Annotated in this window: 50 protein-coding genes and 1 tRNA gene (2 of these 51 running past the window's edge); 19 read left to right on the top strand and 32 right to left on the bottom strand. The window is 72.8% G+C overall.

Annotation, left to right across the window (positions count from 1 at the left end; genetic code table 11):
• The 6 genes from BM339_RS12060 to BM339_RS12035 all read right to left on the bottom strand — a co-directional run.
• Window positions 1–461 carry the 5' portion of an isoprenyl transferase gene (locus tag BM339_RS12060; protein WP_081842795.1) on the bottom strand. Its footprint begins 427 nt before the window's first position, so the window shows 461 of its 888 coding nt (coding positions 1–461); the start codon lies at window positions 459–461; the stop codon falls past the left edge of the window.
• A gap of 152 nt (window positions 462–613) precedes the next feature.
• On the bottom strand, window positions 614–1,135 hold the full coding sequence (locus tag BM339_RS12055; RefSeq protein ID WP_021596922.1) for a hypothetical protein: 522 nt from the start codon (window positions 1,133–1,135) through the stop codon (window positions 614–616).
• Window positions 1,136–1,272: 137 nt separating this feature from the next.
• Window positions 1,273–2,442, bottom strand: a complete 1,170-nt coding sequence (locus BM339_RS12050) for a C40 family peptidase (protein ID WP_021596923.1) — start codon at window positions 2,440–2,442, stop codon at window positions 1,273–1,275.
• A 213-nt stretch (window positions 2,443–2,655) separates the two neighbouring features.
• Window positions 2,656–4,641 (bottom strand): thioredoxin domain-containing protein, encoded by a 1,986-nt coding sequence (locus tag BM339_RS12045; protein ID WP_021596924.1) that lies wholly within the window; start codon window positions 4,639–4,641, stop codon window positions 2,656–2,658.
• A gap of 31 nt (window positions 4,642–4,672) precedes the next feature.
• Window positions 4,673–6,049, bottom strand: a complete 1,377-nt coding sequence (locus tag BM339_RS12040; protein WP_075020869.1) for a dihydrolipoyl dehydrogenase family protein — start codon at window positions 6,047–6,049, stop codon at window positions 4,673–4,675.
• Between the two features lie 24 nt (window positions 6,050–6,073).
• Complete coding sequence (locus BM339_RS12035) at window positions 6,074–7,009, bottom strand: ribonuclease Z (RefSeq protein WP_075020868.1); 936 nt, start codon at window positions 7,007–7,009, stop codon at window positions 6,074–6,076.
• A gap of 79 nt (window positions 7,010–7,088) precedes the next feature.
• Between BM339_RS12035 and BM339_RS12030 the strand changes: the two genes are divergently transcribed.
• Window positions 7,089–7,565, top strand: coding sequence for a pyridoxamine 5'-phosphate oxidase family protein (locus BM339_RS12030; RefSeq protein WP_143118374.1), 477 nt, complete (start codon window positions 7,089–7,091; stop codon window positions 7,563–7,565).
• 11 nt (window positions 7,566–7,576) lie between these two features.
• Here BM339_RS12030 and BM339_RS12025 read toward each other — a convergent pair whose 3' ends face one another.
• From BM339_RS12025 to mca, 3 genes are read right to left on the bottom strand one after another with little or no spacing between them, the layout of a single operon-like run.
• On the bottom strand, window positions 7,577–8,182 hold the full coding sequence (locus BM339_RS12025) for a tetratricopeptide repeat protein (protein WP_075020867.1): 606 nt from the start codon (window positions 8,180–8,182) through the stop codon (window positions 7,577–7,579).
• A gap of 48 nt (window positions 8,183–8,230) precedes the next feature.
• Window positions 8,231–8,473, bottom strand: a complete 243-nt coding sequence (locus BM339_RS12020) for a hypothetical protein (protein ID WP_021596929.1) — start codon at window positions 8,471–8,473, stop codon at window positions 8,231–8,233.
• Window positions 8,473–9,327 carry a mycothiol conjugate amidase Mca gene (gene mca, locus BM339_RS12015; RefSeq protein ID WP_033332981.1) on the bottom strand — a complete coding sequence of 285 codons (855 nt, stop codon included), beginning with the start codon at window positions 9,325–9,327 and terminating at the stop codon, window positions 8,473–8,475. Before mca ends, BM339_RS12020 begins: the two co-directional genes overlap by 1 nt.
• 180 nt (window positions 9,328–9,507) lie before the next feature.
• Between mca and BM339_RS12010 the strand changes: the two genes are divergently transcribed.
• Window positions 9,508–9,891 (top strand): DUF4307 domain-containing protein, encoded by a 384-nt coding sequence (locus tag BM339_RS12010; RefSeq protein ID WP_021596931.1) that lies wholly within the window; start codon window positions 9,508–9,510, stop codon window positions 9,889–9,891.
• A gap of 203 nt (window positions 9,892–10,094) precedes the next feature.
• Entirely contained in the window at window positions 10,095–10,595 is a 501-nt protein-coding gene (gene greA, locus BM339_RS12005; protein WP_021596932.1) for a transcription elongation factor GreA, read from the top strand.
• Window positions 10,596–10,676: 81 nt separating this feature from the next.
• On the opposite strand, the gene BM339_RS12000 is transcribed toward greA, so the two are convergent.
• Window positions 10,677–11,186 (bottom strand): Lrp/AsnC family transcriptional regulator, encoded by a 510-nt coding sequence (locus BM339_RS12000; protein ID WP_021596933.1) that lies wholly within the window; start codon window positions 11,184–11,186, stop codon window positions 10,677–10,679.
• A gap of 128 nt (window positions 11,187–11,314) precedes the next feature.
• Between BM339_RS12000 and hppD the strand changes: the two genes are divergently transcribed.
• From hppD to BM339_RS11975, 5 genes are all read left to right on the top strand, one after another.
• Window positions 11,315–12,406 carry a 4-hydroxyphenylpyruvate dioxygenase gene (gene hppD / locus BM339_RS11995; RefSeq protein ID WP_177287677.1) on the top strand — a complete coding sequence of 364 codons (1,092 nt, stop codon included), beginning with the start codon at window positions 11,315–11,317 and terminating at the stop codon, window positions 12,404–12,406.
• A 105-nt stretch (window positions 12,407–12,511) separates the two neighbouring features.
• Window positions 12,512–13,351, top strand: a complete 840-nt coding sequence (locus tag BM339_RS11990) for an RDD family protein (protein WP_075020865.1) — start codon at window positions 12,512–12,514, stop codon at window positions 13,349–13,351.
• A gap of 77 nt (window positions 13,352–13,428) precedes the next feature.
• Window positions 13,429–14,274: an RDD family protein gene (locus BM339_RS47535; protein WP_083597559.1), complete on the top strand. Its 846-nt coding sequence runs from the start codon at window positions 13,429–13,431 to the stop codon at window positions 14,272–14,274.
• Window positions 14,275–14,394: 120 nt separating this feature from the next.
• Window positions 14,395–15,942, top strand: a complete 1,548-nt coding sequence (locus BM339_RS11980; RefSeq protein ID WP_021599802.1) for a M1 family metallopeptidase — start codon at window positions 14,395–14,397, stop codon at window positions 15,940–15,942.
• A 158-nt stretch (window positions 15,943–16,100) separates the two neighbouring features.
• Complete coding sequence (locus BM339_RS11975) at window positions 16,101–17,522, top strand: M1 family metallopeptidase (protein WP_075020864.1); 1,422 nt, start codon at window positions 16,101–16,103, stop codon at window positions 17,520–17,522.
• 4 nt (window positions 17,523–17,526) lie between these two features.
• Here the strand turns inward: BM339_RS11975 and ilvA are convergent, their stop codons facing one another.
• Genes ilvA through BM339_RS11960 form a run of 3 tightly spaced genes read right to left on the bottom strand, consistent with a single transcriptional unit; the run spans window position 17,527 to window position 20,955 of the window.
• Complete coding sequence (gene ilvA / locus BM339_RS11970; protein ID WP_021600232.1) at window positions 17,527–18,750, bottom strand: threonine ammonia-lyase; 1,224 nt, start codon at window positions 18,748–18,750, stop codon at window positions 17,527–17,529.
• Between the two features lie 25 nt (window positions 18,751–18,775).
• Window positions 18,776–19,717, bottom strand: a complete 942-nt coding sequence (locus BM339_RS11965) for an ROK family protein (RefSeq protein WP_075020863.1) — start codon at window positions 19,715–19,717, stop codon at window positions 18,776–18,778.
• A 59-nt stretch (window positions 19,718–19,776) separates the two neighbouring features.
• A complete protein-coding gene (locus tag BM339_RS11960; RefSeq protein WP_024935975.1) occupies window positions 19,777–20,955 on the bottom strand; it encodes an FIST signal transduction protein in 1,179 nt (392 codons plus the stop codon).
• Window positions 20,956–21,110: 155 nt separating this feature from the next.
• Here BM339_RS11960 and BM339_RS11955 point away from each other — a divergent pair, with 155 nt between their 5' ends.
• The 3 genes from BM339_RS11955 to BM339_RS11945 are packed head-to-tail and all read left to right on the top strand — an operon-like array spanning window position 21,111 to window position 25,253.
• Complete coding sequence (locus tag BM339_RS11955; RefSeq protein WP_024935976.1) at window positions 21,111–22,532, top strand: sigma 54-interacting transcriptional regulator; 1,422 nt, start codon at window positions 21,111–21,113, stop codon at window positions 22,530–22,532.
• 37 nt (window positions 22,533–22,569) lie between these two features.
• Complete coding sequence (locus BM339_RS11950) at window positions 22,570–24,627, top strand: vWA domain-containing protein (protein ID WP_075020861.1); 2,058 nt, start codon at window positions 22,570–22,572, stop codon at window positions 24,625–24,627.
• A gap of 59 nt (window positions 24,628–24,686) precedes the next feature.
• Window positions 24,687–25,253, top strand: coding sequence for a hypothetical protein (locus BM339_RS11945; RefSeq protein WP_075020860.1), 567 nt, complete (start codon window positions 24,687–24,689; stop codon window positions 25,251–25,253).
• Between the two features lie 27 nt (window positions 25,254–25,280).
• On the opposite strand, the gene BM339_RS11940 is transcribed toward BM339_RS11945, so the two are convergent.
• Both BM339_RS11940 and BM339_RS11935 read right to left on the bottom strand, forming a co-directional pair.
• On the bottom strand, window positions 25,281–26,300 hold the full coding sequence (locus BM339_RS11940) for an alpha/beta hydrolase (RefSeq protein ID WP_021594988.1): 1,020 nt from the start codon (window positions 26,298–26,300) through the stop codon (window positions 25,281–25,283).
• 147 nt (window positions 26,301–26,447) lie between these two features.
• Window positions 26,448–27,596, bottom strand: a complete 1,149-nt coding sequence (locus BM339_RS11935) for a cystathionine gamma-synthase (protein WP_075020859.1) — start codon at window positions 27,594–27,596, stop codon at window positions 26,448–26,450.
• A gap of 155 nt (window positions 27,597–27,751) precedes the next feature.
• Here BM339_RS11935 and BM339_RS11930 point away from each other — a divergent pair, with 155 nt between their 5' ends.
• Window positions 27,752–29,911: an MMPL family transporter gene (locus BM339_RS11930; protein WP_075020858.1), complete on the top strand. Its 2,160-nt coding sequence runs from the start codon at window positions 27,752–27,754 to the stop codon at window positions 29,909–29,911.
• 135 nt (window positions 29,912–30,046) lie between these two features.
• Here BM339_RS11930 and BM339_RS11925 read toward each other — a convergent pair whose 3' ends face one another.
• Window positions 30,047–31,438 carry a cystathionine beta-synthase gene (locus BM339_RS11925; protein WP_075020857.1) on the bottom strand — a complete coding sequence of 464 codons (1,392 nt, stop codon included), beginning with the start codon at window positions 31,436–31,438 and terminating at the stop codon, window positions 30,047–30,049.
• A gap of 186 nt (window positions 31,439–31,624) precedes the next feature.
• Here BM339_RS11925 and BM339_RS11920 point away from each other — a divergent pair, with 186 nt between their 5' ends.
• The 3 genes from BM339_RS11920 to BM339_RS11910 all read left to right on the top strand — a co-directional run bounded on the left by BM339_RS11920 (window position 31,625) and on the right by BM339_RS11910 (window position 34,564).
• A complete protein-coding gene (locus BM339_RS11920; RefSeq protein ID WP_021594992.1) occupies window positions 31,625–32,623 on the top strand; it encodes an SGNH/GDSL hydrolase family protein in 999 nt (332 codons plus the stop codon).
• Window positions 32,624–32,937: 314 nt separating this feature from the next.
• Window positions 32,938–34,158 (top strand): acetyl-CoA C-acetyltransferase, encoded by a 1,221-nt coding sequence (locus BM339_RS11915; protein WP_075020856.1) that lies wholly within the window; start codon window positions 32,938–32,940, stop codon window positions 34,156–34,158.
• Window positions 34,159–34,336: 178 nt separating this feature from the next.
• The gene (locus BM339_RS11910; RefSeq protein ID WP_021594994.1) at window positions 34,337–34,564 is read left to right on the top strand and encodes a DUF4287 domain-containing protein; all 228 of its coding nucleotides are present in this window, start codon (window positions 34,337–34,339) and stop codon (window positions 34,562–34,564) included.
• A gap of 175 nt (window positions 34,565–34,739) precedes the next feature.
• Here BM339_RS11910 and BM339_RS11905 read toward each other — a convergent pair whose 3' ends face one another.
• From BM339_RS11905 to BM339_RS11885, 5 genes are all read right to left on the bottom strand, one after another.
• On the bottom strand, window positions 34,740–35,546 hold the full coding sequence (locus BM339_RS11905; protein WP_021594995.1) for a Bax inhibitor-1/YccA family protein: 807 nt from the start codon (window positions 35,544–35,546) through the stop codon (window positions 34,740–34,742).
• A gap of 495 nt (window positions 35,547–36,041) precedes the next feature.
• Entirely contained in the window at window positions 36,042–37,415 is a 1,374-nt protein-coding gene (locus BM339_RS11900) for an amidase (protein ID WP_075020855.1), read from the bottom strand.
• Between the two features lie 255 nt (window positions 37,416–37,670).
• Window positions 37,671–37,746 (bottom strand) — tRNA-Leu (locus BM339_RS11895).
• Between the two features lie 113 nt (window positions 37,747–37,859).
• Window positions 37,860–39,209 carry an NAD(P)/FAD-dependent oxidoreductase gene (locus BM339_RS11890; RefSeq protein WP_021594997.1) on the bottom strand — a complete coding sequence of 450 codons (1,350 nt, stop codon included), beginning with the start codon at window positions 39,207–39,209 and terminating at the stop codon, window positions 37,860–37,862.
• Between the two features lie 239 nt (window positions 39,210–39,448).
• Window positions 39,449–40,270, bottom strand: a complete 822-nt coding sequence (locus BM339_RS11885) for a uracil-DNA glycosylase (RefSeq protein WP_021594998.1) — start codon at window positions 40,268–40,270, stop codon at window positions 39,449–39,451.
• 140 nt (window positions 40,271–40,410) lie between these two features.
• Between BM339_RS11885 and BM339_RS48590 the strand changes: the two genes are divergently transcribed.
• The gene (locus tag BM339_RS48590) at window positions 40,411–41,178 is read left to right on the top strand and encodes a DUF2510 domain-containing protein (protein ID WP_075020854.1); all 768 of its coding nucleotides are present in this window, start codon (window positions 40,411–40,413) and stop codon (window positions 41,176–41,178) included.
• Here the strand turns inward: BM339_RS48590 and BM339_RS11875 are convergent, their stop codons facing one another.
• From BM339_RS11875 to eno, 4 genes are all read right to left on the bottom strand, one after another.
• Window positions 41,179–42,135 carry a Ppx/GppA phosphatase family protein gene (locus BM339_RS11875; protein ID WP_021595000.1) on the bottom strand — a complete coding sequence of 319 codons (957 nt, stop codon included), beginning with the start codon at window positions 42,133–42,135 and terminating at the stop codon, window positions 41,179–41,181.
• Window positions 42,132–42,713 carry a DUF501 domain-containing protein gene (locus BM339_RS11870; protein ID WP_075020853.1) on the bottom strand — a complete coding sequence of 194 codons (582 nt, stop codon included), beginning with the start codon at window positions 42,711–42,713 and terminating at the stop codon, window positions 42,132–42,134. The genes BM339_RS11875 and BM339_RS11870 overlap by 4 nt, the downstream gene beginning before the upstream one ends.
• A 115-nt stretch (window positions 42,714–42,828) precedes the next feature.
• On the bottom strand, window positions 42,829–43,317 hold the full coding sequence (locus tag BM339_RS11865; protein ID WP_083597558.1) for an FtsB family cell division protein: 489 nt from the start codon (window positions 43,315–43,317) through the stop codon (window positions 42,829–42,831).
• A gap of 95 nt (window positions 43,318–43,412) precedes the next feature.
• Complete coding sequence (eno, locus tag BM339_RS11860; protein ID WP_021595003.1) at window positions 43,413–44,696, bottom strand: phosphopyruvate hydratase; 1,284 nt, start codon at window positions 44,694–44,696, stop codon at window positions 43,413–43,415.
• A gap of 275 nt (window positions 44,697–44,971) precedes the next feature.
• On the opposite strand from eno, the gene BM339_RS11855 reads away from it, so the two are divergent.
• Window positions 44,972–46,321, top strand: a complete 1,350-nt coding sequence (locus BM339_RS11855) for a sensor histidine kinase (RefSeq protein WP_083597557.1) — start codon at window positions 44,972–44,974, stop codon at window positions 46,319–46,321.
• 95 nt (window positions 46,322–46,416) lie between these two features.
• Here the strand turns inward: BM339_RS11855 and BM339_RS11850 are convergent, their stop codons facing one another.
• The 7 genes from BM339_RS11850 to mfd form a co-directional block, all read right to left on the bottom strand.
• Window positions 46,417–46,773: a tetratricopeptide repeat protein gene (locus tag BM339_RS11850; protein WP_083597556.1), complete on the bottom strand. Its 357-nt coding sequence runs from the start codon at window positions 46,771–46,773 to the stop codon at window positions 46,417–46,419.
• Between the two features lie 84 nt (window positions 46,774–46,857).
• The gene (locus BM339_RS11845) at window positions 46,858–47,076 is read right to left on the bottom strand and encodes a hypothetical protein (protein WP_143118373.1); all 219 of its coding nucleotides are present in this window, start codon (window positions 47,074–47,076) and stop codon (window positions 46,858–46,860) included.
• A 45-nt stretch (window positions 47,077–47,121) separates the two neighbouring features.
• Window positions 47,122–48,075 (bottom strand): NADP-dependent oxidoreductase, encoded by a 954-nt coding sequence (locus tag BM339_RS11840; protein WP_021595007.1) that lies wholly within the window; start codon window positions 48,073–48,075, stop codon window positions 47,122–47,124.
• 107 nt (window positions 48,076–48,182) lie between these two features.
• Window positions 48,183–50,669: a penicillin-binding protein gene (locus BM339_RS11835; RefSeq protein WP_177287675.1), complete on the bottom strand. Its 2,487-nt coding sequence runs from the start codon at window positions 50,667–50,669 to the stop codon at window positions 48,183–48,185.
• Window positions 50,670–50,739: 70 nt separating this feature from the next.
• Window positions 50,740–51,726 carry a nucleoside triphosphate pyrophosphohydrolase gene (locus BM339_RS11830; RefSeq protein WP_075020851.1) on the bottom strand — a complete coding sequence of 329 codons (987 nt, stop codon included), beginning with the start codon at window positions 51,724–51,726 and terminating at the stop codon, window positions 50,740–50,742.
• A 5-nt stretch (window positions 51,727–51,731) separates the two neighbouring features.
• Window positions 51,732–52,388 carry a hypothetical protein gene (locus BM339_RS11825; protein ID WP_143118372.1) on the bottom strand — a complete coding sequence of 219 codons (657 nt, stop codon included), beginning with the start codon at window positions 52,386–52,388 and terminating at the stop codon, window positions 51,732–51,734.
• 134 nt (window positions 52,389–52,522) lie between these two features.
• Entirely contained in the window at window positions 52,523–56,074 is a 3,552-nt protein-coding gene (gene mfd / locus BM339_RS11820) for a transcription-repair coupling factor (RefSeq protein WP_075020966.1), read from the bottom strand.
• 172 nt (window positions 56,075–56,246) lie between these two features.
• Here mfd and BM339_RS51260 point away from each other — a divergent pair, with 172 nt between their 5' ends.
• Window positions 56,247–57,110: a class I SAM-dependent methyltransferase gene (locus BM339_RS51260; protein ID WP_024935982.1), complete on the top strand. Its 864-nt coding sequence runs from the start codon at window positions 56,247–56,249 to the stop codon at window positions 57,108–57,110.
• A gap of 108 nt (window positions 57,111–57,218) precedes the next feature.
• Window positions 57,219–57,671: the beginning of an adenylyl-sulfate kinase gene (gene cysC, locus BM339_RS11810; protein ID WP_075020849.1), read on the top strand. 1,068 nt of this gene lie beyond the right edge of the window; only the first 453 of its 1,521 coding nucleotides appear in the window; it begins with the start codon at window positions 57,219–57,221; its stop codon lies off the right edge, out of view.

Here is a 57,671-nt window from a genome sequence, read left to right as displayed (position 1 = left end):
TTGACGTGCCAGCCGTCGGCGGCGAGCTTGCGGACGGTGTTCTCGATGATCGTCAGCAGCGGGTCCAGCTCCGCGGCGGGGCGGTTCAGGTTGTCGGTGGACAGCAGCCAGAGCGTTACGTGCTCGACGCCGGCCTCCGCGCTCCACTGGAGCAGCTCGGAGATCTTCTGGGCGCCGCGCTGGTGGCCGGTGTTGACGTCGGCGAGGCCCATCGACCGCGCCCAGCGCCGGTTGCCGTCCAGGATCACGCCGACGTGCCGGGGGGTGACGTCGGTCGGCAGGTCGGCCTCGACGCGGCGCTCGTACAGCCGGTAGACGGCGTCGCGGACGGCCGCGTACGGGCCGCTGCGGCGGACGGCGTCGAGCAGCCGGGCGCCCTCGGCGGGGCGCCGGCGCACGCCGTCCCTCCGCGCGCCGCGCGCCGTCCTGGTGCGCGGCTCTCCCGTACGCCGAACCCCCATGTGGGCTTCCCTTCGAGCGACCGTCCGCTTTTGGAAAAGACGCTCAATTATGGCCCGGCGGCGACACTTCTCCCACCGTTTCCGTATTCGAGATTAACGCGCGACCGCGGCGCGGGCCCGGTGGATGGCCCGCTCCGGTCGCTCCGGCCCGGTCAGGCCTGCGGGCCGGCGGCGCGGGCGCGCTCGACGTGCCGCAGGGCGCTGCGCAGCTCCGCCAGCCACTCGTCGGTGTTCTTGCCGACGAGCCGGACGCACCAGGCGAGCGCGTCGCTGCGGCTGCGCGCGACCCCGGCCTCCACGAGCGTGTCCAGGACCCGGCGCTCCGGCTGCCGCAGCCGCGTCATCACCGGCACCGACAGGGTGGTGAACATCTCCCGCTCGCCGCCGCACTCGACGCCCCAGGAGACCTTGTGGCCGAAGCGCTGCTCGGCCTCGCGGGCGATGCCGATGCGCCGGTCGCGGGTCTCGTCCCGGAAGCGCTGGACGTGCCCGGCGATCACGCCGGCGCGCTCGGCGTCCGACACCCCCTCGGCCGCCGCCGGGACGGGCAGCCGGCCGATGACGCTGACCTCCTCGCGGTCGAGGACGATCTCGGGCGCGTCCTCGAACCAGTCCTCCGGGAGCCGCCCGGCGAACCAGCCGCGGAGCCGCTCCGCCGCTTCGCTCGTAGTCATGTAATCAAAATTACAACGCATCGCGCCGCGGCGCCAGCATCGCGGGACCGGGAAAAGGAATGATCAAGGCCGGTGCGCAGGCCGCCGGGCCTCGCCGAGCGCGATTCGGGTCCCCGGCGCCGGCCGGGCGCGGCGGGTCAGCGCGTGAGGGCGGCGGCCATCTTCGGGCTCACCCGGACGGCGCCGCGCATGTTGCGGGTGTAGACGTTCTGGACCTGCACCACGGTCCCCGTCCTCGGCGCCGCCAGCATCTTGCCCTTGCCCAGGTAGAGGGCGATGTGGGAGATGTAGCCGGGCGCGGTCGGGTCGTTGGCCCAGATGAGCATGTCGCCCGGCTCGGCCTTGGAGTACGGGATGACCCAGCCGGCGCGGGCCTGGTCGGCGGCGACGCGCGGGAGCCGGATGCCCGCCTTCGCGAACGCGTACTGCATGAGGCCGGAGCAGTCGTACCCGCCCTCCGCCTCGGACTCGCCGCCCCACACGTACGGCCAGCCGAGCCGCGTGTGGGCGGCCTGGATGACCGTCCGCACCTGGCTCGCCGTCATGACCTGCCCGTTGGAGGCCGGCACCTCCCCCGACTTCGGGAAGTCGATCTCCGGGTTGACCGCGACCGCCTTGGCCTGCTTCGGCATCACCTTGCGGAGCTTCTTGATGAACGCCTTCGGCTCGGCCTTCGGGACGCTGATCAGCATCGCGTTGCCGGTCGGCATCCCGAGGGCCTGCGCGGTGGTGTGCGAGATGACCGCGTCGACGTCGCTGATGCCCATCGTGGCGTACGCGCCGACGCGCAGCTGCGACTGGTTCTGCCGGCCGCCGACGGGCACCTGGCTGCCGAGCTTGACGCCGCCGTCGTTGCCCATCGTGAAGGAGATCGCGACGTCGCCGGACGCCACGTTGCGCCAGAGGGCGTCCGACTTGGCGGTCGGCTTCGGCGTGTAGTTGCGGAACGTGGACGGGTCGACGCCCATCAGCCCGACCCGCTTGCCGGCGACCATGCCCTGCACGGCGTCCACGACCTCGGCGCCCTGCACGCCCTTGGCGCCCCGGACCTTCTGGACGAAGCTCGCGGGCAGCGTGGACGGCGCGGCCACGAGGACGTGCGGGGTCAGCCGCTTGCCCAGCGGCGCGACGGCGGAGGGCGACAGGGCGCTGTTGCCGGACGCGGCCACGAAGCGGGCGCGCTGCTCGCCGCGCCGGGCCTCGGCGGGATCGTCCCGCGCGACGAGGACGGCGACGTTCGCGGCGAGGGTCGTCAGCACGGTGACACCGATGATCGTCGGAAGGACCCGGCGGTTCGGCTTCCCCACTGCCACACTCCCTCGATCGTCGCCCCGCGCCCGCCCGTCGGCCGGGCTCCCGGGACACGACTATGACTCAGATGTCCGGCCACCGTCCAGATACCCGACGCGCCGTCCCGCATCCTCGTCCGCCACGCCGCATCGGGTCAGCTCTGTTCCAGCTACTCAGTAGTAACAGCAAGCGGGCATGAGATCAAGGTCACGCTGCCACAAAGTGGACCGTCAGTCCAATTGCCCACGTAGTTCGCGGGTCAGATCGGCCGGGGTCGTCACCGGCAGCCGGCAGGTGAAATCGCGGCAGACGTAGGCGGCGGGCCGGTCGTCCACCAGCCCGCGCCCCTCCAGCAGCGGGACGCCGCCGGCGTCCGGCGGGCCCGTGCTCACCACCGCCCCGGGCACGGACGCCATGAGCGCCGTCCGGTGCAGCGCCCGGGTGCGCTCGTCGTCCGGATCCCCGATCACGGCGATCTCCACCGGACCGGTCGCGGACGCCTCGGCCACCGCCAGGCCCCAGCCCGCGAACCGCGCGTGCCGGTCCGCGAGCGCCCCGGCCGGCCAGAGCGCCGCCCGCGCGGCCTCCCGGTGCCGGTCGGACCCGGTCAGCGCGGCGAACGACAGCAGCGCGCCGGCCGCCGCGAACTGGCCCGAGGGCGTCGCGTTGTCGGTCGGGTCCTGCGGGCGCCGGAACAGCCGCTCCGCGTCGTCGGCGGTGTCGTAGAACCCGCCTTCGCCGTCCCCGAACCGTTCGAGGACGGTGTCCAGCAGCTCTCCGGCCAGCCGCACATGCCGCGGATCGCCGGTGACCGCGTGCAGGGCCAGGAGCCCCTCGGCCACGTCCGCGTAGTCCTCAAGGACGCCGGCGTTCGCGCCGGCCGTCCCGTCCTTGGACGTCCGGACCAGCCGGCCGTCGCGCACATGGACGTCCACGAGCAGCCGCGCGACCTCCTCGGCCGCCCGGACCAGATCCGGCCGGTCGAGCAAGGCGCCGCACTCGGCGAGGGCCGCGATGGCGAGCCCGTTCCAGGCCGCCACCACCTTGTCATCGCGCGCCGGAGGAATCCTGTGCGCGCGCGCCGACAGCAATGCCGTCCGCACTCGCTCGTACCGTTCGGCGTCTTCCGGGTCGTTCAGGAGCTGCAGGACGGACGACCCGTGCTCGAACGTCCCCGTCACCTCGAACAGGCTCTCCGCGAACGCGCCGTCCTCATCGCCGAGCACCTCGCGCAACTGCGCGGGGGTCCACACGTAGTACTTACCTTCGACGCCCTCGCTGTCGGCGTCCAGCGCCGAGGCGAGGCCGCCCTGGTCGGTCCGCAGGTCGCGCAGCATCCAGTCGCACGTCTCCAGCGCGACCCGCCGCGCGAACGGCGTCCCGGTGAGCCGCCACCAGTGCGCGTACACCCGCGCCAGCAGCGCGTTGTCGTAGAGCATCTTCTCGAAGTGCGGGACGACCCACTTCGCGTCGACCGAATAGCGCGCGAACCCTCCGCCGAGCTGGTCGTACATGCCGCCCCGGGCCATCGCCTCCAGGGTGTGCGACGCCATGGCGAGCGCCTCGTCGTCACCCGTCCGCGCATGGTGCCGCAGCAGGAATTCGAGCGCCATCGACGGCGGGAACTTGGGCGCGCCCCCGAACCCGCCCCGAACCGCGTCGTACGAGGCGCCGAGCGCCTTCACCGCGTGCGCGAGCACCCCCTCACCGGGCGCCTCGGCACCGACCGGCCCGCCACCGCGCGACGCCAGGGCCGTGACGACCTGCTGACCTTGCCCGACGACCTCGTCGCGCTGCTCCGCCCACGCCTTGTGGACGGCCTGCAGCAGCGCCCGGAACTGCACGCGCGGGAAGTACGTGCCGCAGTAGAACGGATGCCCCTCCGGAGTCATGAACACCGTCATCGGCCACCCGCCCTGGCCCGTCATGGCCTGGGTCGCCTCCATGTAGACGGCGTCGATGTCCGGGCGTTCCTCCCGGTCCACCTTGATGTTCACGAACAACTCGTTCATGACCCGCGCCGTCTCGCCGTCCTCGAACGACTCGTGCGCCATCACGTGGCACCAGTGGCAGGCGGCGTATCCGACGGACAGGAGGACCGGGACGTCTCGCCGTCGCGCCTCGGCGAACGCCTCGTCGCTCCACTCCCACCAGTCCACCGGGTTGCCGGCGTGCTGGAGCAGGTACGGGCTGGTCGCGTCCTTGAGCCGGTTCATGCCCCCGATCCTGCCCGATCCGGCGGCCGCCTCACTCTCCCGCGCGGCCCGTCCCGGCGAGACCGGCGAGGGCCGTCTCGATGGTGCGGTGGAAGGTGGGGTAGGCGTAGATCATCTCGCGGAGGGTGGCGGTGGGGATCTCGGCGTGCACGGCCACGGCGAGGAAGCCGAGGATCTCCCCGCCGGCCGGGCCGGCGGCGGTCGCGCCGGCCAGGGTGCCCCATTCGGCGTTCTCCACCAGCTTCACGAAGCCGTCGTTGCCGGCCTGGTGGATCCAGCCGCGGGCGGATTCGGCGATCGGCGCGACGGCCGTGCGGACGGGCAGGTTCTGGTCGCGCGCCTGCGCCTCGGTCAGGCCGACGGAGCCGATCTCCGGATCGGTGAAGGCGACGTGGGGGACGGCGCGGTAGGCGGCCGGGGAGCCCTCCTCGCCGAGGATGTCGCGGACGGCGATGGCCGCCTGGTACATCGAGACATGGGTGAAGGCGCCCATGCCGGTGATGTCGCCGATCGCCCACAGGCCGTCGGCGGCGCGCAGGTGGCCGTCCACGGAGATCTGCCGGGCGTTCTCGTCCAGGCCGGCGTGCTCCAGCCCGAGGTCCTTCAGGTTGGGACGACGGCCGGTCGCGACGAGGAGCCGCTCGGCGGTGAGCGTCTCGTCGCCGAGGTGCAGGGTGAACTCGTCGCCGTCGTGGGCGACGCGGGTGACGTCCACGCCGGTGCGGACGCCGATGCCCTCGCGCTCGAAGACGTCGCGCAGCAGCGCGCCCGCCTCGGGTTCCTCGTTGAGCAGGAGCCGGTCGGCGGCCTCGACCACCGTGACGCGGCTGTCGAACCGGGAGAAGACCTGGGCCATCTCCACGCCGACGACGCCTCCGCCGAGGACGAGGAGCGACGCCGGGGCCTCGGTGGCCTGGACGGCCTCGCGGTTCGTCCAGAACGGGGTGCCGGCCAGCCCGTCGATGGGCGGCGCCGAGGGGGACGTGCCGGTGTTGAGGACGATTCCCTTGCGGGCGCGGAAGACCTGGCCGTTCACCGCGACCTCGTCCGAGGCGGTGAGGCGGCCCCGGCCGTGCACGACCCGCACGCCCTTGCCGGTGAGGCGGTCGACGGCGACCTTGTCGTCCCAGGAGTCGGTCGCCTCGTCGCGGATCCGGGCGGCGACCGGTGCCCACTCCGGCCGCAGCGTCGCCTCGCCCGCCATCCCGGGGACGCGGTGGCCCTCGGCGAGCAGCCCGGCGGCGCGCACCATCATCTTGGTGGGGACGCACGCGTAGTAGGGGCATTCGCCGCCCACCAGGCGGGACTCCACCCCGACGACCGAGAGGCCCGCCTCGGCGAGCCTCCCCGCGGCGTCCTCTCCCCCAGGCCCCAGACCGATCACCACGACATCGACTTCGTCAGCCATGGAAGGAGTACTGCCCCGTACGCGTCAGGTCAGACGGCGCGGCGGCATCGGGATCCGGTCGAGATCGTGGACCAGGGTGACCTCGCCGGTGAAGGCGGCGGACGCCTCCTCCAGGAACCGGTGCTCGTCCTCGCCGCGGTAGCGCTCCGAGAAATGCGTCAGGACCAGGTGCCGGACGCCCGCCTCCGCCGCCACCGCCCCTGCCTGCGCGGCGGTGAGGTGCCCGTACTCGGTGGCCAGGGCGACGTCCTCGTGCAGGAAGGTGGACTCGATGACGAGCATGTCCACCCCGTCGGCGAGTTCGCGGACGCCGTCGCAGAGCCGGGTGTCCATGACGAACGCGACCTTCTGCCCGGGGCGGGCCACGCTGCACTCGTCCAGCGTGACCGTGCGGCCGTCGGGAGCGGTGACCCGCCCGTCCTTCTGGAGGCGGCGGACGAGCGGGCCCCGCACCCCGCGCGCGGCGAGCTCGGCGGGCAGCATCGTGACGCCGTCCGGTTCCTCCAGCCGGTACCCGTACGCCTCGACCGGGTGGGAGAGCCGCCGCGCGACCAGCGTGAAGGGGGCGTCGCCGGTGTCGAGCGGCATCCGCTCGCCGGACACGGGACGGTCGCGGATCACGTCGGTCTCCCGGAAGGCGGCGGCGTGCCGCAGCCGGTCCCAGTAGTCCCGTCCGCTCGCCGGGAAGGCCGCGTCCACCGGATGCTCGACGCCGTCGCGGGCGATGCGCTGGACGATCCCGGGGACGCCGAGGCAGTGGTCGCCGTGGAAGTGCGTCACGCAGATCCACGTCACGTCGCTCGCCGCCACGCCGGCGTACGTCATCTGCCGCTGCGTCCCCTCGCCGGGGTCGAACAGGACGCCGTGGCCGTCCCAGCGCAGCAGGTAGCCGTTGTGGTTGCGGGACTTCGTGGGGACCGCGCTGGCGGAGCCGAGGACGATCAGATCGCGAGCCGACATCCGTCCATGGTGCCGGTCGCGCGGTCGGGCAAGTGCTTGGTTATCGTGTGCACGGTACAGGCGACTCTGGGAGGCTCCGTTGGCCGGGAACAAGCGCGACAAGATCAAGATGACGCCGGACGAGGTGGCGTCCTACCTCGCCGAGAACTACAAGGTGCAGGTCGCCACCGTCGGCAAGGACGGCGCGCCGCACCTGGTGACGATGTTCTACACGCTCTACGAAGGCAAGATCGCCTTCACCACCTACAAGGCCTCCCAGAAGGTGCTGAACCTGCGCCGGAACCCGACCATGACGTGCCTGGTCGAGGACGGCGTCGAGTACAACGAGCTGCGCGGCGTCGCCCTGTACGGCCGCGGCCTCGTCGTCGAGGACCCGGAGCCGCGCAGCAAGGTCGGCATGGTCGTCGGGTCCCGCATGGCGGGCCTGCCCGTCCCGGCACTGGGCGAGCCGATCGACCCGGTGATCGCCGAGGGCATCGAGCAGGCCATCGCCAAGCGCGTCCTCATCCTCATGGACCCCGACCGGGTCGTCAGCTGGGACCACCGCAAGGCCTGACCCCGGCCGGGTCACTCCGCCGGGAGCGCCTCCTGGAGTTCTGCGGCGCGGGCGCGGGCCGCCCTCTCCGCCGCGTCGTCGCCGCGGAGGCGGGCGGCCTCGGCGATGTGGGCGAACATGGCGGCCTGCCGGTCGACGGCGCCGAGCCGGCGGTAGATCTCCAGGGCCTGGCCGAAGAAGTTGGTCGCCGCGACGGGACGGCGGGCGCGCAGGTAGGCCGTGCCGAGGCTCGACAGCGCGCGGGCGCGGGAGCCCTCGTCGGGCTCGGGCAGGGCGGCGAACTCGTCCGGCAGCGGGCCGAGCAGGCCGATCGCGCGGTCGAGGTCGCCGGTCCCGGTCAGCGCGCGGGCGAGGTCGAGACGGGCGCGCAGGACGGCGTGCCGGTCGCGCCCTCGTTCGGCACCGCCTTCGGCACCGCCTTCGGCACCGCGTTCGGCACCGCGTTCGGCGCGGCCGAGGGCCTCCTCCAGGACCTCGGCCGCCTCGGCCCAGCGCTCGCGGTCGAGCAGGGCCAGGCCCTCGGCCTCCGGCTCGCCCTCCCCGGCCGCGGTCGCGGCGAGACGCTCGTCGAGGGCGCGGCGGGGTCCGGCGTCCTCGGGTTCGGTGTTCTCGGGCACGTCGAGGGTCCTCCCCGGGCGCGGCCGGGTCCAACCGGGCGGCCGGGCTCAGGCGTCGTCGTCGGACGTCTTCGCGGCGGTGCCGGCCCCGGCCGCCTTCTCCGCCTCGGCGCGCTCCCACTCCTGCTGCTTCAGGTCCTCCTCGCGGGGCGCCTGGATCTTCTTCATCTGCTTGGTCATCGAGCGGATCAGGAAGACCGTGGCGGCCAGCAGGGCGAGGAAGACCACGAAGCCGAGGACGCCGGGGCTGACCGTGTCGTCGTTCAGCGGTATGGCGGCGAGGGGAGGCATCACAGACACACCTTCTCCCGGATGCCGGCGAACAGGTCGTCCTCCGGCAGCTCGGTGTCGACCAGGGACCTGGCCAAATGGTAGTCCTCGGTCGGCCATGCCTCGCGCTGGAGGTCCAGCGGGACGACGAACCAGAAGCCGTTCGGGTCGATCTGGGTGGCGTGGGCGAGCAGGGCGCGGTCCCTGGTCTCGAAGTGGTCGGCGCAGGGGACGCGGGTGGTGACCTCCCACTTCGGGGCCTCGTCCTCGAAGCGCTTCATCCACTCGCCGTAGGGCGACTCCAGGCCGGCCTTCTCCATGGCGTTGTGCAGGGCGAGGATGCGGTCCTTGCTGAAGGTCATGTGGTAGTAGAGCTTCAGCGGCTGCCAGGGGTCGCCCGTACCCGGGTAGCGCTCCGGGTCGCCGGCGGCCTCGAACGCCTCCACCGACACCTCGTGGCACTTGACGTGGTCGGGGTGCGGGTAGCCGCCCTTCTCGTCATAGGTGAGCATCACGTGCGGGCGGAAGTCGCGGACGGCGCGCACCAGCGGCTCGGAGGCCTTCTCCAGCGGCTCCAGCGCGAAGCAGCCCTCGGGCAGCGGCGGCGGGGGGTCGCCCTCGGGGAAGCCGGAGTCGACGAAGCCGAGCCAGCGCTGCCCGACGCCGAGGATCTCGCGGGCCTTCGCCATCTCGGCCTCGCGGACCTTGCCGATGTCGGCCTTCACCTCGGGACGGTCCATCGCCGGGTTCAGGATGTCGCCGCGCTCGCCGCCGGTGCAGGTGACGACGAGGACCTCGACGCCGTCGGCGACGTACCGCGCCATCGTGGCCGCGCCCTTGCTCGACTCGTCGTCGGGGTGGGCGTGCACCGCCATGAGGCGCAGCGGCTCGTCACCGCCGCACGGCCGTTCGAGCGTCGTACCGTCGATGACCTCGGACACTGGGGGTTCTCCCTCTCCGGACTCTGAGCGGCCCCCGGTTCGAGGCACGCGGCATGACAGACGAGAATGAATTGTCCCTGACAACGTCCCCACCCCGCACGGAGATTCCCCGCCATGACGACGAGCGTGTCGAAAGCAGCGGCGCCCGCCGGATCCCTCCGGAGCCGGGCCGGGCTGGTGGTCATCGGCCTCCTGGCCGCGCTGGGGGCGGCCGGCTTCGGCATCCTCGCGGCGCACGCGGGGCAGACGCCCGGCATCGTCGCGCAGACGGTGACGTACTCCATCACCGACACCTCGGTCGTCGTCAACTTCTCGGTCGCCAAGGGGAAGGACGACGATGTACGGTGCACGGTCGACGCGTTCGACACCGACTTCGCCGTCCTCGCGCAGAAGGAGGTCTCCGTGCCCGCGGGGAGGTCCAGCATGAAGGGGTCGGAGACGCTGCGGACGCCGCGCCGGGCCACCGGCGCCCGGATCCGCGACTGCCGCAAGGCCTGATCGCCGGGCTCCCGCGCCGCCCGGCGGGCCGATACGCCGGGTGAATGACGAATCACGATTGGCGGATTGCGGACGCCGAGTTCAGGGAACCTTTACCCGCACACACCGGATAGGCTTGAGGTTTCACCCGGCCGCACTTCATGTCGATGTGACGCCCGCCCGCGGGGGCGGGCCAGATCGCACCATGTGGATGAGGAGTACCCGTGACCGAGACCCGCGCTGACAACGTCACCTGGCTGACCCAGGAGGCGTACGACCGGCTCAAGGCTGAGCTGGACCACCTGTCGGGCCCGGGCCGCATCGAGATCGCTCAGAAGATCGAGGCGGCGCGGGAGGAGGGCGACCTGCGCGAGAACGGCGGCTACCACGCGGCCAAGGAGGAGCAGGGCAAGATCGAGGGCCGCATCCTCCAGCTCCAGGGCATCCTGGAGAACGCCCGCGTGGGCGAGGCGCCGCGCACCGAGGGCGTCGTCGGCCCGGGGATGACCGTCACGGTCTCGTTCGAGGGCGACGACGAGGAGGTCACGTTCCTGCTCGCCTCCCGCGAGGAGGTCGGCGCCCCCATCGACGTCTACTCCCCGAAGTCGCCGCTCGGCGCCGCGATCGACGGCAAGAAGGTCGGCGACAAGGCCACCTACACCCTCCCCAACGGCCGCTCGATGACCGTGGAGATCCTCGACGCCACCCCCTACGGCGGCGCGTAGCGCCGTCCGGCAGCGCCGCGAGGGCCGCCGCCCGCCGGGCGGCGGCCACCCGGCCGGGAGAACGTCCGGTCCGCCGTCCCCTCACCGGGGCGGCGGGCCGCTCGCTTTTCCGGCTCCGCCTCCCCGGCCGGACGCGGCGAGCACGAGCGGCAGCGTGCGGTGCGCGATCTGGGTGGCCAGCGAGATCACCGAGGACGCCCGTTCCACGCCCTCCACGTCGACGATCACGTCGATGACCCGCTGCAGGTCGGTGTTGCTGCGGGCGACGATGCGGCACAGCATGTCGCCGGGCCCGGTGATCGTGTGCGCCTCGATCACCTCCGGCACCTGGGCGAGCCGGGCCGCGACCGGGTCGTGGCCGCCCGCCTGCCGGAGCTGGAGCGTGACGAAGGCCGTCACCCCGTAGCCGAGCGCCGCGGGGTCGATCTCGGGACCGTGGCCCGCGATGACGCCGTCGCGCGCCAGCCGGTCGAGCCGCGCCTGGACGGTGCCGCGCGCGACACCGAGCCGCCGGGACGCCTCCAGGACGCCGACGCGGGGTTCGCGGGTGAACAGCTCGATCAGCCGCCCGTCCAGTTCGTCGATCGGCACGCGGCCCTCCCGTGGTCGTGGTCACAATGTACAGAGCGACCGGCGGACAGCCGGTCTCACTGAGCACAGTGTCCAGCGTTACAGCTCACTCTTGCGCAGCTTGTAGGTCCATGTCGAGATTGGGTGGCATGGATGAGTTTCCGGTCAAGGGTATGGACGCCGTCGTCTTCGCCGTCGGCAACGCCAAGCAGGCCGCCCACTACTACTCGACCGCGTTCGGGATGCGCAGGATCGCGTACCGGGGCCCGGAGAACGGAAGCCCGGACGAGGCGGTGCACGTGCTGGAGTCGGGCGGGGCCCGGTTCGTGTTCCGCGGCCCGGTGAAGGCGGGCACCGGGATCGGCCGGCACATCGCCGAGCACGGCGACGGGGTCGTGGACCTCGCGATCGAGGTCCCGGACGTCGAGCACGCCTACCGGCACGCGGTCGCGAAGGGTGCGACGGGCCTGGAGGAGCCGCACGTCCTGGAGGACGACCACGGCAAGGCCACCGTCGCCGCCATCGCCACCTACGGCGAGACCCGGCACTCGCTGGTCGACCGCTCCAATTACGCGGGCCCCTACCTGCCGGGGTTCGAGGCCGCCGGCCCGATCGTCGAGCCGCCGGAGAAGAGGTTCTTCCAGGCGATCGACCACTGCGTCGGCAACGTCGAGCGCATGGACGAGTGGGCCGACTTCTACCACCGGGTCATGGGCTTCACCGACATGGCCGAGTTCGTCGGCGACGACATCGCGACCGAGTACTCGGCGCTGATGTCGAAGGTCGTCGCGGACGGCACCCGCAAGGTGAAGTTCCCGCTCAACGAGCCGGCGGAGAGCCGGCGCAAGTCGCAGATCGACGAGTACCTGGAGTTCTACGGCGGGCCCGGCGTGCAGCACATCGCGCTCGCCACGAACGACATCCTGGCGTCGGTCGACCGGATGCGGGCCGCGGGCGTGGAGTTCCTGGAGAGCCCCGCCTCCTACTACGAGGACCCGGCGCTGCGCGAGCGCATCGGCCAGGTCCGGGTGCCGATCGAGGAGCTGCAGAAGCGCCGGATCCTCGTCGACCGCGACGAGGACGGCTACCTGCTGCAGATCTTTACCAAGCCCGTCCAGGACCGCCCGACGGTGTTCTTCGAACTGATCGAGCGGCACGGCTCGCTCGGCTTCGGCAAAGGCAACTTCAAGGCCCTGTTCGAGGCGATCGAGCGGGAGCAGGAGCGCCGCGGCAACCTGTGACGTCCCGCCCGGGACCCGGGTCCGAGCCCCGGACGCGCGCCGTGTCCGGGGCTCGGACGCATCCGGGGTGTCCGTGCGTCGCCCGCACGGGCACACTGTGTGGCCATGAGCGAACCGCCGAAGAATCCCCCGCCGGAAGGCGACCGGCCGCCCCCCGACCCCGCGTCCGGCGACACGAACGACTCCGGGGACGCCGCGACGCCCGAGCGCCCGCCCCCGTACCAGGGCACGTACGGCGGGCAGCCCGCCCAGCCCCCTCCGGCGGCCGGATCCGGGCGGCCGGGCGGCCCGCTGCCGCAGGCCCCGCCGGTCCCGGGCTACGGCCCTCCGGGCGTCCCGCAGCCCGGCGCCCCGTACCCCGGCGGCCAGTACCCGGGCGGGCCGCAGGACATGCTGGCCGGACGGGGCGCCCGGCTCGGCGCCGGGATCCTGGACAGCATCCTGATCAGCGTCGTGGCGATGCCGGCCGTCCTGTTCTCGATCCGCTGGGACAAGATGCAGGAGTCCGTCGAGTCCAACCAGCCGATCACGGACCCGATGGACGTCTACAACATCCCGCGGCTGCTGACCGGGTACGCGATAGTGTTCGTGCTGAGCTTCGCGTACTTCACCGTCCTGCACGCCAAGACGGGCCAGACGCTCGGCAAGAAGGCCTGCGGCATCCGGCTGGTCAAGGCCTCGGACCAGTCGGCGGTCACCTGGGGGCAGGCGATCGGCAGGCAGGTGTTCGTCTATGCCCTGACCATGGCGGGCGCGCTGGCTCTCCTGACACCCCTCGGCTGGCTCCTCGGGCTCGCCGGTCCTCTCGACGTCGCCTGGATCCTGTGGGACGACCGGCGCCAGGCCCTGCACGACAAGGTCGCCAAGACGATCGTGGTGAAGGCGACCCCGTGGACGCCGAACCCGTACGCCCGCGACGCGGCACCGGGCCCCGGCAACGGTTGATCAAGCGGGGGTAAACATTCCGGCCGCCCCCGGACGCGGCGATGTTTGGGCGACGGTGACGTGGCGACGCTGTCGGCATGACGCAACCGCCGAACGACCCCGCGTCCGGGGGAGAGCCGGAGGACCGGCCGGACGGGCGGCAGGACCAGCCCGGACGGCCAGGCCCCTACGGCGGACCTCCGTACGGCGGTCAGCCGCCGCAGGGAGAGCAGCCCTACGGCCAGCAGCAACCGCCCTACGGTCAGCAACCGCCCTACGGTCAGCAGCAACCCTATGGCCAGCAGCAGCCCTATGGCGAGCAGCAGCAGCCGTACGGGGGTCAGCAGCCCTACGGCCAGCAACAGCCGTACGAAGGTCAGCAGGGGTACGGGCAGCAGTACCCCTCCTACGGAGGCCGGCAGGGATACGGCGCGCCGGGCTACGGCACGGGCCGGCAGGTGTCCCCGGCGGGCGAGCTCGCGAGCCGCTGGGCGCGGCTGGGCGCCGGGCTGGTCGACCTCGTCATCGTCGGCATCGTCACGGTTCTGATCTCGATCCCGTTCGTCAACTGGGACCGCGTGTTCGATCCGGAGCCCGGCGACTCGATGTACAACGGCGCCCAGGTGGGCACCAACGCGGTCAGCGTCGTGCTGGCGTTCCTCTACTACTGGCTGATGCACGCCAAGCGGGGGCAGACGCTCGGCAAGATGCTGCTCGGGATCCGCGTCGTCCGGGACGACGACGGGCTGGCCATCACCACCGGACAGGCCGTGGGGCGCTCCGCGTTCTACAGCGTGCTCGGCGGGATCTGCGGCTGCGTCGGCCTGGTCGACGTCCTGTGGATCCTCTGGGACCCGCGCAAGCAGGCGCTGCACTGCAAGGTGGCCAGGACGGTCGTCGTCAAGGCCGACCCGCACCGTCCCAACCCCTACGCCGGCCGCTGACCTGCCCGCGGCCCCGCCGAGTTGCCGGGCGGGGTTTCCCCGGGCAGGCTGGACTGCGTGGATATGGCCGGAAACTCCCCCAGTCCCCGCCCGACCGGGCCGCGGGCCCCGCGAGGCACCGTGTTCCGCGGCGTGTCGGGGCTGGCCGCCCTCGCGCTCGCGGGGTCGCTCACCGCGGCGTGCCAGACCCCGTTCGACGACCCGAGTGCGAGCGCGTCCGGCTCCCCGAAGGGCCCGGCGGTCAACGGCCCGGCTGGGCCGACCACCGCGGGCGACAAGTACGTCCCGGGCGACGGCAACGGCGGGTACGACGTCGAGCACTACGGGCTGAAGCTGACCATCACGCCGGACGGCGCCAAGCAGCTCGACGGCACCGCGACGATCACCGCGACCGCGACCGCGCGGCTCGCCCGCTTCAACCTGGACCTGACCGGGCTGGAGGTCTCCTCGATCAAGGTCGACGGGGCGCCCGCGCGGCAGCAGCGCGGCGGCGGCGAGCTGGAGGTGACCCCGGCCAAGCCCCTGGAGAAGGGGCAGAGGTTCACCACCGTCATCGCCTACTCGGGGACGCCGAAGCCGGTGTCGGACCCGGTGCTCGGCACCTACGGCTGGATCCGCACGTCCGACGGCGTGTTCGTGGCGTGCCAGCCGAGCGGCGCGAAGACGTGGTTCCCCAGCAACGACCACCCGAGCGACAAGGCCACGTTCGACTTCGAGCTCACGGTCCCGCAGGGGCTGACGGCGATCGCCAACGGCGAGCCGGACACGCCGCCGGCGAGCTCCGGCGGCGGCGCGCCGGGCGTGCCGCCGGGCGGCCCGGGCGGTCCGGGCGGCCCGCCGAGCGGCGCCCCGAGCACCGGCCCGACCGGTGGGCCGGGGGTCGTCCCGGTCGCCCGGCGCGGGATGACGACCTCGAAGTGGCGGGTCAAGGACCCGATGGCCACCTACCTCGCGACGGTCGACGTCGGCCGGTTCACGGTGCGGACGGGCAAGACGTCCGGCGGCATCCCGAACATCACCGCCGTGGACGCGACCACGTCCGGCGTGCCCATCGACCAGTTCCACCAGCTGAACGCCACCATCGTCGACGAGTGGACGAAGCTGTTCGGCCCCTACCCGTTCGGCTCCACCGGCGGGCTGATCGACAACGCCGACGTCGGCTTCGCGCTGGAGACGCAGACCCGGCCGGTGTACGGGGCGTTCGGGCTGCAGCCGACGATCGTCGCGCACGAGCTGGCGCACCAGTGGTTCGGCGACAGCGTCAGCGTGACCACGTGGCAGGACATCTGGCTGAACGAGGGCTTCGCCACCTACGCCGAGTGGCTGTGGGACGAGAAGACCGGCGGCCAGACCGTGCAGGAGCACTTCGACGAGTCCTACGGCGGCCTCGGCGGGCGCGAGCTCTGGGACGTCCCGCCGGGCGACCCGGGCCGCAAGCAGATGTTCGGCCGCTCGGTGTACGACCGGGGCGGCATGACGCTGGTCGCGCTGCGCGGCCGCGTCGGCGAGGACACCTTCTACAAGATCCTCCGGACGTGGACGAAGGAGCACCGGCACTCCAGCGGGACGACGAAGCAGTTCATCGAGACGGCGAACCGCGTGTCGGGCAAGAAGCTCGACGCGTTCTTCGACGACTGGCTCTACCAGAAGGGCCGCCCCGCCAAGTGACGGGCCGAGCCCGCCGCGTCCTCACCGGTTTCCGCTTCCGGCCACGAGAACGGCCCTGATCTGCCGATTCGAGACCGAATCGCGCTTGCGCCCGCGCGATTCGCGGGAAAGTCTTGATCACGGTTGTGACCACTGATCGAGGGACCGAGGACAGGCCGATGAGCAGAACCTCCAGAGCGCTGGCCGCCGTGTCGCTGGGCGTCGCGGCGAGCCTCGCGGTGACCGCCGCGCCCGCGGGCGCCGCCGCGCGGTTCACGCCCGGCGCGCCGGGCGCGGGCGACCCCTACTTCCCGGACATGGGCAACGGCGGCTACGACGTCGCCCACTACGACATCGGCCTGACGTACGACCCGGGCACGAAGGGGATCCAGGCCGTCGCCAAGATCAAGGCGCGGGCGACGCAGAACCTGTCCCGGTTCGACCTGGACTTCCTGGGCCCGCTGAAGATCTCCTCGCTGCGGGTGGACGGGCGCGCGGCGTCCTACACCCGGACCGGCGCCCAGGAACTCGTCGTCGCGCCGCGCAAGGGGCTGCGCAAGCACCGCACGTTCACGGTGACCGTCGCGTACTCCGGCGTCCCGCAGACGATCAACGACGCGACGCTCGGCACGTCCGGCTGGGTGCCGACGCCCGACGGCGCGGTGATGCTGAACCAGCCGTTCGGCGCGGCCACCGTCTTCCCGGTCAACGACCACCCGACCGACAAGGCGACGTACACGTTCACCCTGGCGGCGCCCAGGAACCTCACCACGCTGTCCAACGGCGACCTGCGCGGCAGGTGGACCAAGGGCGGCTGGACGACGACCCGCTGGGAGGTCCGGAACCCGATGGCCAGCGAGCTGTCCATGCTCGCCATCGGCAAGTACGACGTGCTCACCGGGCGGACGAAGGCCGGGATCCCCAACCTGACCGCCACCGACCTCGCCATGGCCATCAAGCCGGACGACGCGAAGAAGTTCCACCAGCAGACCGCCGAGGTCACCGACTTCCAGAACGGACTGTACGGCCGCTACCCGTTCACCTCCACCGGCGGGATCGTCGTGAAGGGGGGCGTCGGCTACGCGCTGGAGACGCAGGGCCGCCCCGTGTACGACCTCGGGCGCCGGCCCGGCGGCATCCCGAGCGAGGGCCTCCTCGCCCACGAGCTGGGTCACCAGTGGTTCGGCGACTCGGTCTCCCCGGCCCGGTGGTCGGACATCTGGCTGAACGAGGGCTTCGCGACGTACTCCGAATGGCTCTGGGCCGAGCACAGCAGCGGCACGCCCGTCCAGCAGTCCTTCGACGACGTGTACGCGACCCCGGCGGACAACGGCCTGTGGAAGGGCAAGGTCGCCGACCCGGGCCGCGACCACATCTTCGACGGGCTCGTCTACGACCGCGGCGCGATGGCCGTCCACGTCCTGCGCCAGAAGATCGGCGACAAGGCGTTCCACCGGCTGCTGAAGGCGTGGCCGTCCGCGTACCGGTACGGCAACGCCTCGACCAAGGACTTCGTCCGCTTCGCCGAGCGCCTCTCGCACGAGAACCTGGACGCGTGGGCCGAGGCGTGGCTCTACTCCGAGGGCAAGCCGTCCCTGTGAGCGGCTAGCTCAGCGTCAGGGTGTAGCCCTTCTCGCGAAGGCGCCCGATCACGTCTTCGGAGTGGCCGGCGCCGCGCGTCTCCAGGTGCATGAGGACTTCGGCCTCCTCCACGTGGAGGCGCGCGGCGACCCGCTCGTGCATCACGTCCAGGACGTTGACGCCCAGCTCGGCGAGCTCGCCCAGCAGCGTCACGAGCGCGCCCGGACGGTCCTTCAGCCGGCACCGGACGACGAGGTACCGCCCGGCGCCCGCGAGGCCGTGCCGCAGCACCTTCGACAGCAGCAGCGGGTCGATGTTGCCGCCCGACAGCAGGACCACCACGGGCGGCTCGACCGCGTAGGCGTGCTCCAGCAGCGCCGCCACCCCGGCGGCGCCGGCGGGCTCGACGACCTGCTTGGCGCGTTCGAGGCAGAGCAGCAGCGCCTGGGAGATGGACTCCTCGGTCACGGTGACGACGGCGTCGACCAGCTCGGTGAACATGGCGTAGGTCAGTTCGCCGGGACGGCCGACCGCGATCCCGTCCGCCATCGTCGGCTCCACCTCGATCTGCGCCGGCCCCCCGGCCGCGAGCGAGGGCGGGAACGCCGCGGCGCGCCTGGCCTGCGCGCCGACGAGCTTGATCTCGCCGCCGCCGGACTCCTTCGCCAGCCCCTTGGCCGCCGCCGCGATCCCGGACATCAGCCCGCCGCCGCCGACCGGCGCCACGATCGTCCGGACGTCGGGGCACTCCTCCATGATCTCCAGGCCGATGGTGGCCTGCCCGGCGACGACGTCGGGATGGTCGAACGGGTGGATGAACACCGCCCCGCACTCCTCGGCGTACTCCTGCGCGGCGACGAGGCACTCGTCCACGGTCGGTCCGGGGAACACGACCTCCGCGCCGTAGCCGCGGGTCGCGGCGATCTTGGGGAGCGGAGCGCCGACCGGCATGAACACCGTGGCCTTGCAGCCGAGCATGGACGCGGCGAGCGCGACGCCCTGCGCGTGGTTGCCGGCGCTGGCCGCCACGACGCCGCCGGCCCGCTCCTCCGGGGTCAGCCGGGCGATCCGCACGTACGCGCCGCGGATCTTGAACGAGCCGGTGCGCTGCAGGTTCTCGCACTTCAGCAGGACGGGCCCGCCGAGCTGCTCCGACAGCACCCGGGACGGGACCAGGGGGGTGGGCACGGCGACCCCGCCGAGCAGGTCGCGGGCCGCGCGGACGTCGTCGACACTGACGGCAGTCATGATCTGATCCTCGCACCCTCCGGACTCAGCCCGCACTCCAATAGCGATCTTGAGAGTGGATCAGGGCGGCGGCGCCGACGAGCCCGGCGGTCTGCCCGAGCACCGCCGGGACGATCCGCAGGCGGCGCGCGAACAGCATCCGGGCGTGCGCGCGGAACGCCTCCTCCAGCGGGTCGAAGAGCAGCTCGCCCGCCTGCGACAGGCCGCCGCCGATCGCGGCGACCTCCAGGTCGCACAGGTGCGTCGCGGACGCGAGCGCGAGGCCGATGGCGCGCCCGGCACGCCGCATCGCCGCGCCCGCGACGGGGTCCCCGCGGCGCGCGTCGGCGGTCAACTCCACGCCGGTGGCGTCGCGCTCCCCCGGATCCCAGCCCTGCTCGCGCGCCCACGCGACCAGCCCCGGGCCGCGCGCGACCGCCTCCAGGCAGCCGCGGCCCCCGCACTCGCAGGGCGTGCCGCCGGGCTCGACGATGACGTGCCCGATGTGCCCGGCGTTGCCGCTGGCGCCGTTCACGAGGTGCCCGCCGAGGATCAGCCCGCCGCCGACGCCCGTGGACACCACCATGCCGAGGACGTTGCCGCGCCCGCGTCCCGCCCCCAGCCAGTGCTCGCCGACCGCGACGCAGATCGCATCGTTGTGGACGCGGACCGGCACGCCCGGGTACCGGGCGGAGAGCCGGTCCCGCAGCGGGAAGCCGCGCCACGCGGGGATGTTCAGCGGGGAGACCTCGGCGGCCGGCCAGGTCATCGGACCTCCGCAGCCGACGCCGACCCCCGCGAGCGGCGGCTCGCCCCCGGCGGCGGCGACCTTGTCCAGCAGCCCCTCCAGCGCCCGCCACAGCTGCTCGGCGTCCGTGCCGGGCTCGTTCGGGGTCGGGATCCGTTCGTGGGCGGCGATGCTCCCGTCCCGCCCGACGAGCGCGGCGGCCAGCTTCGTCCCGCCGATGTCCACTGCCAGAACCCGCATGTCGCTCAAGGGAGTCTCCTGCGGGGGGACGACCCCCCGCACCCCCCGGTTCGCTTCGCTCAAGTCAGGTCCTCCACCCGACCGAAGGCGAGAATGGACGCGGTGAACCCGTGCACATGGTTGCGGCCGGCGACCGGGCCGATCTCCCCGGCGGCGAAGAACCCGCCGACCCCGGCCGGCCCGAACGCGCGGTCGAGCACCTTCGCGTCATGGTCGGAGTCGGGGAACATCGCCTGGCCGCGCCCGTTGCAGGAGAACAGCAGCGCGCCCTCGACCGGCGCCAGGTCGAACCGCTCCAGCAGCGCGGCGAGGTCCTCCTCGGCGGCGCCCGCGTCCCGGACCTGGAACCGGACGGTCCGCCCGACGTCCACCACGTCGCCGATCGCGATGGCGCCGCTGTCGGTGTCGGCGCCCACCACCCCGCGGACCAGGAAGTCGCCGTGCTCGTGCTCGTCGGCGTACTCGTCCATCGCGACGCCGATCAGCAGCCCGCGCCCGGCCATCTCCTGCTCCTCCTCCGGCAGGCCGAGGACGATCTGCTCCAGCTTCTCCAGCGCGGGGACCCCGGCCAGCTCGTACAGGACGTTCTCCTCCGCCTTGGTCACCACCATGTCGGGGCCGATCGGGCGGGCGCCCTGGCTGACCACCGTGGCGGCGGCGACGGAACCGCCGATCACCACGCCGACCGCGCCGTCCCGGTGCACCTCGCCGCCGACGAACAGGCGGACCTCGCCGTGCCCGGTCTCGCCGAGCCCGCTGCCCTCGGCGAGCCCGCCGACCAGCGGCAGCCCCGGCAGCGCCTCGTCGGAGCGCTCCACGAACGCGTCCACCGGGAAGCTGTAGGGGTCGGCGAGCAGCACGCCGACCACGTCGTCGTCCTGCGCCTCCGGCATGCCGACCACGATGAGCCGGTCGTCCCCCTTGAGGGTCTCCAGCCGGAACGCGTCCAGCCGCGCCCCGGGCAGCACCGCCGCCCACGCGCTGACCGCGCCGCGCTCCTCCACGCCGCGCCCCGCGCCGATCACCCCCGACGCGCTGCAGCCGAGCAGCAGCGCGGGCCCGGCCGCCCGCTCGGCGGCCACCGCCGCGGCCTCGACCTCGTCCGGGTCGTCCCCCGTGACGAACACGCACACCAGGTCGGGCGCCGCGCTGAGCGGGGCGAGCGCCTGCTCGACCGCCGCCGCGGCGGCACTGGACAGATCGGGTCCGAGGGCCAGGCCATCACCGAATCGCGCCATCGGCGCCGCCTCCCTCACTCCGTTCGCCGGCTCGCTTCACACCTCCAGTCTCCCCCTCCGCACGCTCTCCACCCAAACACCGGCGGGACGGGGCAGCCCGGGCTATTCCCCGGCGGGGGTGCGATTCCGCGGGGAGGCGACGTAGTGTCGATCGCGTGCGTTCATCCACACCACGCGAATCAACACTGGGCGAGCTGCGCAACAGCGGTCACGCCCGGCTTTCCGTGAAGGCCGAGATCCGCCGGAACCTGCTCGACCGCCTGAGATCCGGCGAGCCCCGTTTCCCCGGCATCCTCGGGTTCGACGACACCGTCCTGCCCCACCTGGAGCGCGCCCTCCTCGCCGGGCACGACCTGGTGCTGCTGGGCGAGCGCGGGCAGGGCAAGACGCGGCTGATCCGCACCCTCGCCGGGCTGCTGGACGAGTGGACCCCGGTCGTCGCCGGCTGCGAGATCAACGACCACCCGTACGCGCCGGTGTGCGTGCGCTGCCGCCGGCTCGCCGACGAGCTGGGCGACGAGCTGCCGGTCGAGTGGCGGCACCGCGACGACCGGTACGGCGAGAAGCTCGCCACCCCCGACACCAGCGTCGGCGACCTCATCGGCGACGTCGACCCGGTGAAGGTGGCGGAGGGCCGCACGCTCGGCGACCCGGAGACCGTCCACTTCGGCCTCGTGCCGCGCACGAACCGCGGCGTCTTCTCCATCAACGAGCTGCCCGACCTGGCCGAGCGGATCCAGGTGGCGCTGCTGAACGTGCTGGAGGAACGCGACGTGCAGGTCCGCGGCTACGCGCTGCGGCTGCCACTGGACGTCCTGCTCGTCGCCTCCGCCAACCCCGAGGACTACACCAACCGCGGCCGCATCATCACCCCGCTGAAGGACCGGTTCGGCGCGGAGATCCGCACCCACTACCCGCTGGAGCTGGACGCCGAGCTGGCGCTGATCCGGCAGGAGGCCGACTTCGCCGACCTCGCCGGGCTCCCCGCCGAGGTGCCCGACCACCTGGTCGAGGTGATCGGCCGGTTCACCCGGCTCGTCCGGGAGTCGACGGCGGTGGACGCGCGGTCGGGCGTGTCCGCGCGGTTCGCGCTCGCCGGCGCCGAGACGGTCGCGGCGGGCGCGGTGCGGCGGGCGGCGCTCGCCGGCGAGGAGCGCGCGGTCGCCCGCGTCTGCGACCTCCAGGCGGTCGTGCCGTCGCTGATGGGCAAGGTGGAGTTCGAGGTCAGCGAGGAGGGCCGCGAGCAGGAGGTGCTGGAGCACCTGCTGCGCCGCGCGATCGCCGAGACCTACCGGCGGACGCTCGGCGCCGCCGACCTGAACGGGCTGCTGGACAAGTTCGACACCGGGGAGAGAGTGGAGTCGGGCGAGCTGGTGTCCGCGGCGGAGCTGCTGCGCCGCATCGGGCACGTGCCCGGCCTCGCCAAGATCATGGAACGGCTCGGCATGAGCGGGGAGTCCCCCGGGCAGGCCGCGGCCGCGCTGGAGTTCGCCCTGGAGGGGCTGTTCCTCACCCGGCGGCTCTCCAAGGACGTCGCCGACGGGCGCCCCGGCGGGACGGCCACCTACCGGACGTGACGCCGGGACCCGAGGTCTTCGCGGGCAAGGAGATTCGATGAGCCGATACCGCTACGGCGCCTACGAGGACGGCCCCGACCCGCTCGCCCCGCCGTACGACGTCCGGGACGCCCTGGACGCGATGGGCGACTCGGTGCTGGACGGCACCCGCCCGGACGACGCGCTCCGGGAGCTGCTGCGCCGCGGCCTCCCGGGCGCGCGGAACCGGCGCGGGCTCGACGACATGCTCCGCCAGGTGCGGGAGCGGCGCCGCGCGCTGCGCGACCGGGGCCGACTGGACGGCACGCTGGAGCAGGCCCGCGCGCTGCTGGACACCGCGATCGGGCAGGAGCGGGCGGAGCTGTTCCCCGACCCGAGCGACGACGCGCGGGTGCGGGAGGCGGAGCTGGACACGCTGCCGTCCGACACCTCCCAGGCGATCCGGCGGCTGTCGGACTACGACTGGCGCTCCGACGCCGCCCGCCGCACCTTCGAGCAGCTGAAGGACCTGCTGCGCCGCGAGGTGCTGGACGCGCAGTTCCAGGGCATGAAGCAGGCCCTGGAGAACCAGGACCCGGCCGCCCTGGAGCGGGTCAAGGACATGATGGCCGCGCTCAACGAGATGCTGGAGCGGGACGCCCGCGGCGAGCACACCCAGGAGGACTTCGACCGGTTCATGCGGGAGTACGGGGACATGTTCCCCGACAACCCGCAGAACCTTGAGGAGCTGGTCGACTCCCTCGCCCGCCGCGCCGCCGCGATGGACCGGCTGCTGGCCTCGCTCAGCCCCGAGCAGCGCGCGGAGCTGGCCGGGCTGATGGAGCAGGCCATGCAGGACGCGGGCCTCGCCATGGAGATGACGCGGCTCGGCGACGCGCTGCGGGCCCGCCGTCCCGACCTCGGCTGGGGCCAGTCCGAGCAGATGACCGGCGAGGACCCGCTCGGCATGGGCGACGCCACGACCGCGCTGGCGGAGCTGGCCGACCTCAGCGAGCTGGAGGCCGCGCTCGGGCAGGACTACCCCGGCGCGCGGCTCGACGACGTCGACGAGGAGGCCGTCCGGCGGGCGCTCGGCCGGCAGGCCGTCGACGACCTGGCCGAGCTGCGCCGCATCGAGGCGGAGCTGGAGCGGCAGGGCTACCTGCGGCGCAACCGCGGCACGCTGGAGCTGACGCCGAAGGCGGTGCGGCGGCTCGGCGAGACGGCGCTGCGCCGGGTGTTCTCCCAGCTGACCTCCGGCCGGCAGGGCGACCACGACCAGCGCGACGCGGGCCAGGCCGGCGAGCTGACCGGGTCCAGCCGCGAGTGGCGGTTCGGCGACGAGCAGCCCCTCGACGTCGTCCGGACGGTGAGCAACGCGATCCGGCGCAGCGCCATGGACGGCGGCGCGGGGCTCGTCACCCGCCCGCCCGCCGCGAAGGTCGTCGAGCCCGGCACGGCGGACGTCGCGGAGATCAACGGCAACGGCCGCGGCGGGACGCGGCCCGGCGGGGTGCGCCTCAGCGTGGACGACTTCGAGGTGCAGGAGACCGAGCGCCGCACCGGCGCGGCCGTCTGCCTGCTCGTCGACCTGTCCTACTCGATGGTGCTGCGCGGGACGTGGGCCGTCGCCAAGCAGACCACGCTCGCCCTGCACACGCTCGTCACCAGCAAGTTCCCGCAGGACGCGATCCAGATCATCGGGTTCTCCAACTACGCCCGGGTGCTGCACCCGACGGAGATGGCGGGCCTCGACTGGGACATGGTGCAGGGCACCAACCTGCACCACGCCCTGATGATCGCGGGACGGCACCTGGACCGGCACCCCGACTTCGAGCCGATCGTCCTCGTCGTCACCGACGGCGAGCCGACCGCGCACCTGCGGCCCGACGGCCGCTCGCTGTTCGACTACCCGCCGTCCACCGACACGCTCGTCCTCACCCTCGCCGAGGTCGACAAGATGACGCGGCGGGGCGCCTGCATGAACTTCTTCATGCTCGCCGAGGACCGACGGCTCGTGTCGTTCGTGGAGGAGGTCGCGCGGCGCAACGGCGGCCGGGTGTTCGCGCCGGACGCCGAGCGGCTCGGCGAGTACGTCGTGAGCGACTACCTGCGGGTGCGGCGCGGCCGCCGCTGACGCCGCGGCGCCCCCGCGGGGACTCCGCCGGGGGCGCCGGGCGGGCTAGTGTCGGCGTCATGTCGACTTCCGACCGCCTGCTGCTGGTCCTGCACATCGGTTTCGCGATCTTCACGCTGGGGCCGCTGACGGCCGCGACCATGTCCACTCCCCGCTACATCCGCAAGCGGAACGCGGTCGTGGTCCGCCACCTGCACCGCACCACCCAGATCTACGGGCTCGGCACGCTCGGCATCTTCCTGTTCGGGCTCGCCCTGGCCAAGGGCGACCTCGCCCAGGTGTGGCTGACGGTGTCGATGACGCTGTTCGTCGTCGCGCTCGTGCTGCTGCTGATCATCGACCGCGACCAGCGCCGGGCGGCGCATCTGCTGGAGGTCGCCGCGGCGGAGGAGGCGGCGGTCCCGGCCCGTCCCGCCGCCGCGGAGGTCACCGAGGCGGAGGACGGCGGGAAGGGCGAGCGGAAGGAGACGAAGACCGCGGCCGAGGAGGCCCCGTCCGCGCCCGAAGCGTCGAGCGCGGCGGGCGGCGAGATCGCCCAGGTCGAGCGGGGGCGGCTCGCCGCCATGTCCGGCGTCGTCGCGCTGATCTGGCTGGTGATCCTCGTGCTGATGGTCTGGAACGGCTGACGGCCCGCGGCCCGCCGCCGGACCTCGCTACCGGCCCGGCCGCAGGTGCTTCTTCAGCCAGTCGACGATCGTCGGGTAGGTCTGCTCGTCGTTCAGCATCTGCGAGGCGTGCATCTCGCCCTCGATGGTCTTCACGGTCGTCTGCACGCCCGCGGACCGCAGCGCGCCCGCCAGCCCGGTGCTCTGGGTGACGGGGACGAAGTCGCCGGTGGCGTGCATCAGCAGCATCGGCGCGTCGCCCGCGGAGACGTGGGTGACGGTGCTGGCGTCGTCCAGCCGCGTCCAGCAGTCCGGCGCGGCGGCCGCGCCCGGCACGCAGCGGACGAGGTCGGTGACGGCCACCCGCAGCTTGCGCTGGTTGGGCGTGGCCGCCGGCTTCTCGCCGTCCTGGAAGGCCAGGTACGGGTTGTTCGGCGGCGACAGCGCGATCACTCCGCGGACCTGCCGGGTGCCCGTCCCGAGCGTGCCGAGCTGCGTGGCGAGGTGCCCGCCGGCGGACGAGCCCATCACGGCCACGCGGTTCGGGTCGACGTTCCAGACCCGGGCGTGCTTCTTGATGAACGCGAGGGCCGACAGCGCGTCGTCGCGCTGCGCGGGCCAGGCGGCCTTCGGCGCCAGCCGGTAGTTCGCCGACAGGACGACGAAGCCCTCCTCGGTCAGCCGGCGCGCGAAGTACTTCCAGCCGCCGCCCTTGTCGCCTTCGAGCCAGTAGCCGCCGTGCAGGAGCAGCAGGGCGGGGCGCGGCGTGGCGCGCGGCCCCGGGTCGCGCCAGTAGGCGTCGATCTTCTGGGCGGGCGCCCTGCCGTAGGCGTAGGTGCGGAACTTCGGCAGTTCCGGCGTCACCATGACCGCCTGCGCGGTGACGGTGGCGCCGGGCTCCCCGTCCGTGCCCTCCTGGCCGTTCCCCGGCCGCCCCGTGGACGACGCCGACGGGGAGCCTGTCCCGGGCGGAGCGGTCTGCGGCCCGGCGGACGGCTCCCCGGTCCCCGGCGCGGACGGAACGGACGCGCTGGGCGTCGGCGCCGGAGGGTTCGCGTGGGCTCCCACGGGAACGGCTACGGCGGAGACACACGTCGCGGCGAACGCCGCCCCACACACGAGTACTTTGCGCACCCCGGTCCCTTTCTTTACCGAACCTGGCGCGCCGAGTATAGATGTTTTGATCAAGGACGGCGGGGAATGGTCAGCTGATTTTCAGCCGAGCGCCCGGTCCAGATCCCTGAGCAGGTCGCTCGCGTCCTCGATCCCGACCGACAGCCGCACGAGGTCCGCGGGGACCTCCAGCGGCGAGCCGGCCGCCGAGGCGTGCGTCATCCGCCCCGGGTGTTCGATCAGCGACTCGACGCCGCCGAGCGACTCGCCGAGCGTGAAGAGCTTCGTCCGCTCGCACACCCGGACGGCGGCCTCCTCCGACTCCATCCGGAACGAGACCATGCCCCCGAACGCCCTCATCTGCTTCGCCGCGACGTCGTGGCCCGGATGGCCCGCCAGCCCGGGGTAGAGGACCTGCCGGACGGACGGGTGCCGCACCAGCATCTCCACGATCTTCTCGGCGTTCGCGCAGTGCCGGTCCATCCGGACGCCGAGCGTCTTGACCCCGCGCAGCGCGAGCCAGGCGTCGAACGGGCCCGCGACGGCCCCCATCGCGTTCTGGTGGAAGGCGAGGCGCTCCCCCAGCGCCGCGTCCGCCGCGACCAGCGCGCCGCCGACGACGTCGGAGTGGCCGCCGATGTACTTGGTGGTGGAGTGGACGACGACGTCCGCGCCGAGCTCCAGCGGGCGCTGGAGGTACGGCGAGGCGAAGGTGTTGTCGACGACGAGCAGCGCGCCCGCGTCGCGGGCGACGGAGGCCAGCACGGCGATGTCGGCGATGCCGAGCAGCGGGTTCGTCGGCGTCTCCACCCAGATGATCTTCGTCTCGGGGCGGACCGCGGCCCGCACGGCGTCGACGTCGGCGAGCGGCACCGGGTCGAACGCCACGCCCCACGGTTCGGCGACCTTCGCGAACAGCCGGTAGGTGCCGCCGTAGGCGTCGTTCGGGACGACGACGTGATCGCCGGGCCGGCAGACCGCGCGCAGCAGCGCGTCCTCGGCGGCGAGCCCCGACGCGAACGCCAGCCCGCGCGCCCCGCCCTCGATCTCGGCCAGGCATACTTCCAGGGCGGTACGGGTCGGGTTGGCCGACCGGGAGTACTCGTAGCCGCCGCGCAGGCCGCCGACGCCGTCCTGCTTATAGGTGGAGACCTGGTAGATCGGCGGGACGACCGCGCCGGTGGCCGGGTCGGGCTCCTGCCCCGCGTGGATGGCCAGGGTCTCGAACCCCTGCTGAACCTCGTTGTCCATGGGTACGAGGCTATCCACCCGCCGCCCCTCCTCGAGGAGGAGAGGCTCCCCCGGAGGTATCACCCCCCATTTCGGCGCTGGGGGTGACCCCAACGCCGCGTCGGGTCTCTACCGTTTTACAGGTATCCCTACGACATTGATCTAAGGAAGCCCCCATGTTCGCTCGGCTCGCGCGCTTCGTCGTGAGACATCCGTGGTGGACCATCGTGGCCTGGCTCGTGGCCGCGGTGCTCATCATCGCCTTCTCCCCCAAGCTCACCACCGAGTCCGACCAGGGCGACTTCCTGCCCTCGAAGTACGAGTCGGTCCAGGCCCTCGAGATCGCCGAGAAGGCGTTCCCGCAGCAGGAGGACACCTCCTCGCTGATCGTCGTCAAGCGCTCCGACGGCAAGCCGCTGACGGCCCAGGACACCGCCCGGGTGAACGAGGCCGCCAAGTCCCTGAACGCCGACAAGCCGCCGACGGTCCTCGGCTTCGCGACCGGCGCGGAGGCGGTGGCGCCGAACAAGGCCGTCCAGGTGATCATGGTGCCGATGAAGGGCACCTCGATGGCCGACAGCGAGAAGCAGGGCGACGCGGTCAAGAAGATCCGCAAGGACCTGCCCACGCTGCTGAACGGCAGCGGTCTGGAGGCCAAGGTCGGCGGTGACGTCGCCGGCTTCGTCGACAACGAGGACTCGTTCAACCAGTCCTTCGAGATCGTCGGCATCGCCACCTTCGTGCTGATCATCGGCCTGATCCTGGTGATCTTCCGGGCCCCGCTGGCGGCGGTGCTGCCGATCGTCGTGATCATGGTGACGATGCAGGTCTCGATGGGCCTGATCGGCGCCGCCTCGAAGCTGTTCGGCTTCTCCGGCGACGACAGCCTCAGCACCATCATCCTGATCGTGCTCTTCGGCATCGGCGCCGACTACTACCTGTTCCTGATGTTCCGGTTCCGGGAGCGGCTGCGGGCCGGCGACGACAAGAAGACCGCGATGATCACCGCGGTGGAGCGGGTCGGCGAGGTCATCTCCTCGGCCGCCGCCGCCATCGCCGTCACCTTCCTGGTCCTGCTGCTCGCGACGTTCGGCGTGTTCAGCGCCTGGGGCCCGTCCCTCGCCATCGCCGTGGTGGTGATGGGCATCACCTCGCTGACGCTGTTCCCGGCCCTCGTGTCGCTGCTCGGCACCGCCGTCTTCTGGCCCTCCAAGGCGTGGAAGAAGCAGCCGAAGGGGACGATGTCCGCGGCCATCGGCCGGGGCGTCGGCAAGCGCCCCGCGATCGCGGCGGCGGCGTCCGGGCTGGTGCTGGTCGTGCTGGCGCTCGGCGCCCTCGGGTTCAAGGCGGACTACGACTTCGCCGCCGGCTTCCCGCAGGACACCGAGTCCGCGCAGGCCACCAAGGACATGGAGAAGGGCTTCCCGCCCGGCCTGACCACCCCGGTCCAGGTGTTCCTCAAGAGCGACGGCGGGCAGCCGATCACCCAGCAGCAGCTGGCCTCCTTCTCGGAGGCGGCCAAGACCGCGCCCGGCGTCGGCCGCGTCCAGCAGCCCGTCCCGGGCCAGGACAAGTCCGTGGCCCGCGTCGACCTCCTGCTGAAGGTCAACCCCGCGTCCAACGAGGCGATCAGCCTGGTCAAGGACGACCTGGCGCCGGCCGTGCACAAGGCGGCGCCGGAGGGCACCCGCGCCTACGTCGGCGGCTCGACGGCGATCTTCGCCGACATCAACGCCGTCAACAACCGCGACCTGTCGGTGATCCTGCCGGTGGCGGCGGTGCTGATCGCGATCATCCTGGCCCTGCTGCTGCGGTCGGTGGTGGCGCCGCTCTACCTGGTGGTGGCGGTGCTGCTGGGCTTCGCGGCGACGCTCGGCTCCGCGGTGTACGTCTTCCAGGGCGCGATGGGCGAGGCCGGGGTGACCTTCCAGCTGCCGATCGTCCTCTACCTGTTCGTGCTGGCCATCGGGACCGACTACAACATCCTGATGACGGCGCGGCTGCGCGAGGAGGCCAAGGAGGGCCACGAGCCGCGGCAGGCGGCGGCCCTGGCCGTCCAGCACGGCGGCCCGACGGTCGCCGCGGCGGGACTCATCCTGGCCGGCACCTTCTCGGTGATGATGCTCGCGCCGGTGTCGATGCTCCAGCAGATGGGCTTCTCCGTCGCGATCGGCATCGCCCTGTCGGCCTTCGTGATGTCGACGTTCCTGGTGCCGGGGCTCACCGCGATGCTGGGCCACAAGGCCTGGTGGCCGGGGCACGGCGACGAGCCGGACACGCCGCTGCGGCCCGCCGACACGCGGGAGGACTTCGCCCCGACCGGGTACCGCGGCTAGCCGCGGCGCCCCCGAGACGTCGGGTTGCGGAGCCCGGCCCATAACGCCGCCCACCGGCTGGGCCCCGCAACCCGACACCTGAAGAGGAGCGCCTGGAGATCACCGCGATCTCCAGGCGCTCTTCTGCGTCCTGGGTCAGCCGGTGGCGTCGGACAGGAAGGCGAGCAGGTCCTGGCGGGTGATCAGGCCCTTGGGCTTGCCGTCCACGAGGACGACCGCGGCCCCGGACTTCTCCAGGACGCCGACGGCCTTGCTGACGGGCTCGCCGGAGCCGAGCGTCGGCAGCGGCGCCGCCATGTGCGCCTCCACGGGCTCGGTCATCTTGGCCCGGCCCTGGACCATGATGTCGAGCAGGTCGGTCTCCCCGACCGAGCCGACCACCTCGGCCGCCATGACCGGCGGCTCCTCCTTCATCACCGGCAGCTGCGACACCTCGTACTCGCGCATGATGGCGATCGCGGTCTGCACGGTCTCGTGCGGGTGGACGTGCACGAACTCCGGCAGCGTGCCGCCCTTGCGGGTGAGCACCTCGCCGACCCGGGCCTCCTCGGTGGACGGGGTGAGGAACCCGTAGTCCGCCATCCAGGCGTCGTTGAAGATCTTGCCGAGGTAGCCGCGGCCGCCGTCCGGCAGCAGCACGACGATCACCGCGTCGGGGTCGGCCCGCTCGGCGACGCGCAGCGCGGCGACGACCGCCATCCCGCAGGAGCCGCCGACGAGCAGCGCCTCCTCGCGGGCGAGCCGCCGGGTCATCGTGAAGGAGTCCTTGTCGGACACCGCGATGACGTCGTCGCAGATGTCGCGGTCGTAGGTCTCCGGCCAGATGTCCTCGCCGACGCCCTCGGTGAGGTAGGGGCGGCCGCTGCCGCCGGAGTACACCGAGCCCTCCGGGTCGGCACCGATGATCTGCACCCGCCCGCCGGAGACCTCCTTGAGGTACCGGCCGGTGCCGCTGATGGTGCCGCCCGTGCCGATCCCCGCGACGAAGTGGGTGATGCGCCCCTCGGTCTGCTCCCACAGCTCCGGACCGGTCGTCTCGTAGTGCGACCGCGGATTCTGCGGGTTGGTGTACTGGTTCGGCTTCCAGGCGTCCGGGATCTCGGCGACGAGGCGGTCGGACACCGAGTAATAGGAGTCGGGGTGCTCGGGGTTCACCGCCGTCGGGCAGACGACGACCTCGGCGCCGTACGCGCGCAGCACGTCGATCTTGTCCTTGCCGACCTTGTCGGGGCAGACGAAGACGCAGCGGTAGCCGCGCTCCTGCGCCACGATGGCGAGCCCGACCCCGGTGTTGCCGGACGTCGGCTCGACGATCGTCCCGCCGGGCCGCAGCTCGCCGGACCGCTCGGCGGCGTCGATCATGCGGACCGCGATGCGGTCCTTCACCGAGCCGCCGGGATTGAAGTACTCCACCTTGGCCAGCACCTGCGGCCGGGGGCCGCCGGCCCGCCGGTCCCGGGTGACCTTGCGCAGTCGAACGAGCGGGGTGTTGCCCATCAGTTCGACGAGCGAGTCGTGTACGTGCACCGCGACATCCTTGTCGTTCAGTGTGTGGATCTGACCGTTGCGTCCGTGTTTCCGCCGCCGGTCACGCGTGGGAACGGGCGCGGGTCCGGAAGGTTTCCCGTTTCCGACGTTAGCCGAGAAAGGCACCCGCAGGTATCGCCGCCCCCACGCGCGGGTAGGAACTAAATCACGGAGGGTCAACGCAGCATGTTGAGAGCATTCACGGCACGCCGCATCGCGGCGGCCGCGGCCTATGGCGGCGGAGGAATCACCGCCCTGGGCGGCATCACGTTCGGCCTTCTGGTGATGGAGGCCCGGCTCGCCCGGAGGATCATCTCGGCGACGCCCAACGGCGACCCGCCCGTGGCGGACGGGCTGTACGGCGAGGAGCACGGCGGCTCCCCGCTGTCGCTGGTCATGCTGGGCGACTCGACCGCGGCCGGGCTCGGCGTCCACACCCCGGAGGAGACGCCGGCCGCGCTCCTCGCGAGCGGCCTGGCGGCGATCGCGGGCCGGCCCGTCCGGGTGACGAACGTGGCCCGGTCCGGCTCCCGCTCGCACGCGCTGCGCGGCCAGGTCGACCGGGCGCTGCAGGCCCGTCCCGACGTCGCGGTCATCATGATCGGCGCCAACGACGTGACGGCGCGGGTGCCGCCCGCCGAGTCCGTCCGGCATCTCGGGTACGCGGTCGAGCGGCTGCGCGCCGCCGACGCGATGGTGGTGGTCGGCACCTGCCCCGACCTCGGCTCGGTCAAGTCGCTGATGCCGCCGCTGCGCTGGTTCGCGCGCCGCGCGAGCCGCCAGCTCGCCGCGGCGCAGACGGTCGCGGTCGTCGAGCACGGTGCCCGCTCGGTGTCGCTCGGCGACCTCCTCGGCCGCGAGTTCGCCGCCGACCCGCTCTCGATGTTCAGCGAGGACCGCTACCACCCGTCCGCCCGCGGGTACGCCGCCGCGGCGGCGGCCGTGCTGCCCTCGATGGCGTCGGTGCTCGACCTGGAGCACGACCCGGCAGGCCACCTCGACGAGGACGTCATCCCCATCTACCGCGCGGCCGTGGAGGCCGCCGAGCGGGCCGGCACCGAGGTGTCGGGCGCGTCGGTGGGCGGCCGCGACCGGGGTCCCCGCGGACGCTGGGCGCGCCTCCTGCGCCGCAGGTCCCCCGCCCGCGACGTGCCGCCCGCCCCGGCGGCACCCGACCCGGCCTGAGCGGCCGGGTACGCGGGACCGGGACCCGTCCGGTCACCTGTGACGAGCCCCGGTCGTCCGCCGCACCGGCCGGTCCCCCCGCCCACACTCGCGCGGACCGGCCGGTGGCGCCGGTACCAGCGTCCGGCGCCCGGCGTCCCGGGCACATGGGGCGGCCGTCATCCCCCCGCCGGGACACCTGTAAGCGCACGCTTATGGCCGGGGTCCCGTCCACCGAGCCCAGGGGGCGGCATGTACGGCCCGAGGGGCCAGCGGTTAGATTGCCCGTGACCGGCGAGTAACGCCGTGACGGCCGCTGAGACAGGAGACCCGCAATGCCCGAGGCAGTCATCGTCGCAACCGCGCGCTCGCCGATCGGCCGCGCCTTCAAGGGGTCGCTCAAGGACATCCGGCCCGACGACCTCACCGCCCAGATGATCACCGCCGCGATGGCGAAGGTCCCGCAGCTGGATCCGAGCCAGATCGACGACCTGCTGCTCGGCTGCGGGCTGCCCGGCGGCGAGCAGGGCTACAACATGGCGCGCGTGGTGTCGGTCCTGCTCGGCTGGGACGGCGTGCCCGGCGCCACCATCACCCGGTACTGCTCGTCCTCGCTGCAGACGACCCGGATGGCCCTGCACGCCATCCGCGCGGGCGAGGCGGACGTCATCGTCTCCGCGGGCGTCGAGACCGTCAGCCGGTTCGCCAAGGGCAGCAGCGACGGCCTCCCCGACACGCAGAACCCGCTGTTCGCCGACGCCGAGGCCCGCACCGCCAAGGCGGGCGAGGGCGGCGCCCCCGTCTGGCACGACCCGCGCGAGGACGGCGCCCTGCCCGACATCTACATCGCGATGGGCCAGACGGCCGAGAACGTCGCCAGCCTGCGCGGCCTCTCCCGGCAGGCGCAGGACGAGTTCGGCGTGCGCTCGCAGAACCTCGCCGAGAAGGCCCTCGCCAACGGGTTCTGGGAGAAGGACATCACGCCGGTGACGCTGCCGGACGGCTCGGTCATCGCCAAGGACGACGGCCCCCGCCCCGGCACCACCTACGAGAAGGTCTCCCAGCTCCAGCCGGTCTTCCGGCCGGACGGGACGGTCACCGCGGGCAACTGCTGCCCGCTGAACGACGGCGCCGCCGCCGTGGTGATCATGAGCGACACCAAGGCCGCCGAGCTCGGCATCACCCCGCTGGCCCGGATCGTCTCGACCGGGGTCACCGGCCTGTCCCCCGAGATCATGGGCCTCGGCCCGGTGGAGGCGTCCCGCAAGGCACTGGCGAAGGCCGGGATGACCATCGACGACATCGACCTCGTCGAGATCAACGAGGCGTTCGCGGCGCAGGTGCTGCCGTCCGCCGAGGACCTCGGCATCGACATCGACAAGCTCAACGTCAACGGCGGCGCGATCGCGGTCGGCCACCCGTTCGGCATGACCGGCGCCCGCATCACCTCCACGCTCCTCAACGGGCTGAAGTTCCACGACAAGCAGTTCGGGCTGGAGACCATGTGCGTGGGCGGCGGCCAGGGCATGGCGATGGTGGTGGAACGCCTGTCCTGAATCCCGGCGCCGGGATGGCCCGTATGGCACGCCATGCGGGCCACCTGCGCGTTTCGGAGAGAACCCCCGTTACAGATGATCTACGTAACGTAATAGATAGGTCCCCGTTAGGGGGTTGTCACATCCGGGGTGGTGATGCAGAGTCGGCAGGAAGAGCCCCGCGACCTGGAGGTGCCAATTGTCACTGAACCACTCGCCGGAGACGCACAGCAAGTTGATCGCCCGCATTCCGCAAGTCACAGGACGTGACATCCCCGAGTGGTTCACCACCATCGAGAACGGGCCGTCGTTCACCCGCTGCGAGGAACGCAGCACCTGGCTGGCCGACGAGCACAACCTCTCCCACGGCTATGCCGCGGCCCTGGTGCGCGAGCACGAGCGCACGCGACGGGCGCGCCACTACTGAACGCGCGCCGCACCGAACTTCATACGCGTAACTTCATACGTGTCCATTCGTGGCGGGATCCCGCCAACGGACGCCCCCGCCGTCGTGCCGCCAAGGCGCCACGACCCTGGCGCAGAGATCCCGCACAGATCAGCCCCACGCCACCGGCGCGGGGCTGATCATTGCCCGGCGGGGCCTAGTCGCGTCCGCTGAAGTAGCTGAGCAGCCGCAGGATCTCCAGGTAGATCCACACCAGGCTCAGCACCAGCCCGAACGCGCAGTACCAGGCGAACTTCTCCGGCGCGCCGGAACGGACGCCCTGCTCGATCGAGTCGAAGTCGAGCAGCAGGAAGAAGCAGCCGACGAGGATCGCGACGACGCTGAAGACGTAGGCGAGCGGGTTGCCGGGGTCGCGGATGCCGATCCCGTCCTCACCGCCGAAGGCGCTCACCAGCAGGTTGATGATCATCAGCGCGATCAGCGCGACGCCGGCGGCGATCACGAACTTGGCGAACTTGGGCGTGACGCGGACGATGCGCAGCGCGTAGACGGCGAGGGTCGCGCCGAACGCCAGCGCCGTCCCGATCACGGCCTGGAAGACGATGCCGTTGTAGACGTCGTTGTAGGCGTGGCTGATGATGCCGACGACGACGCCGTACACGGCGGCGAACGCCAGCACCATGGGCGCGTTGGCCTTGCGGCCGAACGTGATGAACGCCCAGATCCCGATCTCCGCGACGAGCGCGAGCACCAGCACGGGGACGGCCAGGTCGGTGGGCACCAGCACCCACGCCAGCGCCGCGGTGATCACCAGCAGCGCCAGGGTGGCGAACCCGCGGACGACGACGTCGTCCATGGTCATCGCCCGGACCTGCGGCGGCGCCGCGTAGCCGGGAGCGTAGGGTCCGGGTCCGTGCTCCGCCGGGCCGTACCCGGGGGCGCCGTACCCCGTGGCCCGCTGGTCGAAGGCGTTCCCCCGGAACGCGGGGTTTCTGCTCTCCATCAGTCTCTCCAGTTCGGCCGATGTGACACCAAGCCAACCACACCCCGACGCCTTTGGGCCGTAGCAGAACCCACCCTCATGAACGAAACAGAAACCAACCCTCTCGGACGACGTAGAAACGCCCCCTTGGACGACGCAGGACGGGCCCTCTCGGAGAGGCGCCAAGCCCGAGCACGAACCTCAATGAGCACCCGCGGGTCGGGTGGCCGGAGGGCGCTCTGGCGCCCGGAGGTCGCCCGACCCGACGGGCGGGGAGCCGCTTTGCGAGACGCGCCAGCGGATCGGAAAGCGGCTCCCCGCCCGCAACGGGGGTTCCAGGGGGTCACCCCCCTGGGCAAATACAGTGCCCCTGGCGGGAGTACCAAAGGATGGGAACAGGGCTGACCTGCGGATTCGTATCCGCGTCTGTAGCGCGCTTCTCGTTCCCCTTTTGGTCAAGACACGGTTGGGAGACCGGGCTGGGATGGGCGGGGCCGGCCAGCCAGGACGGGCACGTCAGGGCTGGAGTGGCGGGCGACGGTCGCGGACCGGGCTGACCGACTCGAGTCGTTCGGCCAGTGCGAGGAGGTCGTTGTCGGCCCACCAGGCGCCGATGAGCTGGACACCGATGGGCAGGCCGCCCGCGGTCGTCCCAAACGGCAGCGAGACGGCGGGCAGGCCGGTGAGGTTGAATGGCACCGTCGCCCGCATGACGTTGCGGGCTGGCACTTTCTCCCCGCCGACAACGTAACTGGATTGCGCATGCGGCGGCGCCGGGATCGTCACCACCGGGCAGACGAGCACATCGTAGGCCTGGAACCAGTGCGTGAACACCGACCTCAGTTGTTCCACCTCGCCTTCGGCAGCAAGGTAGTCGGCGATCGTGACGTCCGGTGCCTGGAGCGTCCGCGCGATCACCGGGTGCAACTCCGCCTCCCGCCCGGCCGTGATGCCGCGCAGGTAGGGCAGCATCTCAGCGGTGAACAGCGTCGCCGAGATCCGCGTGCAGTCGTGCTCGGCAAGCCACGGGACGCCGACCTGCTCGACCTGGAGACCGAGGTCGGACAGAGCCACAGCCGCCGACGCCACCGTATCGGCCACCTCCGGGTCGATCGGGCCGAACGCGTCGGTGGTCCAGCCGATCCGGGCGGGCCCGCCGGGCCGGGCGGCGGCCAGGGCGGCCGCGTAGGGGTCCCGCCCGTCGGGGCCTTCCAACAGCGACAGCGCCAGCCGCAGGTCACGCACGCTGCGCGCCATCGGGCCGGCATGCCACCAACGCCGCAGCGCGTGCGGGAAATGACCGGTGCACGGCACCCGCCCATGGGTGGGTTTGATCGAGGCGATGCCGGTGTCGTGAGCCGGTCCGCGCACGGAGATCGCGACATCACTGCCCAGGCCGAGCGGCGACAGACCCGCCGCGATGGCCGCGGACTCGCCTCCACTGGAGCCGCCGGGGGTGCGTTCGGGGTCGTAGGGGTTGAGCGACCGGCCGGCGACCAGGTTGTCGGTCTCGGTCCAGTACGACATCTCCGGCAGGTTGGTCTTCGCCAACGGGATTCCGCCCGCAGCCCGCAGACGCGCCACGGCGGTGGCGTCGGCGTCCGGGACGTGATCGGCGAACAACGACGATCCCCGGGTGGTCCGCACGCCTTCGGTGTCGAACGAGTCCTTGATCGTGAACGGCACGCCACCCAGCGGCCCGGTGCGCGAGCGAGCGGCAGCGGCGAGGGCCTGCTCGCCCAGCACGGTGACGAAGGCGTTGACCCGCTCGCCCAGCGCCTCGATGCGATCCAGATGCGCCTGCACGACCTCGACCGCGGTGACCTCGTCGACGGCTATAAGGCGCGCCAGCTCGGTCGCGTCGAGCCAGACCAAGTCCGCAGTGTCCATAGTCGATGATCGTAATGCTGGGAGCCAGCACCCATCGTGGGCGGCGCCCCGAGCCGCGCAACGCGGCGGCGAGACCGTGACCGCTGCACGCGGTTCGTCGGACCCGACCGGGCGAAGAGCGCAGTCGTGAGATGTGCCGCATCACCCTGACCGGCCCCACCATCACCGCCGCCAGCCGAACCGCCCAACGGCGCAAACAAGAGAATACGGAACAGGACCGCCACCCATCGGGCGATGGTCCTGTTCCCATCCTTGTGGTGCCCCTGGTCGGACTCGAACCGACACAATGGCTCTTTTAGGGAGCCCGCCTCTGCCATTGGGCTACAGGGGCGGCGTCATCATATCGAGTCAGCGGTCGGCGCCGCCGGTCGCGAGGGCCGTGGAGCAGGGGCTCGGGCGGCCGGGTCCGGCCAGTGGAACGGTCCGGCCGGTCAAGGGGACCGGTCAGGTGTCGCGCTGGCGGCCCGCGGCCAGTTCGAACTCCTGGCGCGGCCATTCCAGTTCGCCCAGCGAGACGATCTCACGCTGGAAGAACAGCGCGAGCGTCCAGTCCATGGTGATCCGGAACTTGCGGTTGACGGTCGGCATCCGCGACAGATGGTAGGTGCGGTGCATGACCCAGGCGGGCAGCCCGCGGAGCTTCACCCCGTAGACGTTCGCGACGCCCTTGTGGAGGCCGAGGCTCGCCACGGACCCGACGTAGGCGTGCCGGTAGGGCTTCCTGGGCTTGCCGCGCACGTCGGCCGCGATGTTGTCGCCGAGGCGCTTGGCCTGCCTGACCGCGTGCTGCGCGTTGGGCGCGGTGAACTCCCCCTTTCCGGTGAGGTCGGGGACGGCCGCGTTGTCGCCGGCGGCGTACACGTGCTCCAGCCCGTCCACGGTCAGCTCGGCGGTCGTCTTGACGCGTCCCTTGCCGTCGAGGGGAAGGTCGCTCTCCCGGACGACGGGATGCGGTTTCACGCCCGCCGTCCAGACGAGCGTGCCGGCGTCGAACTCCTCGCCGTCGCTCAGCACGATGCGCCGCTTCTCGGCGGACTTGAGGAGGGTCTCCAGCTTGACCTCGATGCCGCGGCGGCGCAGGGCGTCGGCGGTGTGCCGGCCCATCTCGGGCCCCACCTCGGGCAGGATCCGGTCGGTCGCCTCGACCATCATCCAGCGCATCTCGCCGGCGTCGATGGTCGGGTACCACTTGCAGGCGTCCCGGGCCATGTCCTCCAGCTCGGCCATGGCCTCGATGCCCGCGAAGCCGGCGCCGACGAAGACGAACGTCAGCGCCCGCCTCCGGACGTCCTCGTCGCCGGGGTTCGAGGCGGCGATGTCGAGCTGGTGCAGGACGTGGTTGCGCAGGAAGATCGCCTCTTCGACGGTCTTGAAGCCGATGCCGCAGTCGGCCAGGCCGGGGATGGGCAGCGTCCGCGAGATGGAGCCGAGGGCGACGACGAGCATGTCGTAGTCGATGTCGCGCTCCGGGACCCCGGCGGTGCTCGCCCCGGCCGGCCGGATGGTGAGGCGCCTGGACGCGTGGTCGATCCGCGTGACGAACCCGTTCACGACGCGGCAGCGCTTCAGGACCTTGCGCAGCGGTGCCACCACGTGCCGCGGCTCCAGGTTCCCCGCCGCCGCCTCGGGCAGGAACGGCTGGTAGGTCATGTAGGACTGGGGGTCGATGACGGTGACGCCGACCTCGCCCCGGCGCAGCTCACCGCGCAGCTTCTTCTGCAGCCTCAGGGCGGTGTACATGCCGACGTACCCGCCGCCGACGATGACGATCTGTCTGGTGCGCTGAGAAGCCATGCCTGAGCGATACCCGCATCCGGGACAGGTTCACGTCTTTGCCCGCGTGGCGAACTTCTCGCCCGATTCCCGCATCACACCGTACGTACCACCAGAAAGCAGACGGCGAGGCCAGGGCCGGACGGGGGCGCCAAGCGGCCGCGGGCGGCGGACCGGTGCAGGGGCCGGTCCGCCGCGCCACGGCCGCTTGGCCAAGGCCCTGCCTCGCCGTCGGGCCCCCTCGGGGGAGGGGCCCGGCGTCACCGGTGGTCGCGGGCGCGGGTGAAGACCGCGTCCAGCATGTCCTCGGTGACCCGGCCGGTGAAGGTGTTCTGCTGGCTCGGGTGGTAGCAGCCCAGCAGCAGCACCGGATCGCGGCGGGTCACCGAGGGCGGCGGCGCCAGCTCGACCTCGGCGCCGTGGCCGAACTTCGGGCGCGGGCGCGGCAGCCCGTAGCCGGCCTGGCGCAGCGCCGGCCACACCCCCTGCCACGCGAACCCGCCCAGGCAGACCACGCACCGGACGCTCGGCGCCACCTCCTCGACCTCGCGGGCCAGCCACGGCAGGCAGGTCGTCCGCTCCAGCGGCGACGGCTTGTTGTCCGGCGGGGCGCAGCGGACAGTCGCCGCCATCCGGGCGCCGATCAGCCGCTGCCCGTCGCCGGCGTGCACGCTCGTCGGCAGCGCGGCCAGCCCGACCCGGTGCAGGGACGCGAACAGCCAGTCCCCCGACCGGTCGCCGGTGAAGATCCGCCCGGTGCGGTTGCCGCCGTGCGCGGCCGGCGCGAGGCCGACGATGAGGATCCGCGGCTCGGCCTCGCCCCATCCGGCGATGGGGCGTCCCCAGTACTCCTCGTCCGCGAACGCCCGGCGCCGCTCGACGGCCACCTTCTCCCGCCACGCCACCAGCCGGTCGCAGGCGCGGCACACCGACTGGCGGGCGCACAGCTCGTCCAGATCCGGCGCCTTGGCGGCCAGGTCGAGGACCTCGCCGGCGTCGTGCGCGACGGGCGTGCCGGGGGCGGCGGGGTCCTCCGGCCACCCCGACCCGGGTGGCACGAAGGGGGCGTTGGCGGACGGCATACCACCGATCGTCCCACGCCACAGGCGGTGGCCGGGTTCCGCCCATGACCGGTGAGAACCGGCATCGGTCGGTACGATGCGTTCGCCGGTCGGGGAGGCGGGGTGTCCGGCACGCCGTCGTGCGAAGCGGGAGGCAGGCAGTGTCGCAACCGGGCTGGTACCCAGACCCCTACGGCACGGGGAGCCTGCGCTGGTGGGACGGGGAGAACTGGACCGAGCGGCTGAACCCCGAGCCGGACCGGCCGCCGCGGATCCCGCTCCGGGAGCCCCGGCGGCGCGAGGAGCCCGCCGCCGGGCGCCACTACGCCGCCCCTCACTCGCCGACCTGGGACAACACCGCCCCCGCCGTCCCCGCGCTGGACGTGAACGTGCACGGCCTGCACCTGCACGCCGACGACCAGGGCGTGTCCTACGGGACCGCGGCGCTTCCGTGGGCGCGGGTCGAGTGGGTGGCGTACTGGGCGGCGGAGCGCCCGGCCGGATACGGCCACGCCGCCGGCACCCAGTGGATCTTCCAGGTCGGCCGGTTCCCCTTCAACGGCGGCCCCCGGGTGGAGGTCGTGATCGAGCAGGACGGCCCGCCGGGCTCCGAGAGCGAGCCGGAGCGGGTCTGGGGGCGGCTGATCCAGCTGTGCCAGGAGTACGCCGAGCAGCGGCTCGCCACCGAGCTGGCCGGACGGGTCCGGGCGGGCGAGTCGGTCGACGTGGCGCAGGGCCTGACCGTCCACCCGGGCGGGGTGCGCGGCAACCGGGTCTCGCTGAGCTGGTCGTCCATCTCCGGCGCGACGGTCGACCGGGGCCGGGTCTGGATCCAGCAGGCCGGCGGCACCACGCCGGTCCTCTACGTCCCGCAGCAGAACCCGAACGCGGTGCTGATCCCCGCCCTGCTGGCCCGGCTCAAGTACTGATCAGACCAGCGACCAGGCGATGCCGTCCAGGATGTCGTGCTCGCTGACGACGACGGCGCCGAACCCGTACTCCCGCATGATCCGGTCCAGGATCAGCGCGCCCGCGCCGATCACGTCGACCCGGCCGGGATGCATGACGCCGAACTCGGCGCGCTCGGCCCGGGTGGCGTGCAGCAGCCGCCGCGTCACCTCGTGCACCTGGCCCGCGGTGATGCGCGACAGGTGGATGCGGGACGCGTCGTACTCCGGCAGGCCGAGCGCGATGCCGGCCACCGTGGTGACGGACCCGGCGAGGCCGACGAGCGTGCGCGCCTCGTCCACCGGGACCGTCTCCCGGACGGCGGCGAGGGCCGCGTCGATGTCGGCCGCGGCGCCGGAGATCTGCTGCGGCGAGGGCGGGTCGTCCTTGAGGTGCCGCTCGGTCATCCGCACGCAGCCGATGTCGATCGAGCGGGCCGCGTCCGCCGAGGAGCTGCCGAGCACGAACTCGGTGGACCCGCCGCCGATGTCCACCACCAGGTAGGGGCGGGCCGGGCGGAGCGCGGCCAGCTCCCGGGTGGCGCCGGTGAACGACAGGCCGGCCTCCTCGTCCCCGCTGATCACCTCGGGGACGACGCCGAAGATGTCCACGACGCCGCGGACGAAGTCGGCCCGGTTCGCGGCGTCGCGGGTCGCGCTGGTCGCCACCACCCGGGTCTTGATCGGCCCGTGCCCGGCGCCGGCGCCGTGCCGGTCGATCAGCCCGGCGTACCCGCGCATCGCGGTGAAGGTGCGCTCCAGCGCGGCGGGCGACAGCCGCCCGGTCTCGTCGACGCCCTCTCCCAGCCGGACGATCTCCATCCGCCGCTCGACGTCGGTGAGGGTGCCGCCGGCCCCGCCGTCGCCGCCCGGGACGATGTCGGCGATCAGCAGGCGGACCGAGTTCGTCCCGCAGTCGATGGCCGCGACGCGCGTCACCGCGACTCCCCCTCGTCCGTGCCCTGCTCGTCCGTGCCCCGCTCGTCCGTGCCCTGCTCGTCCGTGCCCTGCTCGTCCGTGCCGGGGCGGACGCAGGGCCCGGTGCGCCACCATTCCGGGAGCGCCTCCAGCGCCTCGCGGCCGAACGGGTTCACGCCGGGGACGGCCAGCTCGTGGGCGATGAGGGCGTGCAGGCACTTGACGCGCTCGGGCATGCCGCCGGCGCTCTGCGTGCCCGCGGGCAGCGGCTCGATCCCGTCCTCGCGGGCGGCCCGGTCGCGGCGCCGCAGGTAGTCCTCATGGGCCGCGGCGTACTCGGCGGCCAGCGACGGGTCGGCGGCGAGCCTGGCCTGCATGTCGCGCATGACACCGCTGCCCTCCAGCGTCCCGATGGCCGAGGCGGCCTTCGGGCAGGTCAGGTAGAACAGCGTCGGGAAGGGCGTCCCGTCGGGGAGGCGCGGCGCCGTCTCGATGACGGCGGGCCGCCCGCACGGGCAGCGGCTCGCCACCCCGCGCACGCCGCGCGGCTCCCGCCCGAGCTGGGCCGCGACGGCGGCCGTGTCACCTGCTTCGATCATCTGTCCCCACCCGCGGATCGGTCGATCCGTCTCTCCTGCACCATCGCGCCGGCACGGTCGCCCACCCGGCCCTCCCGCCGGACGCGCCCGCCGCCCGGCCGGTGGACCGGACGTGTCAGCGCGGTCTGTCGGCGGCCTCGACCGACCGCCACAGCGTCTCGTACCAGGGCGGCGTGGCCGCCGGCCCGCCCTTGCGGGACCGCTGCCCGCCGTCCCCGCTGCCGTCCAGCACGATGTAGCACTTTACGTCAGGACGGCAGTAATGGAGCCTTCGCGTCGCCTCACGCTCAATGTACGACTTATCACCCAGTTGTTGCTTCCGCTGGGCGAGCTCGTCCACCTGCCGGCGGGCCACGGCCTCCTGGCGGCGGAGGTCCGCGATCTCCTTGCGCTGGGCGATGTACTCCCGGACGGGGTAGGCGAGGCTCAGCGCGATCGCGCACATCACCACCGCCAGGATCGCGGCGCGGCTGGTCAGTGCCGGGTTCCCCCGGCGCGGACCGGACCCGTGCTCGCCGGACCCGTGGTCGTCCGCCTCGTGCCCCGCGGTCTCGCCGTCGTCACGCCCGCCCCGCGGGCCCCCTCGCTCCTCGCCCTGCGCCATCGTGTCCCCTGCCTGTGGCCCGGCCGGTCGGATCGCGACGCCCGGCGGGCGGCCGCCCCGCCCGCCGGGTCATGCGCCGTCAGTTCTGCGCGTCGTCAGCCCTGCGCGTCGAAGCGCGGGAACGCGGCGGCGCCCGCGTAGCGCGCCGCGTCGTCCAGCAGTTCCTCGATGCGCAGCAACTGGTTGTACTTGGCGACCCGGTCGCTGCGGGCCGGAGCGCCGGTCTTGATCTGGCCACAGTTGGTCGCGACGGCCAGGTCGGCGATCGTGGTGTCCTCGGTCTCGCCGGAGCGGTGGCTCATCATGCAGCGGTACCCGCTGGTCTGCGCGAGCGAGACGGCGTCGAGGGTCTCGCTGAGCGTGCCGATCTGGTTGACCTTGACCAGCAGCGCGTTCGCGGCGCCGGACTTGATGCCGCGGCCGAGCCGCTCGGGGTTGGTGACGAACAGGTCGTCGCCGACGAGCTGGACACGGTCGCCGACGGCGGCGGTGAGGCCCTCCCAGCCGGCCCAGTCCTCCTCGTCCAGCGGGTCCTCGATGGAGACCAGCGGGTAGCCGCCGAGCAGCTCGGCGTAGTAGGCGGCCATGTCGTCGGCGGACCGCTTGGTGCCCTCGAACGCGTACTGGCCGTCGGCGTGGAACTCGGTGGCGGCGACGTCCAGGGCGAGCGCGATGTCGCGGCCGGGGGTGAAGCCGGCCTTGCGGATCGCCTCCATGATGAGGTCGAGCGCGTCCCGGTTGCTCGGCAGGTCGGGGGCGAAGCCGCCCTCGTCGCCGAGGCCGGTGTTCAGCCCGCGCGACTTCAGCACCGACTTGAGGGCGTGGTAGGTCTCGGCGCCCCAGCGCAGCGCCTCGGCGAAGGTGGCGGCGCCGATCGGCGCGATCATGAACTCCTGGACGTCGACGTTGGTGTCGGCGTGCGCGCCCCCGTTCAGGATGTTCATCATCGGGACGGGCAGCAGGTGCGCGTTCGGCCCGCCCACGTAGCGGAACAGCGGGAGCCCGGCGGAGTCGGCGGCGGCCTTGGCGACGGCGAGGCTGACGCCGAGGATCGCGTTGGCGCCGAGCGCGGACTTGGCGGGGGTGCCGTCCAGGTCGGCCAGGAGCTGGTCGATCAGCCGCTGGTCGGACGCGGGGTACCCGACGAGCTTCTCGTCGATGGTCTCGTTGACGGCCTTGACCGCGTTCCGCACGCCCTTGCCGCCGTAGCGCTCGCCGCCGTCGCGCAGCTCGACGGCCTCGAACTGCCCGGTGGAGGCCCCGCTCGGCACGGCGGCGCGGGCCTCGGTCCCATCGGCGAGCAGGACCTCGACCTCGACGGTCGGATTGCCGCGGGAGTCAAGGATCTCCCGGGCGAGCACGGCCTCGATCGACGACACGGGGAACCCCCTGATGGTGCGGATGGTCTGGTGCGGTCACCGAGCCTATCCGCGCGGCGCCCGCCCCGCCCAACCGCCTCGCCGTTCCCCTCGCGACCGGCCGACAAATCGGACGTCCACCACGGAACCGACCATCCTTTGCCCACTCCGAGGGTGAAGTTTGCCCTGTTCAGGCAAGAAGTCACAAGTACTGGCAGAAACGTCCCCGGGAGGTCGTCATAGCATTCCGGCTCCGCCGGCCCTCCGGGGGTCCGAGCCATTGGCTCTGGCGGGCCGTGCTGCGTCACCCGGAGATCCGGATCCGGGTGACCGTGACGGCCGCGCTGGTGGCGCTGGTGCTGTCGACGGCGCTGTGGGTCGTCCTGCTGACCCTGGTCCGTGGAGACGCGGTCATCGACGCCACCCGGGACGCGTCCCGGGAGGCACGGCGGACCAGGACCTCGATCGTCAACGGTACCCTGACCGACCCGCTCCAGGGGCCCGCGGGCAAGCTCGTTCAGGTCCAGGATGCGGCGGGCCGGGTGATCGCGGCCTCGCCGGCGATGCGGGGCCGTCCCCCGGTGGACGTCGGGCGGCCGCCGCCCGACGACGACCGCCGGGTCGTCCGGAGCTGCGGCATCGACGCGCCCAACGGGTCGTGCTTCGTGGTCGTCGAGCTCAGGGAGAAGGAACCGGAGGCGGGCACGGTGTTCGTGCTGTCGCTGGAGCCGGAGCCGGGGCTCATACCGCGCCCGCTGACTGCCGCGCTCCTGGCGCTCGGCATCCCGTTCATCACCGGTTTCGTCGGCTACGGCACCTGGCTGTCGGTGAGCCGGGCGCTGCGCCCGGTCGACGACATCCGCCGGAAACTGGACGAGATCACCGCCACCGACCTGGAGCGCCGCGTCCCGGTCCCGCCCCGCCGCGACGAGGTGGGGCGGCTCGCCGAGAGCGTGAACGCGACCCTCGACCGGCTGGAGGGGGCGGTCGCGCGGCAGCGCGGGTTCGTCTCGGACGTGTCGCACGAGCTGCGCAGCCCGCTCACCGCGCTGCGGATGGAACTGGAGCTGGCGCTCGCGGCGCCCGAGGACACCGACGTCTCGAAGACGCTGCGCACCATCCTGGTCAACACCGAGCGGCTGTCGGCGGTGGTGGACGACCTGCTGGCGCTCGCCAGCCTGGACGCCGACCGCGGCTTCTCCCGGGAGCAGGTGGACCTGACCGAGATCACCGATCAGGAGGTGCTGCGGCGGCCCCGCCGCACCCAGATCACCGTGCTGTCGGAGGGGCCGGTGACGGTGCACGGCGGGCGCAGCGAGCTGGCGCGGCTGGTGACCAACCTGCTCGACAACGCCGACCGGCACGCGGCGTCGGAGGTGACGGTGATCCTGCGCACGGAGCTGCCCGACACCGCCGTCGTCGAGGTGATCGACGACGGCACGGGCATCGCGCCGGAGGACCGCGAGCGCGTGTTCGAGCGGTTCGCGCGCCTGGCCGAGGGCCGGCACCGGGACGCCGGCGGCACCGGCCTCGGCCTGGCGATCTCCCGCGACATCGCGGAGGCGCACCGCGGGTCGCTGATCCTCACCGACCGGATCGACAGCGTCCCCGGCGCCCGCTTCGTGCTGCGCCTGCCCCGCAACTGAACCGGGCGACCGAGACGGGCGACCGAGACGGGCGACCGAGACGGGCGACCGAGACGGGCGACCGAGACGGCCGGGACCGCGCCGCCGCGGGATCGTCAGTACAGGTCGGCCGCCGTCACCGACACCTCGGCCTCCTCCGCGGGCAGGACGCCCATGGCGCGGGCGAGCTTGCGGAAGGGGGCGGCCTCGTCCGGGCGGCTCTGGCGCTCCAGGGTGCGGGCGAGCGCCTCGTGCGCCCAGCCGTTGCAGGGGTCCAGCTCGACGAGGCGGCGCAGCGTCTCCTCGGCGGGACGGAGCTGGGCGCTGTGGAAGTAGGCGCGGCCGAGCAGCTCGACCGCCGCGCGGTTGCCCGGGTGCTCCGCGACGATCGGCGCCAGCAGGCGCGCCGCGCCGGCGTAGTCCCTGGCCTCGAAGAACAGCGTCGCGCGCTCGAACTCCTCGAACGTCGTCACGGCGCCTCCCTCCTTAGTTGCTTGACACAACCCTGCAACCGAAGGAGGCCGGCGCTTGTTCCCCGCCGGGGCCGGACGGCCACATCAGATGTCGCCGAGCGAGGCGCGCAGGCGCTCGCGTTCGGCCTCCAGCAGCTCGATCTGGCCCTGCAGCTCTTCGCGCTGCGCGAGGTACTGGCCGGAGTCCACGAAGTCGGCGGGCTCGCCGGGCGGCGGGGGAAGGTCGGCGCGCAGCCGGGCGAGCGACTCCTCGAGGTCGCGGAGACGGGCACGCCGGTCGTCGTCGGGCTGGCTCTGGTTCATGTGCTCCTCCATGCCCGCACGGGCGCCGTCCTCACCTCGGTCGGCTCAGACGCGCAGGACGGTCTTGCCCCGCGCGCCGCCCGCCCGGTTGTCCGCCAGCGCGTCGGCCGCCTTCTCCAGCGGCAGCTCCCGCTCGACCCGGACGCGCAGCTCGCCCGCGTCGATGAGGGCGGAGAGCCGGTCCAGCAGCTCGGCCGACGGCTCGTACTCGAAGTTCACCCCGCGCAGCCCCTGCGACTCCATCGAGTCCGGGTGCACCGACCAGGTGGTGGTGATGTAGGTCCCGCCGGGCCGCAGGAGCTGCGCGATGTGCTCGGTCGACCGGGTGTCGCTGACCATGTCGAGGACGACGTCGATCCCGTCGGAGTGGACCTCGAGGACCTGCCGGTTGAGGTCGCCCTGCGCGTGGTCGACGGTCTCGTCCGCGCCGAGCCGCCGCATCGTTCCGGCCATGTCGGCGCGGGCCGTCGCGATGACCCTGGCGCCGGCGCGGGAGGCGAGCTGCACCACGCACTGCCCGACCCCGCCGGTCGCGCCCACGACCAGGACGGTCAGGCCGGCGCCGGCCTCCTCGACCCCGGCCTCCTCGATCATGGCGAGCGCCGTCATGCCCGCGGTCGGCACCGCCGCCGCCTGCGTGTAGATCATCCCCTCCGGGATCCGGGCGACCGGCCCCTCGTCGCGGGCGAGGGCGTACTCGGCGTAGCTGCCGAGCCCGCGCTCCACCCCGAGGAAGGACCCGTAGACCTGCTCGCCGTGCCGCAGCCGGGTCACGCCCTCGCCGACCGCGTCGACGACGCCCGCGCCGTCCTGCCCGAGGATCAGCGGGAACGGCGCGTCGACGGAGTCCTTGAGCATGCCCTCGGCGATCTTCCAGTCGAGCGGGTTCAGCCCGGCGGCGATCATCTTCACGACGATCTCCCCCGGCCCCGGTTCCGGGCGCGGCAGGTTCATCGGCGCCGGCGTGGCGCCGTACTCGGACACGGCGATGGCTCGCATGACGGATCGTCCCCCCGAACGGATCGGTGGCGGGTCCGCCACCGCCGATGATCTACCCCGGTGGCCGGACGATCACACGACCGCGCAGGTCAGCGCAGTGGCAAGGGTCACGCGGGCGCCTGCTCGGCCGGGTTCTCCGGCCGGGGCGTGGCGGTGCCGGGCGGGGTCGGCGGCTGCTGCCCGCCGCCACCGCCGCCACCGCCGCCACCGGGCCCGGGACGGCCGCCGGCGTCGCCGCGCCGCGCCCCCTTGCTGACCCGCAGCATGATCGTGTCGCCCGGCTCCGCGGAGCCCGGCCCGGGTGACATCTCGGCGACGGTGCCCCGCCCGTAGCGGCGGGACGCGACCGGCGCGCCCACGCCGGCCCGGAACCCGGCGGCGCGGAGCCTGGCGATCGCGTCGCGCAGCCTCATGCCCCGCACGTCGGGCACCTTCGCCCGGTCCTCGCCGGATCCCCGGCTGAAGTAGCGCGACGGCGGCCGGTGGAACGAGGACGGGGCCGTGCCCGACAGCGCCCCGAGCATGCTCTGCCGCCAGATCGGCGCCGGGATCGTCGCCCCGAACACGGCGCCGTAGCACCGGCCGTCCATGCAGAGGCTCTCCATCGGGTGCTTGTAGCCGCCGCGCGGGTCGCCGACCCACACGGCCGCGGCCAGGTCCGGGGTGTACCCGGCGAACCAGGCGGCGGAGAAGTTGTCGACGGTGCCGGTCTTGCCCGCGGCGTCGCGGCCGAGGCCCATGCCGCGCGCCGTGCCCTTGGTGAGGACGCCGCGCAGCACGTGGTTGACGGCGTCCGCGACGTCCTCGTCCATCGCCTGCTCGCACTTGCGTCCGGGAACCTTCAGCTTCTTGCCGCCCGGGCCGCGGATCTCCTTGATGGCGATCGGCTCGCAGTACTCGCCGCGGGCGCCGAACGCCGCGTAGGCCGCGGCGAGCCGCAGCGGCGACACCGGGTTGAAGCCCAGCGTGAAGGACGGGTACTGCTCCAGCGGCTTGCCGTTCGCCTGCTTCATCCCGAGCCGCTCGGCCATCTTGACCGTGTCGCAGAGGCCGACCTTCTTCTCCAGGGCGAGGAAGAACGTGTTGACCGAGTGGTGCGTGCCGGTGACGATGCTGAACTCTTTACCGCCCTCGCCGTCGGCGGCGTTCCGCAGCGAGGCGCCCGGGTCGCCGACGCGCTCGCCGTCGCAGTTGCGGTAGCCGACGGGGGTGTACCGGCGCGGCGCCATCAGCCGGGTGCCGAACGGCATGCCCTCGTCCAGCGCGGCGGCCAGCGTGAACGCCTTGAACGTGGACCCGGCCTGCATGCCGATGCTGGAGCCGTGGCTGGCGTCCGCGGCGAAGTTGATCCACGTCTTGCCGCGCTCCTTGTCCGGCCCGAGCTCGCGGTCGACGACCATCGCCTTGATCTCGCCCGTGCCGGGCTCCACCATCGCCTCGGCGGCGGCCTTGTGCGCGGAGTTCTTCGGCGGGACGTGCCGGTCCACGGCCTTCTGCGCGGCCTTCTGCGCCCGCCTGTCCAGGGTGGTGCGGATCGTCAGGCCGCCGCGCTTGAGCAGCTTCTCCCGCTCCTTGGCCGTCTCGCCGAACACCGGGTTGGTGAGGATCTCGCGCTGGACGTAGTCGCAGAAGAACGGCGCCTTGCTGGAGACGCAGCCGCTGCGGACGTTGTCCACGTCCAGGTCGATGGGCTTCTTCTTGGTCTCCTCGGCCTTGGCGCGGTCGAGCCAGCCGAGGTCGGCCATCCGGTTCAGCACGGTGTCGCGGCGCTGCCGGGCCGCGCCGGGGTGCCGGGTCGGGTCGTAGGCGTAGGGGTAGCGGATGACGCCGGCGAGCAGCGCGGCCTCGTCCAGGTCCAGCTCGGAGGCGTGCTTGGAGAAGTAGTGCCGGGAGGCCGCCTCGATGCCGTAGGCGCCGTCGCCGTAGTAGGCGATGTTGAGGTAGCGGCGCAGGATCTCGTCCTTGCTGAACCTCTTCTCCAGCGCGACCGCGTACCGCAGCTCGCGGATCTTGCGGGCCGCGGTGATCTCCTTGGCCTCCTCGCGCTCGACGTCGGACTCGGCCTGGGTGAGCAGCAGGTTCTTCACGTACTGCTGGGTGATGCCCGAGCCGCCCTGGGTGACCTGGCCGCTGCTGAGGTTGCTGGCCAGCGCCCGCAGGGTGCCCTGGGCGTCGATCGCGCCGTGCTCGTAGAACCGGCTGTCCTCGATCGCCAGCACCGCCTGCCGGACGACCGGGGCGATCTTTTCGAGCGGGACGTCCACCCGGTTCTGGTAGAAGAACGTGGCGAGGGTGGAGCCGTCCGCGGCGAGGATCTTCGAGCGCTGCGGGACGCCGGACGTGCTGAGGTCGTCCGGCTCGGTACCGAACCAGCCGGCGGCGTCGCGGGCGCCGACGCCCGCGGTGCAGGCGGTCGGCAGCAGCATGAGCGCGACGAGGACGCCGGCCAGGCCGCCGAGGGCGCCGAGGCCGCGCAGCGCGCGGGCCTTCTCGGCGCGGGTCGTGGACCCGGTGAGCAGCCGCCGCCGGGGGCGCGGCGAGGACGGGGCTCCCCCGCCGGGTTCCCCTGCGTCGCCATCGGCCTCGATCGGCACGGGCTTAGCGTAAACGCGCCTCCCCGGCCGGACCACCCCATCACCGATGTTCTGCTCGATATCGCCCGAATCAGCCGTGCTGCTCTCGTCGTTCCCACGCTCGGACACGATCGCGAAATACCCGGGAAACGGCGCGCAACTCCGCCTCTGGGTCGAGTCCGCTCGCGGCGGCCTCGCGGACGAGCGCGAAGAGCCGCTCGCCGAGGGCGCTCCCGTCGCCGGCCGGGCCGCCGGCGAGGTCGTCCGCGAGGTCGGGCGGGACGTCCATCCGCGCCGCGCGGCGCTGGAGCTGCGCGGCCAGCGACAGCGCGGGCTGGCCCAGCGGCACCCCGTCGAGCGCGGACGCCTCGGCGCCGCTCTTCTCCGCCCGCTCGGCCGCCTTGATCTGCTCCCAGTTGGCGTTGACCTCGTCGGCGCCGGAGACGGTCACGTCCCCGAACACGTGCGGATGCCGCCGGACGAGCTTGTCGACGATCGCGCCCGCCACGTCGTCGATGGTGAACGCCGTGTCGTCGTCGCGCTCGGCCGCCACCACCGAGTGGAACGCCACCTGCATCAGCACGTCGCCCAGCTCCTCGCGGAGCGCGCCGAAGTCGCCGGACTCGATGGTGTCGAGGACCTCGTACGCCTCCTCCAGCAGGTACGGGACGAGGGTGACGTGCGTCTGCTTGCGGTCCCACGGGCACTCGCGGCGCAGCGTGTCCATCACCGACACGAGGTCGAGCAGCCGCGCGCCCGGCAGGTCGTAGGAGCCGTGCAGCACCTCCACGTCCAGCGGGTCGGCGACCGCGAGGGTCCCGACCTCGCGCATCAGCGCCTCGTCGCCCTCGGGCGCGGCCACCCACAGGACGTGCCCGCGCCGGGCGTCGGCGACCAGCCGCGCCGGGTCGGGCTCCGCCACCACCTCCGGCGCGATCCCGGCGTCGCGGAGCGAGGGCAGCAGCGGATGCCCGGCACGGAGCCGGACGGCGTCCGCGGAGCGGAGCGCGTCCCACGCCCGCCAGGTCAGCAGGCCGGGCGCGACCCGGTGCGTGGTCGCGAGCAGAGTCAGGCCCATGCGCCTCAGATACCCGAATCGGGGCTGGACAGCCGGTAGACGACCGGGGCGACCTCGAACTTCGCCGGGTCGTAGCTGCCGTAGCGCGGGTTGACCTCGATGTCCATGGCGCGGGCGGTGCGCTGGAACAGCTCGTTCCACTGCCGGCCCGCCTGCTGCGTCGCCGGGCTGAGCCGGTTGTCCATGTCGGCGCCGAACCGCTGCATGACGGCCAGCTGCGTCGCGACGAGCCGCGCCAGGTCGCGGGTGTGCGCGCGGGGCAGCCCGCTCGCCAGCGTGATCGCCCCGGCCCCGCCCTGGCGGTCCAGGGCCTGGACGGCGCCGTCGACCTGGCCCCCGGTGACCTCGACCCCGGCCTGCTCCGCGACCTCGCGCGCGACCCGGAAGTTGATCAGCAGGGTGAGCGCGCCCTGCAGGTCGGACTCGGAGTCGCCGGCGAGCTGCGGCGCCGGGTTGGCGGGGTTCGCGCGCAGCTCGTTGGCCGCCGGGTCCGCCCGGAACTGCGTCCGCCAGTCGCGGACGGTCTGGCTGAGGGTGGTCACGGTGATGCGGTCGTCACCGACGAGTGCGGCGGTGCCGACCTTCGGGGAGCCGCCGCAGCCGGCGAGCGCGGCGGCCGCCACCACGGCCGCCACCGCCGCCTTCACGGACTTACCAGGCACGGATTCCTCGTCTCGTCGTCGAGCTGTCTGGGATCGCGCCAGACTACTGATTCGGTGATCGGAGCGGAGCGCCGGCGGAGCGGAGGGCACCGAATCAGTGCCTACCGGGGTCCGGGGGTCGTCCCTCAGAGAGATTAGCGCTGCGCGGGGGCGGGCAGGAAAAGGGCCTCGACCAGGTCGGTCGCCCATTTCAGCAGTTCCTGGTCGCGCAGGGACCGGCCGCCGAGCGGCGCGGTCTTCGGCACCGGGACGAGCAGCGTGTCGGTCGCCGGCTTCAGGATGCTCTTCGGGTAGAGCCGCTGCAGCCTGACCTGCTTGGAGTCCGGCAGGCTCACCGGGGTGAACTTGACGAAGTTGCCCTGCAGGGTGACGTCGGTGAGCCCCGCCCCGCGGGCCTTGGCGCGGAACCGCGCGACCTCCAGGAGGTTCAGCACCGGGACGGGCAGCGGCCCGAACCGGTCCTTCAGCTCGTCGTGCACGGCGCCGATCTCGTCGTCGGAGGTGATGGCGGCGATGCGTCGGTAGGCGTCCAGGCGGAGCCGCTCCCCCGGCACGTACTCGTGCGGCAGGTGCGCGTCGACGGGCAGTTCGACCTTCGTCTCGGTGACCTCGGGCCGGCCGCCGCCGTCCTTCAGCTCCCGGACGGCCTCCCCGACCATCCGGACGTACAGGTCGAACCCGACGCCCGCGACGTGCCCGGACTGCTCGGCGCCGAGGATGTTGCCGGCGCCGCGGATCTCCAGATCCTTCATGGCGACGTACATGCCGGCGCCGACCTCGGTGTGCTGCGCCAGCGTCGCGAGCCGCTCGTGCGCGGTCTCGGTCAGCGGCTGCTCCGGCTGGTAGAGGAAGTACGCGTAGGCCCGCTCCCGGCCGCGTCCGACCCGCCCGCGGAGCTGGTGGAGCTGGGAGAGCCCGTACATGTCGGCGCGGTCGACGATGAGGGTGTTGGCGTTCGGCACGTCCAGGCCGGACTCCACGATCGTCGTCGCGACGAGCACGTCGTAGTTCTTCTCCCAGAAGTCGACCATCACCTTCTCGAGCTCGTGCTCGTTCATCTGGCCGTGCGCGATGCCGATCCGCGCCTCCGGCACGAGCCGCGCGAGGTTCGCCGCCACCTTGTTGATCGACCGGACCCGGTTGTGCACGAAGAACACCTGGCCTTCGCGCAGCAGCTCGCGCCGGATCGCGGCGGCGATCTGCTTCTCCTCGTACGGGCCGACGAACGTCAGGACCGGGTGGCGCTCCTCCGGCGGGGTCAGGATCGTCGACATCTCCCGGATGCCGGTCAGGCCCATCTCCAGCGTGCGCGGGATCGGGGTCGCGGACATGGCGAGCACGTCCACCTGCGTGCGGAGCCGCTTCAGCTCCTCCTTGTGCTCGACGCCGAACCGCTGCTCCTCGTCGATGACCACCAGCCCGAGGTTCTTGAACCGCGTCTGGGACGACAGGATCCGGTGGGTGCCGACGACGATGTCCACGGTGCCCTCGGACAGCCCGCGCAGCGTCTCCTCGATCTCCTTGTCGGACTGGAACCGGCTGATCGGCTTCACCACGACCGGGAACGCCGCGAACCGCTCGGTGAACGTCGACATGTGCTGCTGGACGAGCAGCGTCGTCGGCACGAGCACCGCGACCTGCCGCCCGTCCTGGACGGCTTTGAACGCGGCCCGCACCGCGATCTCGGTCTTGCCGTAGCCGACGTCGCCGCAGATCAGCCGGTCCATCGGGACGGGCCTCTCCATGTCGCCCTTCACCTCGTCGATCGCGGCGAGCTGGTCGGGCGTCTCGTTGTAGGGGAACGCGTCCTCCAGCTCCCGCTGCCACGGGGTGTCGGACGCGAACGGGTGCCCGGGGCTCGCCATCCGCGCCGAGTACAGCCGGATCAGCTCGCCGGCGATCTGCTTGACGGCCTTGCGGGCGCGGGACTTGGCCTTCTGCCAGTCGGCGCCGCCGAGACGGTGCAGGCTCGGCGCCTCGCCGCCGACGTACCGGGTGAGCTCCTCCAGCTGGTCGGTCGGGACGAACAGCCGGTCGCTCTTTGCGTATTCCAGGATGAGGTACTCGCGGGTGGCGCCCTGCACCGTCCGGCTGACCATCTCCACGTACCGCCCGACGCCGTGCTGCTCGTGGACGACGTAGTCGCCGGGCCGGAGCTGCAGCGGGTCGATCCCGCCGCGCCGCCGCGACGGCATGCGGCGGGCGTCCCTCGTGGACGACTTCTGCCCCGACAGGTCGGTCTCGGTCAGCACCGCCAGCCCGACGCGCTCCCAGACGAACCCGTTGTCCAGCAGCCCGGTCGTGACGCTGACCAGCGACGGCTCGGGCGGCCCGTCGAGGTCGGCGAGGCGCGCGCCGATGCCCTCCTCCCCGACGAGCTGGACGAGGCGCTCCGCGGGCCCGTGCCCGGCGGTGACCATCACGACGCGCCGGCCACCGTCGATCCAGGCCTTCAGGTCGCCGACGACGCGGGACGTGTCGCCCCGGTACGCCTCCGCCGGCTGCACGCCCAGGTTCAGCGCCTCCGCCCCGTCGTCCACGGGGTTGAGCGCTGTCACGCTCCATCGGGGCAGCCCCAGCTCATTGGAGTGCCGGCGGACCTCCTCCAGCGAGCGGAAGGCGGCGGCGCCGAGATCGATCGGCGCCTCTCCCCCGGCGGCGGCGTTCACCCAGCTCGCCTCCAGGAACTCCTGGCTCGTCCGGACCAGCTCGACCGACCGGGTCCGGATCCGCTCCGGCTCGCACACCAGCAGCGCCGACCCGTCCGGCAGCAGGTCGGTCAGCAGCTCCATGCTCTCGGCGAGGACGGGCGAGAACGCCTCCATGCCCTCGACGGTGTCGCCGTCGGCGATCCGGCCGAGGATCTCCTCCAGGGCCGGGTGCTCCTCGGCGAGCAGCTTCGCGCGCTCGCGAACCTCCTCGGTCAGCGGCAGCTCGCGGCAGGGCGGCGCCCACAGCCCGCTCTGCGCGACCTCCAGCGACCGCTGGTCGGCGGCCTTGAAGTAGCGGATCTCCTCGACCGTGTCGCCCCAGAACTCCACCCGGAGCGGGTGCTCCTCGGTCGGCGGGAACACGTCCAGGATCCCGCCGCGGACCGCGATCTCGCCGCGCTTCTCCACCAGGTCGACACGGTGGTACCCGGCGTCCACCAGGGCGCGGACGGTGTCGTCCATGTCGGCGTCCTCGCCGGACACGAGCCGCACCGGCTCCAGGTCGGCGAGCCCGGACACGATCGGCTGCAGCACCGCGCGGATCGGCGTGACGACGACGTCCAGCGCGCCGCCCTTGCCGTCCCCGCCCGTGTTCCCGCCGTCCGCGTTCTCGCCGTCCAGATGGGCGGCGTCCGGGTGGACGAGGCGCCGCAGCACCGCGAGGCGCTGCCCGACCGTGTCGGAGCGCGGCGACAGCTTCTCGTGCGGGAGCGTCTCCCAGGCCGGGAAGTGCGCGACGCGGCCGGGGTCGAGCAGGCTCGTCAGGGCGGCCGTCAGGTCCTCGGCCTCGCGGCCGGTCGCGGTCACCGCCAGCACCACGCCGCCGCCCGAGCCGAGGCCGCGGCTCAGCGCCGCCGCCAGGATCGGCCACAGCGCGGGCGGCGCCACGACCTCCTGGTCCGCGCGCGCCCGCTTGAGAGCGCGCTCCAGACCGGGGTCGGTGCACGCAAGGTCAACAAGTCCAGAAAGCGTCATCTTCGCCCGCACGATTCGCCCATCACCCCGAGGCAGGGCAGCCCGAAAACCCGGGATCCCAGCGGACCCCGGTACCGCGTACCAGGGTACGCGCCCGGAGCGGCGACACGGCGGTCACCAAGAAAAGGCAAATAGCGGACGGAGCGCAGTCGGACGATTACGCTGCGATACTGTGACCGATCTGCGTACGCCTCCGGTGAACGACGGCGATCTCTTCTCAGAACGCGCCCGCCAGTACGCCCTAGAGAAGCCCCTGCAGCGGATCCACATCCTCGAAGCGGGCTGCGGCTGGGGCACGGGACTCGACCTCGGCGAGCGCGAACGCCTGGTCACGGGCGTCGACATGGACACCCCCGAGCTGCGCGCCTACACCTGCGAGCGGCCCGACCTCGACACCTGGCACCTCGGCGACCTGCGGACCGTCCCGCTCCCGCCGCGCGCCTACGACATCGTGCACGCCTCCTACCTGATCGAGCGCGTCCCGCACGCGGAGCTGGTGCTCGACCGGTTCGTCGCCGCGCTGAAGCCGGGCGGGCTGCTGCTGGTCCACCTGCGCGACCGCAACACGGCGTTCGGCTTCCTGGACCGCACGCTCCCGCGGTGGCTGCACACGTCCGGCCGCCGGCGCCGCCCGCGTCCCGCGCGGGGCAGGGGCCAGGGGAAGGGCCAGCGCGGCGCCCACGCCCGCGTCCCGCAGCCGGACCCGGCGGGCCGGACGGGCGGGCCCGCCGCCGCGGAGGGCGCGGCGCCCGCGGCGCGTCCGGTGCCGGTGGTGCGGACGAGCCCGCCGCCGGCGACCTACGACCGGGTCGCGTCCCGGGCCGGCATGCGCTGGTACTGCGTCATGCGCGGGCTGGTGGTCTCCGAGGAGTACACCTCCCGGCAGGCCATCGACGCGCTCGGGGCCGGAACCGGCCTCGCCGAGCTGCTGTGCCGGCTGGTGTCGGCGACCACCCGGGGGCGTCTCACCGCAGACCACAGCGAGGTGACGCTCGTCATCCGCAAACCCGAGAACCGTTTCGCGCGGGTCATCTGACCCGGGCGCGCGTGCGTGCGCCCAGGCCGGGGCAGTATTTTTCCTGCGTCAGCCCCTGCCAGCCACGGACGAGCCCGGCCGCGCCGCCGGGCGGGATCGGAGATCGCGGTGACCGCCGACGCCGGCCTTCCCGACACACTGCGCGACCTGCCCGCCTGGACCCCGGACGCGGTGGAGCTCGCCGACCTGGAGCTGATCCTGGCCGGGGTGTACCGCCCGCTGACCGGGTTCCTCGGCTCGTTCGACACCGCCATGGTCGTCGCCGGGGGGCGGCTCTCCGACGGCACCCCGTGGCCGGTCCCGGTCACGCTGACCGTCCCGAAGGAGCTCACCGAGCACGAGCGGGTCGTCCTGCAGGATCCCGAGGGCGTGCCGCTCGCCGTCCTCCAGGTCACCGAGACGTGGCAGGACCCGACCGCCCAGGCGTGGCGGCTCGCGGGGCCGCTTGCGGCCCTCCGCGCCCCCGCACACGGACCGTTCCACTCCCTGCGCCGCCGCCCCGACGAACTCGACACCTTCGAAGGCAACGTGCTCGCGGCGTCTCCCGAGGGGGGACGACCC

Origin of the sequence: Actinomadura madurae (assembly GCF_900115095.1) — a bacterium.
Lineage (GTDB): Bacteria > Actinomycetota > Actinomycetes > Streptosporangiales > Streptosporangiaceae > Spirillospora > Spirillospora madurae.
This window is presented reverse-complemented; position numbering and strand designations above follow the sequence as displayed.

Bases quoted from the DNA above. Each gene is read 5' to 3' on its own strand.
- BM339_RS12055 (WP_021596922.1), bottom strand. From the start codon at position 1,135: ATGACTACGAGCGAAGCGGCGGAGCGGCTCCGCGGCTGGTTCGCCGGG.
- BM339_RS12045 (WP_021596924.1), bottom strand. From the start codon at position 4,641: ATGAACCGGCTCAAGGACGCGACCAGCCCGTACCTGCTCCAGCACGCC.
- BM339_RS12040 (WP_075020869.1), bottom strand. From the start codon at position 6,049: ATGGCTGACGAAGTCGATGTCGTGGTGATCGGTCTGGGGCCTGGGGGA.
- BM339_RS12035 (WP_075020868.1), bottom strand. From the start codon at position 7,009: ATGTCGGCTCGCGATCTGATCGTCCTCGGCTCCGCCAGCGCGGTCCCC.
- BM339_RS12020 (WP_021596929.1), bottom strand. From the start codon at position 8,473: ATGCCTCCCCTCGCCGCCATACCGCTGAACGACGACACGGTCAGCCCC.
- mca (WP_033332981.1), bottom strand. From the start codon at position 9,327: ATGGCGGTGCACGCCCACCCCGACGACGAGTCGAGCAAGGGCGCGGCC.
- BM339_RS12010 (WP_021596931.1), top strand. From the start codon at position 9,508: ATGACGACGAGCGTGTCGAAAGCAGCGGCGCCCGCCGGATCCCTCCGG.
- hppD (WP_177287677.1), top strand. From the start codon at position 11,315: ATGGATGAGTTTCCGGTCAAGGGTATGGACGCCGTCGTCTTCGCCGTC.
- BM339_RS11990 (WP_075020865.1), top strand. From the start codon at position 12,512: ATGAGCGAACCGCCGAAGAATCCCCCGCCGGAAGGCGACCGGCCGCCC.
- BM339_RS47535 (WP_083597559.1), top strand. From the start codon at position 13,429: ATGACGCAACCGCCGAACGACCCCGCGTCCGGGGGAGAGCCGGAGGAC.
- BM339_RS11975 (WP_075020864.1), top strand. From the start codon at position 16,101: ATGAGCAGAACCTCCAGAGCGCTGGCCGCCGTGTCGCTGGGCGTCGCG.
- ilvA (WP_021600232.1), bottom strand. From the start codon at position 18,750: ATGACTGCCGTCAGTGTCGACGACGTCCGCGCGGCCCGCGACCTGCTC.
- BM339_RS11965 (WP_075020863.1), bottom strand. From the start codon at position 19,717: ATGCGGGTTCTGGCAGTGGACATCGGCGGGACGAAGCTGGCCGCCGCG.
- BM339_RS11960 (WP_024935975.1), bottom strand. From the start codon at position 20,955: ATGGCGCGATTCGGTGATGGCCTGGCCCTCGGACCCGATCTGTCCAGT.
- BM339_RS11950 (WP_075020861.1), top strand. From the start codon at position 22,570: ATGAGCCGATACCGCTACGGCGCCTACGAGGACGGCCCCGACCCGCTC.
- BM339_RS11945 (WP_075020860.1), top strand. From the start codon at position 24,687: ATGTCGACTTCCGACCGCCTGCTGCTGGTCCTGCACATCGGTTTCGCG.
- BM339_RS11935 (WP_075020859.1), bottom strand. From the start codon at position 27,596: ATGGACAACGAGGTTCAGCAGGGGTTCGAGACCCTGGCCATCCACGCG.
- BM339_RS11930 (WP_075020858.1), top strand. From the start codon at position 27,752: ATGTTCGCTCGGCTCGCGCGCTTCGTCGTGAGACATCCGTGGTGGACC.
- BM339_RS11920 (WP_021594992.1), top strand. From the start codon at position 31,625: ATGTTGAGAGCATTCACGGCACGCCGCATCGCGGCGGCCGCGGCCTAT.
- BM339_RS11915 (WP_075020856.1), top strand. From the start codon at position 32,938: ATGCCCGAGGCAGTCATCGTCGCAACCGCGCGCTCGCCGATCGGCCGC.
- BM339_RS11905 (WP_021594995.1), bottom strand. From the start codon at position 35,546: ATGGAGAGCAGAAACCCCGCGTTCCGGGGGAACGCCTTCGACCAGCGG.
- BM339_RS11900 (WP_075020855.1), bottom strand. From the start codon at position 37,415: ATGGACACTGCGGACTTGGTCTGGCTCGACGCGACCGAGCTGGCGCGC.
- BM339_RS11890 (WP_021594997.1), bottom strand. From the start codon at position 39,209: ATGGCTTCTCAGCGCACCAGACAGATCGTCATCGTCGGCGGCGGGTAC.
- BM339_RS11885 (WP_021594998.1), bottom strand. From the start codon at position 40,270: ATGCCGTCCGCCAACGCCCCCTTCGTGCCACCCGGGTCGGGGTGGCCG.
- BM339_RS11870 (WP_075020853.1), bottom strand. From the start codon at position 42,713: ATGATCGAAGCAGGTGACACGGCCGCCGTCGCGGCCCAGCTCGGGCGG.
- BM339_RS11865 (WP_083597558.1), bottom strand. From the start codon at position 43,317: ATGGCGCAGGGCGAGGAGCGAGGGGGCCCGCGGGGCGGGCGTGACGAC.
- BM339_RS11845 (WP_143118373.1), bottom strand. From the start codon at position 47,076: ATGAACCAGAGCCAGCCCGACGACGACCGGCGTGCCCGTCTCCGCGAC.
- BM339_RS11840 (WP_021595007.1), bottom strand. From the start codon at position 48,075: ATGCGAGCCATCGCCGTGTCCGAGTACGGCGCCACGCCGGCGCCGATG.
- BM339_RS11830 (WP_075020851.1), bottom strand. From the start codon at position 51,726: ATGGGCCTGACTCTGCTCGCGACCACGCACCGGGTCGCGCCCGGCCTG.
- mfd (WP_075020966.1), bottom strand. From the start codon at position 56,074: ATGACGCTTTCTGGACTTGTTGACCTTGCGTGCACCGACCCCGGTCTG.